The 57671-nt window shown below is 64.0% G+C and carries 41 protein-coding genes, 1 pseudogene and 1 other annotated feature (2 of these 43 cut by a window edge); of the genes and pseudogenes, 12 read left to right on the top strand and 30 right to left on the bottom strand.

Annotation, left to right across the window (positions count from 1 at the left end):
- From HLH34_RS12830 to betB, 7 genes are all read right to left on the bottom strand, one after another.
- Positions 1 to 105: the start of an L-serine ammonia-lyase gene (locus tag HLH34_RS12830; protein ID WP_183119978.1), read on the bottom strand. Its footprint begins 1266 nt before the window's first position; the window shows 105 of its 1371 coding nt (coding positions 1–105); the start codon lies at positions 103 to 105; the stop codon falls past the left edge of the window.
- A gap of 31 nt (positions 106 to 136) precedes the next feature.
- The gene (locus tag HLH34_RS12825; protein ID WP_183119977.1) at positions 137 to 670 is read right to left on the bottom strand and encodes a sarcosine oxidase subunit gamma; all 534 of its coding nucleotides are present in this window, start codon (positions 668 to 670) and stop codon (positions 137 to 139) included.
- A complete protein-coding gene (locus tag HLH34_RS12820; RefSeq protein WP_183119976.1) occupies positions 663 to 3668 on the bottom strand; it encodes a sarcosine oxidase subunit alpha family protein in 3006 nt (1001 codons plus the stop codon). The genes HLH34_RS12825 and HLH34_RS12820 overlap by 8 nt, the downstream gene beginning before the upstream one ends.
- Positions 3665 to 3970: a sarcosine oxidase subunit delta gene (locus tag HLH34_RS12815; protein ID WP_183119975.1), complete on the bottom strand. Its 306-nt coding sequence runs from the start codon at positions 3968 to 3970 to the stop codon at positions 3665 to 3667. The genes HLH34_RS12820 and HLH34_RS12815 overlap by 4 nt, the downstream gene beginning before the upstream one ends.
- Before the next feature lie 10 nt (positions 3971 to 3980).
- Complete coding sequence (locus HLH34_RS12810; protein WP_183119974.1) at positions 3981 to 5234, bottom strand: sarcosine oxidase subunit beta family protein; 1254 nt, start codon at positions 5232 to 5234, stop codon at positions 3981 to 3983.
- A gap of 285 nt (positions 5235 to 5519) precedes the next feature.
- On the bottom strand, positions 5520 to 7175 hold the full coding sequence (gene betA, locus HLH34_RS12805) for a choline dehydrogenase (protein WP_220792164.1): 1656 nt from the start codon (positions 7173 to 7175) through the stop codon (positions 5520 to 5522).
- Between the two features lie 164 nt (positions 7176 to 7339).
- On the bottom strand, positions 7340 to 9436 hold the full coding sequence (gene betB / locus HLH34_RS12800) for a betaine-aldehyde dehydrogenase (protein WP_240161399.1): 2097 nt from the start codon (positions 9434 to 9436) through the stop codon (positions 7340 to 7342).
- 256 nt (positions 9437 to 9692) lie between these two features.
- Between betB and HLH34_RS12795 the strand changes: the two genes are divergently transcribed.
- The 3 genes from HLH34_RS12795 to choV are packed head-to-tail and all read left to right on the top strand — an operon-like array spanning position 9693 to position 12741.
- Complete coding sequence (locus tag HLH34_RS12795) at positions 9693 to 10652, top strand: glycine betaine ABC transporter substrate-binding protein (RefSeq protein WP_183119973.1); 960 nt, start codon at positions 9693 to 9695, stop codon at positions 10650 to 10652.
- 35 nt (positions 10653 to 10687) lie between these two features.
- Positions 10688 to 11539 (top strand): choline ABC transporter permease subunit, encoded by an 852-nt coding sequence (gene choW, locus HLH34_RS12790; protein WP_183119972.1) that lies wholly within the window; start codon positions 10688 to 10690, stop codon positions 11537 to 11539.
- Positions 11536 to 12741, top strand: coding sequence for a choline ABC transporter ATP-binding protein (choV, locus tag HLH34_RS12785; RefSeq protein WP_183119971.1), 1206 nt, complete (start codon positions 11536 to 11538; stop codon positions 12739 to 12741). Before choW ends, choV begins: the two co-directional genes overlap by 4 nt.
- Before the next feature lie 218 nt (positions 12742 to 12959).
- Here choV and HLH34_RS12780 read toward each other — a convergent pair whose 3' ends face one another.
- The 4 genes from HLH34_RS12780 to HLH34_RS12765 all read right to left on the bottom strand — a co-directional run bounded on the left by HLH34_RS12780 (position 12960) and on the right by HLH34_RS12765 (position 20503).
- A complete protein-coding gene (locus tag HLH34_RS12780) occupies positions 12960 to 13697 on the bottom strand; it encodes a TonB-dependent receptor domain-containing protein (protein ID WP_183119970.1) in 738 nt (245 codons plus the stop codon).
- On the bottom strand, positions 13619 to 15295 hold the full coding sequence (locus HLH34_RS12775; protein WP_244959927.1) for a TonB-dependent receptor: 1677 nt from the start codon (positions 15293 to 15295) through the stop codon (positions 13619 to 13621). Before HLH34_RS12775 ends, HLH34_RS12780 begins: the two co-directional genes overlap by 79 nt.
- A 559-nt stretch (positions 15296 to 15854) precedes the next feature.
- Positions 15855 to 17915 (bottom strand): phosphocholine-specific phospholipase C, encoded by a 2061-nt coding sequence (locus HLH34_RS12770; protein WP_183119968.1) that lies wholly within the window; start codon positions 17913 to 17915, stop codon positions 15855 to 15857.
- Positions 17916 to 18082: 167 nt separating this feature from the next.
- The gene (locus HLH34_RS12765) at positions 18083 to 20503 is read right to left on the bottom strand and encodes a TonB-dependent receptor (RefSeq protein ID WP_183119967.1); all 2421 of its coding nucleotides are present in this window, start codon (positions 20501 to 20503) and stop codon (positions 18083 to 18085) included.
- A gap of 387 nt (positions 20504 to 20890) precedes the next feature.
- On the opposite strand from HLH34_RS12765, the gene HLH34_RS12760 reads away from it, so the two are divergent.
- Positions 20891 to 22273 (top strand): ethanolamine ammonia-lyase subunit EutB, encoded by a 1383-nt coding sequence (locus HLH34_RS12760; RefSeq protein ID WP_183119966.1) that lies wholly within the window; start codon positions 20891 to 20893, stop codon positions 22271 to 22273.
- A gap of 4 nt (positions 22274 to 22277) precedes the next feature.
- Positions 22278 to 23057, top strand: coding sequence for an ethanolamine ammonia-lyase subunit EutC (gene eutC, locus HLH34_RS12755; protein ID WP_183119965.1), 780 nt, complete (start codon positions 22278 to 22280; stop codon positions 23055 to 23057).
- Here eutC and HLH34_RS19465 read toward each other — a convergent pair.
- From HLH34_RS19465 to HLH34_RS12745, 3 genes and pseudogenes are all read right to left on the bottom strand, one after another.
- A pseudogene (locus HLH34_RS19465) lies at positions 23005 to 23582 on the bottom strand (hypothetical protein); the annotation flags it as partial. The gene eutC and the pseudogene HLH34_RS19465 sit on opposite strands and share 53 nt — an antisense overlap.
- Positions 23444 to 23559: a sequence feature (AL1L pseudoknot), on the bottom strand. It overlaps the preceding pseudogene by 116 nt.
- Before the next feature lie 17 nt (positions 23583 to 23599).
- On the bottom strand, positions 23600 to 24298 hold the full coding sequence (locus tag HLH34_RS12750) for a helix-turn-helix domain-containing protein (protein ID WP_306417751.1): 699 nt from the start codon (positions 24296 to 24298) through the stop codon (positions 23600 to 23602).
- Positions 24299 to 24357: 59 nt separating this feature from the next.
- Complete coding sequence (locus HLH34_RS12745) at positions 24358 to 25356, bottom strand: LysR family transcriptional regulator (protein WP_183119964.1); 999 nt, start codon at positions 25354 to 25356, stop codon at positions 24358 to 24360.
- Positions 25357 to 25471: 115 nt separating this feature from the next.
- Here HLH34_RS12745 and HLH34_RS12740 point away from each other — a divergent pair, with 115 nt between their 5' ends.
- The 6 genes from HLH34_RS12740 (at position 25472) to HLH34_RS12715 (ending at position 32395) form a co-directional block, all read left to right on the top strand.
- Positions 25472 to 26731 (top strand): sarcosine oxidase subunit beta family protein, encoded by a 1260-nt coding sequence (locus HLH34_RS12740; protein ID WP_183119963.1) that lies wholly within the window; start codon positions 25472 to 25474, stop codon positions 26729 to 26731.
- Between the two features lie 28 nt (positions 26732 to 26759).
- Entirely contained in the window at positions 26760 to 27044 is a 285-nt protein-coding gene (locus HLH34_RS12735; RefSeq protein WP_183119962.1) for a sarcosine oxidase subunit delta, read from the top strand.
- Positions 27041 to 30079 carry a sarcosine oxidase subunit alpha family protein gene (locus HLH34_RS12730; protein ID WP_183119961.1) on the top strand — a complete coding sequence of 1013 codons (3039 nt, stop codon included), beginning with the start codon at positions 27041 to 27043 and terminating at the stop codon, positions 30077 to 30079. The genes HLH34_RS12735 and HLH34_RS12730 overlap by 4 nt, the downstream gene beginning before the upstream one ends.
- 85 nt (positions 30080 to 30164) lie before the next feature.
- On the top strand, positions 30165 to 30599 hold the full coding sequence (locus HLH34_RS12725; RefSeq protein ID WP_183119960.1) for a sarcosine oxidase subunit gamma: 435 nt from the start codon (positions 30165 to 30167) through the stop codon (positions 30597 to 30599).
- 52 nt (positions 30600 to 30651) lie between these two features.
- On the top strand, positions 30652 to 31506 hold the full coding sequence (gene purU, locus HLH34_RS12720) for a formyltetrahydrofolate deformylase (protein ID WP_183119959.1): 855 nt from the start codon (positions 30652 to 30654) through the stop codon (positions 31504 to 31506).
- Positions 31507 to 31735: 229 nt separating this feature from the next.
- Positions 31736 to 32395, top strand: a complete 660-nt coding sequence (locus tag HLH34_RS12715; protein WP_183119958.1) for a pyridoxamine 5'-phosphate oxidase family protein — start codon at positions 31736 to 31738, stop codon at positions 32393 to 32395.
- Positions 32396 to 32436: 41 nt separating this feature from the next.
- On the opposite strand, the gene HLH34_RS12710 is transcribed toward HLH34_RS12715, so the two are convergent.
- The 16 genes from HLH34_RS12710 to HLH34_RS12635 form a co-directional block, all read right to left on the bottom strand.
- Entirely contained in the window at positions 32437 to 33756 is a 1320-nt protein-coding gene (locus HLH34_RS12710) for an MFS transporter (RefSeq protein ID WP_264784349.1), read from the bottom strand.
- 3 nt (positions 33757 to 33759) lie between these two features.
- Positions 33760 to 34782 (bottom strand): Ldh family oxidoreductase, encoded by a 1023-nt coding sequence (locus tag HLH34_RS12705; protein ID WP_204736909.1) that lies wholly within the window; start codon positions 34780 to 34782, stop codon positions 33760 to 33762.
- Between the two features lie 38 nt (positions 34783 to 34820).
- Complete coding sequence (locus tag HLH34_RS12700) at positions 34821 to 36137, bottom strand: LLM class flavin-dependent oxidoreductase (RefSeq protein WP_220792163.1); 1317 nt, start codon at positions 36135 to 36137, stop codon at positions 34821 to 34823.
- Positions 36138 to 36187: 50 nt separating this feature from the next.
- Positions 36188 to 36559, bottom strand: a complete 372-nt coding sequence (locus HLH34_RS12695; protein WP_183119955.1) for a DUF1330 domain-containing protein — start codon at positions 36557 to 36559, stop codon at positions 36188 to 36190.
- Positions 36560 to 36656: 97 nt separating this feature from the next.
- Complete coding sequence (locus HLH34_RS12690) at positions 36657 to 38195, bottom strand: aminotransferase-like domain-containing protein (protein ID WP_183119954.1); 1539 nt, start codon at positions 38193 to 38195, stop codon at positions 36657 to 36659.
- A 277-nt stretch (positions 38196 to 38472) separates the two neighbouring features.
- On the bottom strand, positions 38473 to 40773 hold the full coding sequence (locus tag HLH34_RS12685; RefSeq protein ID WP_264784348.1) for a TonB-dependent receptor: 2301 nt from the start codon (positions 40771 to 40773) through the stop codon (positions 38473 to 38475).
- Between the two features lie 453 nt (positions 40774 to 41226).
- Positions 41227 to 42972: a hydantoinase B/oxoprolinase family protein gene (locus HLH34_RS12680; protein ID WP_183119952.1), complete on the bottom strand. Its 1746-nt coding sequence runs from the start codon at positions 42970 to 42972 to the stop codon at positions 41227 to 41229.
- Between the two features lie 24 nt (positions 42973 to 42996).
- The gene (locus HLH34_RS12675; protein WP_183119951.1) at positions 42997 to 45072 is read right to left on the bottom strand and encodes a hydantoinase/oxoprolinase family protein; all 2076 of its coding nucleotides are present in this window, start codon (positions 45070 to 45072) and stop codon (positions 42997 to 42999) included.
- Positions 45073 to 45074: 2 nt separating this feature from the next.
- The gene (locus HLH34_RS12670) at positions 45075 to 46691 is read right to left on the bottom strand and encodes a hydantoinase B/oxoprolinase family protein (protein WP_183119950.1); all 1617 of its coding nucleotides are present in this window, start codon (positions 46689 to 46691) and stop codon (positions 45075 to 45077) included.
- Positions 46688 to 48781: a hydantoinase/oxoprolinase family protein gene (locus HLH34_RS12665; protein ID WP_183119949.1), complete on the bottom strand. Its 2094-nt coding sequence runs from the start codon at positions 48779 to 48781 to the stop codon at positions 46688 to 46690. The genes HLH34_RS12670 and HLH34_RS12665 overlap by 4 nt, the downstream gene beginning before the upstream one ends.
- Positions 48782 to 49186: 405 nt before the next feature.
- Positions 49187 to 50527 carry an MFS transporter gene (locus HLH34_RS12660; protein ID WP_183119948.1) on the bottom strand — a complete coding sequence of 447 codons (1341 nt, stop codon included), beginning with the start codon at positions 50525 to 50527 and terminating at the stop codon, positions 49187 to 49189.
- A gap of 336 nt (positions 50528 to 50863) precedes the next feature.
- Complete coding sequence (locus HLH34_RS12655; protein WP_338086073.1) at positions 50864 to 52381, bottom strand: hydantoinase B/oxoprolinase family protein; 1518 nt, start codon at positions 52379 to 52381, stop codon at positions 50864 to 50866.
- Positions 52382 to 52518: 137 nt separating this feature from the next.
- Positions 52519 to 52986 (bottom strand): flavin reductase, encoded by a 468-nt coding sequence (locus HLH34_RS12650; protein ID WP_204736911.1) that lies wholly within the window; start codon positions 52984 to 52986, stop codon positions 52519 to 52521.
- Positions 52987 to 53060: 74 nt separating this feature from the next.
- Positions 53061 to 55118, bottom strand: coding sequence for a hydantoinase/oxoprolinase family protein (locus tag HLH34_RS12645; RefSeq protein ID WP_183119945.1), 2058 nt, complete (start codon positions 55116 to 55118; stop codon positions 53061 to 53063).
- 34 nt (positions 55119 to 55152) lie between these two features.
- Positions 55153 to 56307 carry an NAD(P)/FAD-dependent oxidoreductase gene (locus HLH34_RS12640; RefSeq protein ID WP_183119944.1) on the bottom strand — a complete coding sequence of 385 codons (1155 nt, stop codon included), beginning with the start codon at positions 56305 to 56307 and terminating at the stop codon, positions 55153 to 55155.
- A gap of 191 nt (positions 56308 to 56498) precedes the next feature.
- A complete protein-coding gene (locus HLH34_RS12635; protein ID WP_183119943.1) occupies positions 56499 to 57251 on the bottom strand; it encodes an AraC family transcriptional regulator in 753 nt (250 codons plus the stop codon).
- Between the two features lie 224 nt (positions 57252 to 57475).
- Between HLH34_RS12635 and HLH34_RS12630 the strand changes: the two genes are divergently transcribed.
- On the top strand, positions 57476 to 57671 hold the start of the coding sequence (locus HLH34_RS12630) for a haloacid dehalogenase type II (protein WP_183119942.1). 533 nt of this gene lie beyond the right edge of the window; the window shows 196 of its 729 coding nt (coding positions 1–196); the start codon lies at positions 57476 to 57478; its stop codon lies beyond the right edge, outside the window.

Below are 57671 nucleotides of genomic sequence, written 5' to 3'. Positions count from 1 at the left end.
CCCCGGCAGCGCCGCCGCGAAATCGTGGGCGGCGCGCATCGGCCCCATCGTGTGCGACGAGGACGGGCCGATCCCGATCTTGAACAGGTCGAAAAGACTGATCATCCTGCCGCCTCCCGGCCCGGCCGCCCTGCCGTCAGAATACGGCGTCGCGCGCCGCCTCGTTCAGGAGGCCGGACATATAGGGCGCGAACGACCGCCAGATTTCCAGCCGGAACCGGTCCGGACCGGTGCGCCACAGAACCCCGTCGGCCTTGCCCAGCAGGGTCCGGGTGGCCATGCCGACCGGAAAGGCTGGCCCCGCGACGTCGATCGACGTCAGGGACGCCAGCGCCGGCTCGACCAGCGCGCCGGACAGGTCCAGCCCCACCTGCCGGTCGCTGACCTCCACCAGGCTGTGCGCCACGCCCTCCAGCCCCGCCCGCAGCGCCGACAGGCTGTCTTCCGCCCCCGCCGGGTCCAGCAGCAGCAGGAACTCCTGCGGCCCCAGACGCAGGGCCGTCACCGCCCCGCCGGTGGCGGCCGCCAGCATGGCGGGCGTCTCCGCCAGCCCCAGCGCGCGGACCGCGGCGTCCAGGGTTCCGGGCCGGGCCTGCAACACGAAACGGCGCCGGTCGGCGGCCGGTACCAGGGTGAACCCGTTGCGGGAAACCTGCATGGTGTCAGACATTCAGACGTGCCCCTTCGACATCGTAGAACACCGGTTTGGTCACCGTCACCGCGATGGTGCGGCCCTCCATGGGCACGTGCAGCGTCTCGCCCACCCGTGCGCGGCCGCCGGACACCATCGCCAGCGCGATCGAACGCCCCAGGGTGGCGCTGAAATAGGACGAGGTCACATGGCCCAGCACGTGCATCGGGATCGCCTCGTCGGGACGGGCGACCAGTTGTGCGCCTTCTTCCAGCACCTCCCACGGCGCCTCGGTCAGCAGGCCGACAAGCTGCCTGCGGTCCGGGGCCTGCATCGCGGGCAGCACCAGCGAGCGCTTGCCCACGAAATCGGCCTTCACCTTGCTGACCGCCCAGCCGCAGCCCGCGTCGTCGGGCGTCGCGGTGCCGTCGGTTTCCTGGCCGACGATGATGTAGCCCTTCTCGGCCCGCAGCACATGCATGGTCTCGGTGCCGTAGGGGGTGATCCCCGCCGCCTGCCCGGCGTCCCAGATCGCCTCCCACACCGCGCGGCCCTGGCGGGCGGGCACGTTGATCTCGAAGCCCAGTTCGCCGGTGAAGCTGACGCGGAACAGCCGCATCGGCACGCCGCCGATGGTGCCCTCGACCAGGCTCATGTGCGGCAGGGCCTCGGCCGAGATGTCCAGCCCGTCGACCAGCGGCGCCAGCACCGCGCGCGCCGAAGGGCCCTGCAGGGCGATCACCGCCCATTCCTCGGTCGTCGAGGTCAGCCAGACATCCAGGTCCGGCCATTCGGTCTGCAGATAGTCCTCCATCATCGCCAGCACGCCAGGCGCGCCGCCGGTCGTGGTGGTGACATGGAAGCGGTCCTGGGCGATCCGGCCGACCACGCCGTCATCGTAGACGAAGCCGTTTTCCCGGCACATCAGGCCATAGCGGCACTTGCCGACGCCCAGCTTGGTCCAGGCATTGACGTACATGCGGTTCATGAAGGTCGCGGCGTCGGGGCCGACGACCTCGATCTTGCCCAGGGTCGAGGCGTCGAAGATGCCCACGCCGCCCCGCACCGCCAGGCATTCGCGCCGGACGGCGGCCTCCATGTCCTCGCTGCCGCGCGGGAAATAGCGCGCGCGCCGCCACAGGCTGACGTCCTCGAACACCGCGCCCTGCGCGCGCGCCCAGGGGTCGATCGGGGTCCGGCGGTCCGGGTCGAACAGGTCGCCGCGCGCATGGCTGGCGAAGGCGCCGAACGTGACCGGGGTAAAGGGCGGGCGGAAGGTGGTCAGCCCCACCTTTTCCACCGGGCGGCCCAGCGCGTCGGCCGCAATCCCCAGCGCGTTGACATTGGACATCTTGCCCTGGTCGGTCGCCATGCCGGTGGTGGTGTAGCGCTTGATATGCTCGATCGAGCGGAAGCCCTCACGCACCGCCAGCTTGACGTCCTTGGCCGTCACGTCGTTCTGGAAATCGACGAAGGCCATGGCCAGCAGGCCCTTGCCGCGACGCGGCAGGGCGCCGGCATAGCCGCCGCGCCCCGGCGCATCCGCCGCATCGACCGCCCATGAGGGGGCGTCGGCCGCGAAGCCCGCGGCTCCGGCAGCCGCGACCCCGGCGGCCGCACCGTCGGCCAGTACGTCGGCCAGGGCATACACACCCCGGCAGGCGCCTGCCGAACGCTCGCGCTCGGCCGATTCGCCGGGGATGTAGACGCCCAGCCTCTCGTCGAACGCCAGCTTGCCCCGCGATTGCGAGAACAGATGCACGCTGGGCGTGTACCCGCCGGACATCAGCACCAGGTCGGCCCGCCAGTGCTGCCCCTTGCCCACCGATCCATCCGGCAGCAGGCGCGCCAGTTCCACGCTGTGGACGCGGGTGCTGCCATGCGCGCGCTGGATGGTGGTGCCGGGCAGGACCGTCAGCCCCGCCCCCTGGGCCGCGCGCATCAGCGCCGAATCCGGGGCCGGGCGCAGGTCGGCGATGGCCGCCACCGTCACCCCGGCCGCGTGCAGGTCCAGCGCCACGCGATAGGCGGAATCGTCCGCCGTCACGATCACCGCCCGCTTGCCGCAGGCTACGCCGTAGCGATTCAGATAAGTCTGCGCGGCGCTGGCCAGCATCACGCCGGGGCGGTCGTTGCCCTCGAACACCAGCGGGCGTTCCAGCGCGCCCGCGGCCAGTACGACCTCCTTGGCGCGGACCTGCCACAGGCGTTCGCGCGGCATGTCCGGCGCCGGGTCGGCCAGATGTTCGGTCAGGCGCTGGTTCAGCGCCACCATGTTGTGCGGCCCGTAGTTGAACGCGGTGCAGCGCGTCAGCACCCGCACGTTCGGCAGGGCCGCCAGTTCGGCCAGGATGTCGGCGACCCACAGCGCGGCCGGGCGGCCGTCGATCCGCGACGTGCGGTCGGACAGCAGCGATCCGCCGACTTCGGCGGTTTCATCGGCCAGGATCACCTGCGCGCCCGACCGGCCGGCCGCCAGCGCCGCTGCCAGACCCGCCGGGCCGGCGCCGGCCACCAGCACGTCGCAATGGGCGTACTGGAAGGCGTAATGGTCCGGATCGGGCGCGGTCGGGGCCACGCCCAGGCCGGCGGCGCGGCGGATGACGGGTTCGTAGACCCGGTCCCAGAAGCTGCGCGGCCACATGAACGTCTTGTAGTAGAACCCCGCCGGCAGCAGCGGCGCCGCCAGCGTATTGACCGCGCCGAGATCGAACTGCAGGCACGGGAAGCGGTTCTGGCTGACGGCCGTCAGGCCCTCGTACACCTCGACCTGCGTCGCGCGCAGGTTGGGCGTCTGCAGGGCGGGGCCGCTGCCGACGGCGACCAGGGCGTTCGGCTCGTCCGACCCGGCCGAGACCACGCCGCGCGCGCGATGGTATTTGAACGACCGGCCCATCAGGTGATGGCCGTTCGCCAGCAGGGCGGACGCCAGCGTGTCGCCGGCCTGGCCCTGGAAGCGGCGGCCGTCGAAGGTGAAGGTCACGGTCCGGGCGGAGTCGACCCGGCCGCGGCCGGGAACGCGGAAGGCCTGGCTCATCGTGCGGCCTCCGCCAGCGTCGCGGCGTCGATTTCGGGCCGGGGCCGGCCCATTTCATAGGTCATGACGAAACGATCGGTCCGGGTGTCGCGCAGGGCGTTGAAAAACCGGTTGCAGCCATGGGCGTGGCGCCAGCGTTCGGCGATCAGCCCCTTGGGGTTGTCGCGCATGTACAGATACTGGGCCCATTCCTCGTCGGTCTGGCTCATCGGGTCGGCCGGACGGGCGATATGGGCCTCGCCGCCGTTCGCGAACTCGATTTCCGAACGTTCGCCACAATAGGGACAACGGATCAGAAGCATGATGCCCTCCTTAATGGGCGACGGCCGCGGCGGCGGCCTCGTCGATCATCACCCCGTCGCGGAACCGTTCGATGGTGAAAGGCGCGTTGATCGGATGCGGCTCGTTCTTCGCGATGGTCCAGGCGAACAGGTTCGCCGCCCCCGGCGTGGCCTTGAACCCGCCGGTGCCCCAGCCGCAATTGACGTACAGGCCCGGCACCGGCGTCTTTGCCGTGATGGGCGACCGGTCGGGGGTGTTGTCGGTGATCCCGCCCCACGAACGCAGCATGCGCAGGCGGCGGAACATCGGGAACAGTTCGCAGATCGCCTCCAGCGTGTGGGCGGGAATGTGCAGCCCGCCGCGCTGGGTGTACGAAACGTAGGAATCCGTGCCTGCGCCGATCACCATCTCGCCCTTGTCGGACTGGCTGATATAGGCGTGGATGGTGTTGGACATGACGATGGTGGGAAAGGCCGGCTTGACCGGTTCCGACACCAGGGCCTGCAACGGGTTGCTCTGCAGCGGCAGGCGGACGCCCGCCATGCCAAGGACCACCGAACTGTGCCCCGCCGCCGATACCCCGACCTTGCCGGCACGGATGGTACCGCGCGTGGTCTCCACGCCCCGGACCTCGCCGCCCGGCCCGCGCAGGATGCCGGTGACTTCGCAATTCTCGATGATATCGACGCCCATGTCGCTGGCTGCCCGGGCGAAGCCCCACGCCACGGCGTCATGCCGCGCGGTGCCGGCACGGCGCTGCAAGGACGCGCCCAGAACCGGATAGCGGATGTTCGGCGAAATATTCAGCGGCGGACAGAATGCCTTCGCTTCCTCCGCCGACAGCCATTCGTTGTCGATTCCGTTCAGGCGGTTGGCGTGCACATGGCGCTTGAACACCTGCACGTCATGGACCGTGTGCGCCACCATCAGGCAGCCGCGCTGGCTGAACATGACGTTGTAGTTCAGTTCCTGCGAGAGGGTTTCCCATAATTTCAGGGAATGCTCGTAATAGGACGAACTTTCGTTGAACAGGTAGTTCGACCGGATGATCGTCGTGTTCCGCGCGGTATTGCCGCCGGCCAGCCAGCCGCGTTCGATCACCGCGATATTGCGCAGCCCGTGCTGTTTGGCCAGATAGTACGCGGTGCCGAGGCCGTGGCCACCGCCGCCGACGATCACGATGTCATAAGCCGGCTTCGGTTCCACCGACCGCCACTGCGGCGTCCAGCCGAGATGACCGCCCAGTGCCTTCCGTGCCAGCGAAAGCGCTGAAAATTTCTGCATGTTCATCCCGCGTGCTGCAAGACCAGTCCCGGGACAATGCGCCGCCCCTCCCCTGTCCGCTCGCATGGATCGGACGCGCGGCTTGAATAAAAACGACATGTCATTTTTTTCTAAAAACGTCATGCGACTTGCCTCAGGGCGCTGCCCTGAACCCGCCAAAGGCCATCGGCCTTTGGAAACCAATCTGTTTAATGATCGGGGTCCAGGGCCTCAGGCCCTGGTGGGTTCGGGGCAACGCCCGACCGCGCGCCGGATCGCCGGCAAACCGCGTCTTCCGGCCGGGTTTCAGCGTTGGCGGTCCTGCCAGTGCGGATCTTCGTAGGACGGCGCGTTGGAAGCCGGCAGCAGCGGGCGGTCCATGATGTGGTCCGCCGCCTTTTCGCCCATCATCACCGTGGGGCCGTTGAGATTGCCGTTGGTGACGCGCGGCATGATCGAGGAATCGACCACGCGCAGCCCCTCGACCCCGATTACCCGCGTTTCGGGGTCGACGACGGCCATCGGGTCGTCCGCCCGGCCCATCTTGCAGGTGCACGATGGGTGCAGCGCGCTTTCGACTTTGTCGCGGATGAAGGCGTCGATCTGCGCGTCGGTCACGCACTCGGCACCGGGCTGGATTTCGCGGCCGCGGAACGGGTCGAATGCGGCCTGAGAGAAGATCTCGCGCGTCAGGCGGACGCAGGCCCGCATGTCCACCCAGTCTTCCACATGGCTCATGTAGTTGAAGAAGATACGGGGCTTGTCCTCGGGGTCGGCCGAGCGCAACCGCACCCAGCCCCGGCTTTTCGAGCGCATCGGCCCCACATGCGCCTGATAGCCGTGGCCGGATGCCAGCCCCTTGCCGTCATACGTCACGGCCAGTGGCAGGAAATGGAACTGGATGTCGGGATAGCGGATGCCGGCGCGGCTGCGGATGAAGGCGCAGCTTTCGAAATGGTTGGTCGCCCCCAGCCCGTCCTTGCGCAGCAGCCAGCGCAGGCCGATCCGCGCCTTGGCCAGGGGACTCATCGCCGAATAGAGCGTGACCGGCTGGCTGCACGCCACCTGGAAGTAAAACTCCAGATGGTCCTGCAAATTCTCGCCCACGCCGGGGCGATCGGCCAGCACCGCAATCCCGTGGTCGCGCAGTTCGGCCGCCGGCCCGATTCCCGACAGTTTCAGAAGCTGCGGCGAATTGATCGGCCCGCCGGAGAGAATCACTTCGCGCCGGGCGCGGGCCACATGCTCTACCCCATGGCGGCGATAGGCCACCCCCACGGCGCGCCGGCCCTCGAAGAGGATGCGGGTCACCCGGGCATGCGTGTGCAGTTCCAGGTTCCGACGCTGCAAGGCAGGACGCAGGTAGGCGTTCGCGGTGCTCCAGCGGCGACCGTTCTTCACGGTCATGCTCATCTTGTCGAAGCCGTCCTGCTGGAAGCCGTTATAGTCCGACGTCATCGGGTAGCCCGCCTGCTGCCCTGCCGTCAGCCAGGCGTGATGCAGCGGGTTTTCGACGGTGCCATACTGGGTGTGCAGCGGCCCGCTGCGCCCGCGGTACAGGTCCTCGCCCTCGGCGCAGGATTCGGCACGGCGGAAATAGGGCAGCACGTGGCGATAGCCCCAGCCGGTCGCCCCGTCGTCCTCCCACTGCTGGAAATCGAGGGCGTTGCCCCGGACATAGACCATGCCGTTGATCGAGGACGACCCGCCCAGCCCCTTGCCGCGCGGCGTGTGCATGCGCCGCCCGCCCAGATGGGGCTCGGGTTCGCTGTCATAGAACCAGTTGAAGCGTTTGCTGTGCATCGGCATCGCCAGGGCGCTGGGCATCTGCACGATGATCGATTTGTCGCTGCCGCCGAATTCCAGCAGCAGCACGCTGTCCGCACCCGATTCCGTCAATCGGTTGGCCAGCACGCATCCGGCCGAACCGGCACCGACGACGATGTAGTCGAATTCGTTCATGATACCATTCCGCGTGATGAATGACACTTTGGCGGCACGCTTCAGGGCTCTGCCCTGAAACCCGCCAAAGGACAGCGCCCTTTGGAAACCCATTCGTTTTATCCATGATCAGGGTCCAGGGCCTCAGGCCCTGGTGGGTTCGGGCAAAGCCCGGCCTGATGCAATCAATAAGGCGACTCGACATCGCCCAGCGCCACGTAGACACTCTTGATCTGGGTGTAATGTTCCAGCGCGGCGCGGCTGTTCTCGCGCCCCAGGCCGGATTGCTTGTAGCCGCCGAACGGCATTTCGATCGGCGTGATGTTGTACTGGTTGATCCAGCACGACCCGGCCTCCAGCGCCGCCACCACGCGATGCGCGCGGGGCAGGTCGCGGGTGAACACGCCGGCGGCCAGGCCGAATTCGGTAGCGTTGGCCCGGGCCACAACCTCGTCCTCGGTCTCGAACCCCAGCACCGCCATGACGGGTCCGAAGATTTCCTCGCGCACGATGCGCATGTCGTCGTGGCAATCGACGAAAACGGTGGGGGCCACGAACGCGCCCCGCGCCAGGGCGCCCTCGGTCACGCGATGGCCACCGACCAGCACCCGCGCGCCCTCCTGCCGCCCCAGTTCGATATAGGACAGCACCTTGTCCATATGCGCCCGGCTGATCAGGGCGCCGACATGGGTGTCGGGCGACAGCGGGTCGCCGATCGTCATCCGGCCCACCCGTTCGGCCAGGGCCGCCAGGAAACGGTCGCGGATACCCGCCTGCACGAACACGCGCGTGCCGTTGGAACAGATTTCGCCGCCCGAATAGAAATTGGCCAGCAGCGCCGCCGACACCGCATTGTCCAGGTCGGCATCGTCGAAGATGATCAGAGGCGATTTGCCGCCCAGTTCCAGCGTTACGTATTTCAGGGTCCGCGCCGCGTCGGCCATCACCGCACGGCCGGTCCCGATTTCGCCGGTCAGGGAAATCTTGCGGATCTGCGGCGCCGCCGTCAGCAGCCGGCCGGTGTCGCGCGCGCCCTGCACCACGTTGAACACGCCGTCCGGCACCCCGGCCTCGCGGTAGATCTCGGCCAGCTTCACCGCCGTCAGGGGCGTCAGTTCGGCGGGCTTGAAGATCATCGCATTGCCGCAGGCCAGCGCCGGGGCGGACTTCCAGCACGCGATCTGGATCGGGTAATTCCAGGCCCCGATGCCGGCGGTGATGCCCAGCGGTTCGCGGCGGGTGTAGCCGAACGCGGCCTCGCCCAGATCCATGGCCTCGCCATTGATGGCGACAGCCAGCGAGCCGAAATATTCCAGCGCATCGGCGCCCGACAGGATGTCCACCGCTGCCGTTTCGGCGATTGGCTTGCCGGTATCCAGCGTTTCCAGCCGGGCGAGCATGTCGTTGTCGCGCCGCAGCAGGTCCGCCGCCCGGCGCAGGATGCGCCCGCGTTCGGTCCCCGTCATGCGCGCCCAGACCTTCTGCCCGCGCGCGGCGCTGTCGATCGCCAGCACGATTTCGGCCTCGCCCGCACTTTCGACCTCGGCCAGGATGTCGCCGGTGGCGGGGTTCACGGTCTCGAACCGCGCGCCGTCCGAGGACACGTAGCGCCCGTCGATCCAGCTTCGGCAGGTCGCGCGGGCGCCCGAGACGATGGCCGGCGCCGCCGGGGCCTGCTGCCGGAACCGTTCCACCTGGCTGTCGAGGAAGGCGGTGACCTGGCTGCGCGCGGCGGCGCTGTCGGCCTCCTGCCAGCCGGACAGGGCGGCGCGCAGCCACGTCCCGTCGATCAGCGCCGCGATGGCCGAAGCCAGGGACCGGGCCTCGGGCTCCGGTACCAGGCAGGCCAGGTCATAGCGCAGGTTGGACAGCATGCGCCCCTGATAGACGCGCTGCACCCGGCGCAGGGTCGGGTTGTGCGGCACCTGCCCCCAGAAGGCCAGCCAGACCGCCCCCACCCGGGGCTGGAACTGACGCGCGCCCAGGCAGCCGTCGATGACCGCCTGCAGGCGGGCGCGCGGGCCGCGGGCCTCGGCGAAGCGACGCACGATTTCCTGGCGCAACGCGTCCGACAACTGGCGGAAGGCCGCGCCCATCAGGGATTCCTTGTCCCCGAAATAATGGACCAGCAGGCCGGGCGAGACCTCCGCCCGCTCGGCAATCCGGGCCAGCGTGGTGCCGACATAGCCGCAGTCGGCCAGAACTTCGATGGTCATGGCGGCGAAACGCCGGCAGCGTTCGTCATCGGGGCGGGAGACGGAGGGAATGCTGGACGAAGACATGCCGGATATCCTGCACATTCTTGAACGATTGTTCAATGACAAATCCAGCCTTGTATGAAAGCGCAAAACTGCCCCATTTTCTTGTCTTATTCCGACAAAATCATGAATTTTAAAGGAAAAAACTCCGGTTGGCAGGTCCGTTTCCTTCGGTGTAGCCTTGCCGTCGAAACGTCATCCACCCTCTTTCTTGCATAACCATTCAATCGCCTTCCACAATGATTTCCCGTTTCCCTGTCGAAAGGATATGCTGCCCGCGATGCGCCGTGCGATCGTCCTTCTGTCCGCCCTGATGCTGTGCGCCGCCTGCCCGGCCGCCCGCGCCCAGGACCCCGCCGCCTGCCGGACCGTGCGCCTGGCCGATGTCGGGTGGACGGATGCGGCCGCGGTGACCGCGGTCGGCGCAACCCTGTTCGACGCGCTGGGCTACCAGACGCGCACGCCGATGCTGGCCCTGACCGTCGCCTACCTGACCATGAGTACCGGGCAGGTGGACGGCTTCCTGAGCAACTGGGAACCGTCGGGCGCCGCCGCCATCGCCCCGTTCCTGAAGAACGGCACCGTGCGGCAGATCGCGACCAACCTGTCGGGCGCGCACTACACCCTGGCGGTACCCGAGGAGGTCTGGCAGGCCGGATTGCATGATTTCCGCGATATCGCGGGCTGGGGATCGAAGCTGGGCCACGTCATCTACGGGCTGGAGGCCGGCAACGACGGCAATGCGCTGGTGCTGGACATGATCCGCGACGACCGGTTCGGGCTGGGCCGGTTCCGCCTGGTCGAAAGCAGCGAGCAGGGCATGCTGAGCCAGGTCTCCCGGTCGATCGAAAGCCACCGGCCCATCGTTTTCCTGGCGTGGGAGCCGCATCCGATGAACATGCGCTTCCACCTGCGCTACCTGACCGGCGGGGATGAGATCTTCGGCCCCGACGCCGGGGCCAGCGTGCATACCGTGATCCGGACGGGGTACGACGCCGCCTGCCCCAACGCCACGCGCCTGCTGCGCCAGATCCGCTTTTCCATCGCCGGCGAGAACGTGATGATGAAGGCCATCCAGGACGAACACACACACCCCCGGGACGAGGCCCGCCGCTGGCTGCACGACCACCCCGAGGTGCTGGGCCCCTGGTTGGACGGCGTGACCACCCTGGACGGCCGCCCCGGGCTGCCGGCCGTCCTGTCCGCCCTCTCCGTGCCCCAGACCGCGCAGCGTCCATAGGTCGCGAAGCGCCCACAGATAGCGAAAAGACAGACATGGACGGTCTCGAACACTGGATTACAGCCCACAAGATCCCCGTCGGCATGGTCATGGCAGGGGTGGTGGAACTGATCCGCACGCATTGCCTGGGCGTCTTCAACGCCATCAGCGATGTCGTGGGGTTCTGCGCCGACGGGCTGACCAATCTGCTGCTGGACGTGCCGGCGCTGCTGCTGGTGGCGCTGTGCGCGGCCGGCGCCTACGGGTGGCGGCGTTCGATCGGCCTGGCGGCGCTGATCGCGCTGGGGCTGCTGTTCATCATCAACCAGGGTTACTGGCAGGACACGATGGCGACCCTGTCGCTGATCCTGTTCTCGACCCTGGCATGCATGCTGATCGGCGTGCCGGTGGGCATCGCCGCCGCCCATCGCCCGTGGCTGGGCCGGGCTCTGCACCCGGTGCTGGACCTGATGCAGACGCTGCCGACCTTCGTCTATCTGATCCCGACCCTGATCCTGTTCGGGCTGGGCACCGTGCCGGGCATGATCTCCACCATCGTCTTCGCCATTCCCGCCCCTATCCGCATGACGCAGATGGGCATCGCGTCGGTCCCGCGCGGGCTGATCGAGGCCGGCGAATCCTTCGGCGCCACGCCGTCGCAACTGCTGTGGAAGGTGGAATTGCCGGCGGCCCTGCCGATGATCCAGGCGGGGCTGACGCAGTGCATCATGCTCAGCCTGTCGATGGTGGTGATCGCCGCCCTGGTCGGCGCCGGTGGCCTGGGCGTGCCGGTGGTGCGCGCCCTGAACACGGTGCAGGTCGATACCGGTTTCGAATCCGGCTTCGCCATCGTCCTGCTGGCCATCATGCTGGACCGGCTGTGCCGGCCGAAAGGCTCTTCGCGATGACAACGGCGCTTGCCTTCCACCATGTCGACATCCTGTTCCACCGCACCAACGCCCCCGGCCCGCTGGCCGAGGCGTTGCGCCGGCTGGATGGCGGCGGCACGCGCGAGGACATCGCCCGCGAACTGGGGGTGACGGTCGGCGTCGCCGACGCCAGCCTGGATATCGAACGCGGCGAGATCAGCGTGCTGATGGGCCTGTCGGGGTCGGGCAAATCCACCCTGCTCCGCGCGGCCAACGGCCTGAACAAGGTCGCGCGCGGCGAGGTGCGGATCGGCAATGGGCTGGCCCATGTCGACATCGCCAGTTGCGACGCCGAGACCCTGCGTGACCTGCGCAAGACCCGTATCGCCATGGTGTTCCAGCAATTCGGCCTGCTGCCCTGGCGCACGGTGCGCGACAATGTGGGCTTCGGCCTGGAACTGCGCGGCATGGCGCCCGCCATCCGGCGCACGGTCGTGGACGAAAAGCTGGAACTGGTGGGGCTGACGCGCTGGGCGGACGCGCATGTCAGCGAACTGTCGGGCGGCATGCAGCAGCGCGTCGGCCTGGCACGCGCCTTCGCCACCGACGCCGACATCCTGCTGATGGACGAACCGTTCTCGGCGCTCGATCCGCTGATCCGCCGCAAGTTGCAGGACGAGCTGCTGGACCTGCAACGGCGGCTGAAGAAAACCATCCTGTTCGTCAGCCACGATATCGACGAGGCGCTGAAAATCGGCAACCAGATCACGATCATGCGCGAGGGCCGGATCGTGCAGACCGGCCGCCCCGACGATATCGTCATCCGCCCCGTCAACGACTATGTCGGCGCCTTCGTGCGGCACATGAACCCGCTGCCGGTGCTGAACGCCGGTACCGTCATGCAGCGGCTGGAGCACGTCGCCCGCCTCGACGACGGGCGCGTGGCGCTGGATGCGGCCGGAACTTACGGCCTGAACCCCGCGACACAGCAGGTGACCCGGCGCGACGGCACCCCGGTTCCGGTCGAACGCATGACGGCCGACGATGCGGCCACCGCGCCGATCCAGCCGGGCACGATCTATCGCGCGCCTGTCGCGTGCTCGTTGCAGACGATCGCCATACTGCGCCAGCGCAGCGGCATGCCGGTGCTGATCGAAAACGGGGATACGCTGGCCGGGCTGTGCGACGACACCGACATGATCGGCGCGATGATCGGCATACCCCGCGCCGCCGTGCCCTGAAAGGCAAGGGCATTGCCCGATATGCGCGAAGGTAACGCTTCTTCTTTGGCTTAGCGCACGGGAGGTCGGGCTTTGCCCGAACCCACCAGGGCCTGAGGCCCTGGACCCCGATCATGAATAAACAGATGGGCTTCATGAAACGAACAGGATGCAAGGGTCGAGGCCCTTGCCGGGCTCGGGCGGAGCCCGACTTTCCTTTCCCCAAATAACCGAGTGCCTCAGAACTCAGCGCTGATGGTGCCGAAATACTGGCGCGGCGGCCCTGCGAGGGCCGACTGGAAATCGCCCGTCAGGGGAAAGCCGTTTTCGCCGATCTGCGAGATGTAGCTGGTGTTGAACAGGTTATAGACATTGAAATCGACCGTCAGGTTCCGCAGAACCCCGTAATTGCCGAAGCGGTACCGCGCACCCATGCTGGTCATCCAGTATCCGGCCACCGACATATCGTTGACGTAGCTGAAATAGCGCTTGGAGCTGTAATTCGCATCGAAATGCGCTTCCGCCCCATGGAAGCGATAGGTCAGGTTGGCCTTGTACATGAACTGCGGATAGTCGATGACCTTCTTGCCCTTCAGGGCATAGGTCGTGCCCTGGCTGACGATGTCGTTTCCATAGGTCGAATGGTTGTAGCTGACGCTGTTCGAAATCGACAGGTTGCGGATGGGGTTGACGGTCAGGGCAGCGTCGACGCCATACATGCTGACGCCGCCGACATTCACCACGGTCGAGACCGGCTGGATGATCGTGCCCGCCGTCAGCGATTGCAGCCGGTTCGAGAAATCGGCGTGATAGAGATTGAGCGAGCCCACGATCAGCGGCGTCGTGTAGCGGTAGCCCACGTCATAGACCCAGTCGCTTTCCGGCTTGATCGTCTTCTTCAACTGGTCGAACGTCGCCTGGTTCGACACGCCCCAGGCCGAGCCCAGCTGATACCCGCCATAGCTGTAGGCCCGCATGTTCTTGGAATATCGAAATAGAGTTCGTGATTCGGCAGGAAACGCCATTCGGCGTTGAAATGCGGCAGGAATCCGTTGGCGGTGGTCAGGCTGCCGTTCGGCAGGTTATCCTGCCCGTTATAGGCGGCATCGTTCGCGGTCTCGCCGCCCGCCGTCGTCACCAGCAGGGATTTGAAGCCGGCCCGCAGGGTCAGGTTCGGCAGCACGCGATAGGAATCCTGCAGATGGAACTGGAAGGTGTTGGTGCTGTAGCCCATGCCCCAGTTATGCTGGAACGGCGTCCCGAAATTGCCCAGCACGCCGCTGACGGGTACGCCCTGGCCCAGCAGCGGTTCGGCGTACTGGAATTCGTCGATGTCATAGCGATTGTTCTCGTACCACACGCCGCCCTCGATCGTGTGATGCCCCAGGCTGTAGCGCAGCGCCGAGGTCAGGCCGAAACGCTGGTTGCCGGCGACGATCAGCTGTTCGGACAGGGGCGCGCCATTGGGCGACGGAGTATAGGGACTGGTCCAGGTGCCCCAGTGGTTTTCCGCCTGGCCATAGACGACCGAATTCCATTCCAGCCGATCGGTCAGGGTCAGATGTAGATTCAGCCCGCCGAGATAATCCGAGGCATGCGTCACCCCGTCATAGTACGAGACATCCAGCGCGTCGGGATAATTGGCGATTTCACCGCTGAACTGACCCTTGGCCGCCAGATAGGCGCGCGTATAGTCGGGATAGTAATAATCGTTGCGGTGCCCCAGCGTGCGCAGCATGTCCAGCGACTGGTCGGCATAGTTGAACTGCGTCGCGTCGTTCCAGTTGAAGAACGCGGTGATCCGGCTTTCCGCCGCCAGGGGCTGGACGATCTTGGCATTGACCTGCTGGTCGAACTGGCTGCCCGCCCCTTTCCATTTCTGCCCGTCGGACCGCGCGTACGACACGGTGAATTTGGTACCCGACCGGTTCAGCTTGCCGCTGTCGAAGCGCACATAGGTCCGGAATGCCTTGTTGCTGCCGAACATCTGCGCGACCTTGCCCCCCATCCGGTCGGAGGGGTCGGCGGAATAGATCTGGATCGCACCGCCCAGGTTGGTGGTGGCAGGCACATCGACCGCTCCGCCGCCCTGCGAGATGTCCATATGGTCGATATTGTCCGACAGGATCGCGAAATTGATGCTCTGTCCATTGTAGGTGTAATAGTCCTGCGCGCCCAGCGGCACGCCGTCCAGGGTCACGCCCAGCTGCTGCTGCATGAAGCCGCGCATGTACAGGCTGGACCCCCACGTATCGACGCCCAGGGGATCGTTGGAGACGAAATTGATGCCGGGCAGGCGCGACAGCATCTTCATCGGGCTGGTGCCCTGGACGAACTGCTCCATCACGCCACGCGACATGGCCTGGACCGCGCCGTGGGACACCGCATGCGTCCCCATCACCGCGATCGCCTCGTCGGACGACGCGCGATAGGGCGCCGCCGGGCGGGCTGCGACATGGGCGGGATGCCGCCCGCCATGTGACGGCGGGACGACCGGCCGCCCCCAGGCCGCGGCCGACAGGGCCGACAAGGCCGAACCGGCCATCAATACTGTCAGAAGACAGGGGCGTATCATCACCGTCGCGATCCTTCCGTGCAGTCGATTATCCGGCAACCATCCGGAATTCGGGCGGGGTGAACCTGTCCGGGCCATGCCGCCATCCCGCCGCCGCCAGCCTGCCCGGCCGGACGCCGGAACCCGACGTTGCATGGTCATTCAAAGTCGATCCGCCAGCGACCCGAACGTCGGCCGCATGGGGTTATCTTTTTCTTGCGTATCCGAAATTAATATTATTTTTTCGTCGTAATTTTGAACCAAGACGACTTGACCGGCCTTTCAATGCCGATTTTCGCGCGCGGCACCCCGAAGAACGGTCATTGAACGGTCATCTGGTTTTCGGACGGGCCGGTCCATGCTCGATTCCGCCGTGGCACGGGCAGGCATCCGCGCGCACGCCGGAAGGCGACGGAAACGGCCGGATGCCCCCTCCGCCGGCTGACGATTCAGCGCAGCACCCCATTCACGATCACGGACAGGCGCATTTCCGCACGGGGCCGCCCGCATGGCGACGGCGCGAAGGCCGCCACCTCTCCCTACCCCTCGCCCGTACCGGCCGAAACGCCGGCCGGGATGATCAGACGCCCGCGCGTCCGATCATCGGATCGCTGCGGCTGGGCCGCCCGGTTTCCATATGTCCGGCCAGCCGCGCCACCGGCTGCGCTCGCCCGTCCAGATGGACGGACAGGTCGTACCAATGGTCGGTTGCGGCGATCGGCCACACGCTGTCGATCTGCCCGCCCGCCGGAATGGTGTACTGCTGCCCCGCCGCGCCGTCGGCGGCGGCAATCCGCACATCCATCGGTGCCACGTCGGGATTGCGGACGGTCAGGACGATGCAATCCCGTGCCGGCTCATAGCGTTCGGCCACCACGGGCAGCGTCGCCGCCCCCGCCATCCGGAATTCCCGCAGGAAGCCGTTCGGCCCCTGAATGCGCAACGGTGCGTCGCCCGCGACCACATGCGTCGTCAGTCGACTTCGGGCGCCCACGGTATAATGACGCGGCCCGGCGGCATCCCCGTCATACAGGCTGAAGACGGCGCCCGCAGCGCCGGCGCTGGCGAAGGTCAGACTGATCGAACCCGGCCCCGGCTCAGCCGTCGCGGTCAGGTCGTAGGGCAGCGGCCGGGCCGGGCGCTGACCGGGTTCCTGCGCGGGCATCGCCTGGTCGGCCGGCACGACGGGCCTGTCGGGCAGCATGCAGGACCCCCGCGTGGCCGCCGGATAGGCGTCGGTATCCGGCAAGGGGCCGGGCCACGACCGGTCGGTCTGGGCGAAATCGAAGATCGAGGTCAGGTCCCCCGCCACCGCCCGCCGCCAGGGGGTGATGTTGGGTTCGGACACGCCAAACCGCCGTTCCAGGAACCGCAGGACGGAGGTATGATCGAACAGTTCCGAATTGACCCAGCCGCCTTTGGTCCAGGGCGACACCACGATCATCGGCACCCGCGGCCCCAGCCCTACCGGCACGCCGTGGAAGCTCTCGCCCGTCACCGGGACCGTGCTTTCCCCCTGCGAGGGGTCCAGCGCCGGCACCGGGGCCGGAACATGGTCGAAGAACCCGTCATTTTCATCGTAATTGAGGATGAAGACCGTCCTGGCCCACACATCCGGATGCCGCACCAGCACATCCATCATGCGCGAGATCAGGAATTCGCCATATCCCGGTGGGGCGTTCGGATGTTCCGACAGCGCGGTCGGCGGCACGATCCACGAGACCTGCGGCAGGCGCCCCGACGCCACGTCGCGTTCGAACGCCTCGATCAGGAAGCGGCCTTCGGAATTGTCCTTGTTCTCGGCGGTGGAACCCGGGACGATGGCCCGGGCGTTGGCAAAGCGGTGCGACGCGCGGTCGAGGTTGCGGAACTGCGCGAACGAGGCCAGCGGGTTGTCGCCGAAATTGTCGTATTCCTGATAGATCTTCCACGACACCCCATGTTCCGTCAGGCGATCGGCATAGGTCGTCCAGCGGAAGGGGGCGAAATCCTTGCGGTCATGCGCCATGTCGGCCGACCAGTTGCCGTCGTCGACGTTCTCGATGACCTGCTTGCCGTCATGACCCACGGCAAGGCCACTGGTGCCCGAGAACAGGAACAGCCGGTTCGGGTTGGTCGGGCCGAAGATCGACGCATGATAGGCGTCGCAGATGGTGAAGGCGTCGGCCAGCGCGTAATAATAGGGAATGTCCTGACGGGTGAAATATCCCATCGTCATGTCTGTCTTGTGACGGATCCAGACATCCCAATTGTTCCAGTCGGCCTGCGACCCCTTCCAGTCATGGTTCAGGCTGGGCAGGCATTCGGCGCTGGTCTTTTCGGTATTGAAGCGGAACGGCAGGACCGCCCCGCCGCCGTCCCTCGGCTGACGGAAGGCCGACGACCCGTCCGGCAGGGTCACCGCCCGCGGATCGCCGTAGCCGCGCACCCCGCGCAAGGTCCCGAAATAATGGTCGAACGACCGGTTTTCCTGCATCAGGATGACGACATGTTCGACATCATGCAGCGTGCCGGTCATCCGTCGCGGCGGAATCGCCAGCGCGCGGCGGACATTGTCCGGAACCAGGCCCGAGGCCACTGCCGCCGCGGCGGCACTGAATTTCAGGAACTGCCGTCGGCCCTGGTCGGAGGGAAGCGCCATGTCCGGGATCATCCTGTCCGTTGATGTAGCGGCATGCTGCATGCAGGGCGTCGCCCTTTACCCGCCAAAGGGCCAAGACCTTTGGAAACCCAGGGCTTCATAAAACGAATGGGATGCAAAGGCCGAGGCCCTTGCCGGATTCGGGCAGCGCCCGACCTTCCTTCCCCTTAGAAATGCTTGCGCAAGGTAAAAAACACCATGCGCGGCGAACCGGCCTGGAGGGTGGCGAAGGTGCGGTCCGGGTCGCTGAACTGGAAGCCGTTGCTGCCCACGGTCGCGACATAGCGTTTGTCGAACAGGTTGCTGACGTTGATCTGCGCGTCCACTCCGCGCAGCACGATGTTCTGGCTGTGGAAGCGGTAGCCGATATTGAGGTTGAACACGTCGTTCGCCGGAACCCACGCGTCATTGGTGTACGTATAGGTGCGCCGGTCTTGGAACTGCATCAGCACATTGCCCCAGATCGTGCCGTCATCGTAGCCCAGCTGCACGTTGGCCAGGTTGCGTGGCATGGCCACGACGTTCTTGCCCTTGATATTGTAGATCGTACCACCGGAATTGACGTTGTCGTTGTAATAGGAATCGTTGAACGCATACGAGGCGTAGATCGACCAGTGCGGCGCGAACTGGTAATTGAAGGCCGCGTCGACACCACGGGCCGTCACGCCGCCGACATTGGCCAGGGCCGAGGCATTGCCCTGGATACCCGTCCCCTGCGTAATGGACAGCAGACGGTTTTCGAATTCGACATAATAGCCGGTGAGCGATGCCTGGATATTGTTGTCGTGATAGCGATAGCCGAGTTCCTCGGTATAGGACATCTCCGGCCTGATCTTGTCCTTGATGGTATTATAGCCAGCGATGGTGGTCGCGAAGGGGCTTGTGGCGCCGGTCTGCGAATTGTCGAAGGCCGCCATGTTGCGGGCGAAATCGGCGAAGATCTCGTTGTGGCGGTTCACCCGGTAATTCAGGCCGACCTGGGGCAGGAACCCGTTGGACGACTGGATGGAACCGGACGGATAGCCGTCCGGCCCCTGCACGCCCATCAGGTTGGAGCCGATCTGGGTGGCGGTATTGTCCACGATCAGCGACTTGAAGCCGTAATTCAGCTTCAGGGCCTTCGTAACCCGCCACGTATCCTGCAGATGGACCTGATAGGTCTTCGTGTTGAAGGCTGCCTGCCACTGGGTATAGAATGAGTTGTCCTTGTACCAATGCAGGCTGTCCGGCGTGCCGTCGATCGACAGCGGGTAGTACCGGCGCGCCTGTTCGAAATCGTTGTTCTCGAACCAGAAGCCGCCTTCGATGGTGTGATGCCCGGCCTGGTAGGACAGGCTGCCGATGAACCCTTCGCGATGGATGCCGTACTCGGTGGTCCGGGTAGAAAGCGGCGAACCGCCCAGTGCCGTGGGCGTGGGCACATAGGGCGTCACCCACACACCTTCGCCGCTGTTGGTATGGCCGTAAACCGTGGCGAAGCCCTTCAGCCGGTCCGAGAGGCGGAAATCGAGCTTGCCGTAGCCCAGCGCATCCTGGCGCAGCCCGGCCGCGTTGTAATAGACGAAATCGGGCGGGCTGTCGTAATTGGTCGAGCCGATGCCGGCGGGATAAGGCGTGCCATTCTGATAAGCCGAGCCGATCTGCTTGGCCAGCGCGTAATTTCCCGTAATATTGTCGACGTTATAGCCGTATTTCTGAATCGTCGCGAGCGAGAGATCCTGATAATCGTTCTCCTGACGCATCGACCAGTCGCCATACAGGGTCAGCTTCACGTTCTCGCCCAGGGGCTGGACGAATTTCGCATTGGCCTGCTGCTGACGCTGCTGGCCGTCGCCCTTCCATTTGTTGGCGTCCTGATAATCGTAGGACACATAGAACTTGCCGCCGGTGGGCAGCAGGCCGGAATTGACGCGCATGAAGGTGCGCCATGTGGCGGCGGAGCCGACCGTCCCCGCGACGTCCACGCCGAACCTGTTCGTCGGGTTGATCGAGGTGAATTCCAGCGCGCCGCCCAGATCGTTGGACGCGGAGACGCCGACCGATCCGGCCCCCTGCGTCAGCGTGGCCGCGCCGTTATTCTCGGTCTGAAGCGCGCGACCGATCGAAAGACCGTTGTCGTTGCCGTACGCCAGGTTGCCCAGCGGAACCCCGTCCATCGTGAAGCCGAGACGGCTCTGGTCGAAGCCACGGATGATGATCTGCTGCGACCATTCATAGGAACCGAGCGGGTCCGACGTCGTGAACATCACGCCCGGCAGCTTGGAAAGCGCCTTGAAGGGACTCGTGCCCGGGACATACTGGCTGATGGCCGTGCGCGAGACGGTCTGGGTCTCGCGGGACGCGCCGGCGCCGAACACCACGATCGCCTCGGACGAACGCGGGGGAAGGGCGGCGGGCGGGCGGGCCATCCGGACGGGGGCGGCAGGGGCGACGGCCGCGACGCTGGGGCCTTTCGCGTCGGAGGCAGCCTGCGCCTGCACCGCGCGACCGGACTTGTGCTGCTTCCTTGTCGTCGTGGCGGCAGCAGCCTGATGAACCAGCAGGGCGCTCAGGCACGTCGTCAGGCATAGGGATATCGTCTTGTTCATATCGCGCAGTTCCTTAGCCGTTCCTGCCCTTTGATCGAACGGCAGGTTGCCGACACCGCTATATGAGCGCCATGGCGTTGGGTCTCGTGATGATTTTATGACAGGTCGAAACGGTTTCTGTCTTTCCAAGTCAAGAGGGCGAGTCGCGTCGTATACCACCCCGATATACCGGTATCCGTTACGATTCTGGAAGCTTTAATTTAAGTATTCATAACGCGACATCACCGGTGTCGCCTTCAGGAAATTCCCCTGGCATCGTGTGACCCGTTCGAAAAATCCGGGCCACACGTTCGAAACGACTTGACGGGCCGCCACATGCATTTGCCATCATGCCCGCCATGCGCCGGGTCAGGCCCCGCGCCCAGGGCCTGAGGGACAAGCTGGATCGTGACATATCGTGCGACCCTGGACGGGGAACTCTACCGGTTTGCCGACCTGCGACAGGTCCTGGCCCGTGCGTCGCCCCAGCGGTCCGGTGACGAACTGGCCGGCGTCGCGGCCGCCGACCCGGTCGAGCGCATCGCCGCGCGCCATGCCCTGGCCGACGTCCCGCTGGCGGCGTTCCTGGAGGATCTGCCGGTCCCCTACGAAACCGACGAGGTCACGCGCCTGATCGTCGATACGCACGACGCCGCGGCCTTCGCCCCGGTGGCGCATATGACAGTGGGGCAGTTCCGCGACTGGCTGCTGTCGCACCCGGCCGACGCAGAGGCGATCGCCGCCCTGTCGCCGGGGCTGACGCCGGAAATGGTGGCGGCCGTCAGCAAGCTGATGCGCAACCAGGACCTGATCGCGGCGGCACGCAAGATCCGGGTCCGCACCGCCTTTCGCAACACGCAGGGCCTGCCGGGGCGGCTGGGCACCCGCCTGCAGCCCAACCACCCCACCGACGACCCAAGGGGCATCGCGGCCTCGCTTCTGGACGGGTTGCTGCTGGGGGTCGGCGATGCGGTGATCGGGATCAACCCGGCCACCGACAACATCGCCAACGGCATCGTCCTGCTGGACATGCTGGAGGCCGTGCGCACCCGCTACGCCATTCCCACGCAAAGCTGCGTGCTGACGCACGTCACCAATTCCATCGCGATGATCGAACGCGGCGCACCGGTCGACCTGGTGTTCCAGTCCATCGCGGGGACCGAGGCCGCCAATACCGGCTTCGGCGTGTCGCTGGCGCTGCTGGCCGAGGCCCGGGATGCCGCCCTGTCGCTGAATCGCGGCACGGTCGGCCAGGACGTGATGTATTTCGAGACCGGACAGGGCGCGGCCCTGTCGGCCAACGCCCATCACGGCATGGACCAGCAGACGGCCGAAGTCCGCGCCTATGCCGTGGCGCGGGCCTTTTCACCCTTTCTGGTCAACACCGTGGTCGGCTTCATCGGGCCGGAATATCTGTATGACGGCAAGCAGATCATCCGCGCGGGGCTGGAGGACCATTTCTGCGGCAAGCTGATGGGCCTGCCGATGGGATGCGACGTCTGCTACACCAACCATGCCGAGGCCGATCAGGACGACATGGACAACCTGATGATGCTGCTGACGGTGGCCGGGGTGAATTTCCTGATCGCCGTGCCCGGCGGCGACGACGTGATGCTCAGCTACCAGAGCCTGTCCTACCACGACATGCTGACCCTGCGCTCCAGCTTCGGCGTCCGCGCCGCGCCGGAATTCGAAGCGTGGCTGGAAGGCATGGAATTGCTGGACACGCGCGGGCGGCTGCGCCTGAACGCGCCGCAGGCCCTGGGCCGCATCATCGCCCCCGAGGGCTGACGTCATGACGAAATCCCCTCCGGACAGCGCCCACGACCCGCTCATCGACCCGAGCACGGAAACCGATCCGTGGGCACCGCTGCGGGGCCTGACCCGCGCCCGGGTGGGCCAGCCCCGCGCCGGCGACACCGTGGCGGGGGGCGAGGTCCTGGCCTTCCAGCTGGCCCATGCGCGGGCGCGCCGGGCGGTCATGGCCCCCCTGCGGCAGGAGGCCCTGCGGCTGGACGGCGCAGTCCTGTCCGTGCGCAGCCAGGCCGCCGATCGGGCGACATTCATCCGCCGTCCCGATCTGGGCCGCCGCCTGTCGGCCGACAGCGCCGCGTGCCTGACGCGCGGGTCCTATGACGTGGCGTTCGTAATCGCCGACGGCCTGTCGGCCCTGGCGGCGGAACGGCAGGCTCCGCCGCTCCTGGCCGCGTGCCACGCGCTGCTGCCGGGCTGGCGGATCGCGCCCGTGGTGGTGGCGCACAACGCGCGCGTCGCCCTGGGTGACGACATCGCGCATCGTCTGGGGGCCGGATGCGTCGTCATGATGATCGGCGAACGGCCGGGCCTGAGCGTTTCGGACAGCCTGAGCCTGTACATGACCTGGGACCCGCGCCCCGGCCGGCTGGATTCCGAACGCAACTGCATTTCCAACATCCACGACCAGGGCGGTCTGTCCACCGGGGCCGCCGCCGCCAAACTGGCAGGGCTGCTGGCGGGCGCACGCCGGATCGGGCGCAGCGGCATCATGCTGAAGGACGAAACCCCGGCCACCCTCGACGGCCTCGCATCGCCCTGACCTGAACCCTCCCGGGTTTGGCGGAGACTGATGGTGAGTCTCTACGCGGCGCGAGGATCCACCGATGGTTGAACCAGTCCACCCAGTGAAGAGTAGCGAGTTCGATGCCTTCGATCCGCCGCCAGGAATAGCGAATGCTCACATAGTGAACGCCCCTGTCCGAATGATGCACGAGGCCGGCTCCGGCCAAGGGGCGCCGTTCGCCGCGCCTGCTCCAGCGGACAGAGCGCGGCCTTGTCGGAGGTCGTGGTCCTGATCGCCTTGCCCCGGACGACGCCCTTCAGCCCCAGTTACCGCATCTCCCGGCAGAGCCCGGCATCGCGCTTCTGCCGCGCATGGGCTCTTTGCCGATCACGGACCCCGCGGGCATGTTCATGGCAGGCCGACGAGGCGATCGGCAGCAGGTGCGCGATCGGCTCGGCCCGTAGACGTCCCGGTGTGCGTCGATGAAGGCGATCATGACCCGGATCGGCGGTCGAACTCCGCCATCGCAAAATACGCCGACGCCTTGCGCAGGATCTGGTTCGGCGGTTCACCGGCGGTCAGGTCTCCATCCGCGGGTGAACAATGACCGAGAGATAGGTCATCGGCTTTTCAAGCAGCATTTCGGGTCCGTGGGGGGCTCCACTATCGAACAGCAACGAATCGCCGACACCAAGCTCATATGTCTCCGAACCGTGGCGATAAAGGACACGCCCGGTAAGCATGTAGATCAGCTCTACGCCGGAGTGACGAAAATTCGTGTAGGGACGGGCTTCTTCGTGGAGCGTGATGAGGTACGGCTCCAGCACCACGTCACCCCCGAGCAGATGGCCGAGCAGCCTGTATTCATGCCCAGCCTTCGTGCCACGTCGTTCGATCACGACCCCCTCTCCGGCCTTGACATAGGAACAGTCGCGCTGCTCCTCGAAGGTCGAGAAGAGCTGGCTGAGCGGGACGTTGAGCGCCCGGCACACCGCCTGCAACGTCGAGAGAGAGGGGGAAATCTGGCCGTTCTCGATCTTCGACAGCATGCTCAGGGACACGCCCGCCGCCTGGGCGACATCCCCCCCGCGCAGTTCCGCCTTGCGACGCAGAAGCCGGATCTGGCTACCCAACGACTCTTCCAGCGTCATCTCGCGCACGGGCGGCGCGGTGGAACCCGTGGCAAGATCCACCGCCTCTTCCCTCTCCGGCATCGCCTGGGGAATATCTTCCCGTAACGGCCCGCGAGCGGAGCGGGCAGGTCTGTCTGTTTTCATCAAGTCCTTGATCCTGCTAGGTGAGCTGTCAGGAGCCGCCCGGCGGCCTTGCGGGGTCATCATGTGCCCTCGCCGCCGGCACGGGAAGCCATGTTTATCACCGGCTCGATCCGGTCCAGGGCCTGGTTCAGCACCGGGATGACCTCGGTACGCAGCGTCGCGCCCAATACGCTGGAAAGATCGCGCGGCAGGGAGCCGAATTCCCGTTCCCGCGCGACAATCGTAAGATGGCGCCCCATCTTCGGTCCGGGCAGAGGCACGCAGCGCAATCCCGCAAGGTCCAGGGCGCATTCGAACAGGCAGAGCGGGGTCGTGATGGCCATCGCCCCCTGGCGACAGGCGGCAAAAACGCCATAGGGCGCGTCGAATTCGAGGCCCGGCGGAAAATCGAGCTTGATACGGCGCAGATAACGCTCGATTTCCTGGCCCGTCCGCGAGCGCAGCGAGAACCGTACGAACGGACATGCCCGACTGAGGAGCAGCATGTCCTGCGGCGTCTTCGGCACCTTCTGGGACTCGGGCAGCAGCAGGAGATAGGGCTCGCGCGCGAGAGGAAAGCGGTCCAGCCCGTTGACATCCTCGAAATCGCTCACGCCGACGATGATGTCGAGCTGACGGCTGAAGAGCGCCGAGGCGTGGCTTTCCGTCAGTCCGGAATAAACAATGGCGTGGCTGGTGCGCTCCGAAAGAAACCTCGACAGTGCGGGAAGCGTCGCACGCATGAGACTGTCGACCACGCCCACCCGGATCAACCCGACCCGCCCGGCATGGACCTCCCTCAACCGGTTGGCGGTCTGGCGGGCTTCGGAAGTCAGGGTGAGCGCGCTCTGCCGCAGCACGGCCCCCGCTGCCGTCACCGCCAGCGGCCGGACGCCACGGTCGAACAGCATCACGCCGGCCTTTGCCTCGATCTCGCCGATCGCCTGCGAGACCGCAGGCTGGCTGACCCCGAGATGACGCGCCGCCGACGCCATGCTGCCATGTTCGCAGACGGCGACGAAAACGGCGAGCGACTGCAAGTCGAAAGGAAGCGGCTGATGTCCGGGCGATCGTGCCATGGTCCCGGCCTCTCCATCCGTTCATGCGGGCCAGCGGAACTGGAACTATAAGAGAATCTTATGGTAACGTCGAGCGAAAAGCGTCGTATATCTGATGGCAAGCCAGAGGATAGAGATGTCGTCGGTTCAATATTCAATCTTTTCGTTGCTCCGCAATGCCGTTCGCGACAATCGCGGCTGGACACCGGCCTGGCGCAAGGCAACGCCCGCGCCACGCTACGACGTCGTCATCATCGGCGGCGGTGGTCACGGCCTCGCCACCGCCTATTACCTTGCCCGGCACTACGGCATGCGCAATATCGCGGTGGTCGAGCGCGGCTGGCTCGGCAACGGCAATATCGGGCGCAACACCACCATCATCCGCTCGAACTATCTCCTGCCCGGAAACCTCCCGTTCTACGAAAAATCGATGATGTTGTGGGAGGGTCTTGAACAGGACATCAATTTCAATGCAATGGTCAGCCAGCGCGGCGTACTGAATCTGATTCATTCCGACGCCCAGCGCAACGCCTACGCCCGGCGCGGCAACGCCATGCGGCTGCACGGTATCGATGCCGAATTGCTCGATGCGCGGGCGGTACGGGAGAAACTTCCGTTTCTCGATTTCGACAACGCGCGTTTTCCGATTCTGGGCGGCCTGCTGCAGGCCCGTGGCGGGACGGTGCGCCACGACGCCGTCGCCTGGGGTTATGCCCGCGCGGCCGACCGGCTGGGGGTGGACATCATCGAGAACTGCGAGGTCACGGGCCTGCGCATCGAGGGTGGAAAAATCAGCGGTGTGGAGACCACGCGCGGCATCATCGCCGCCGGCAAGGTCGGCATGGCCTGCGCGGGACGTTCCTCGCAGGTCGCTGCCATGGCAGGCCTGCGCCTGCCGATCGAAAGCCATGTGCTGCAGGCTTTCGTTTCCGAAGGATTGAAACCCTTCATCGACTGCGTCGTGACGTTCGGCGCGGGCCATTTCTATGTCAGCCAGTCCGACAAGGGCGGTCTCGTCTTCGGCGGCGACATCGACGGCTATAATTCCTACGCCCAGCGCGGCAACCTGCCGCTGATCGAAGATGTCTGCGAAGGCGCCATGGCGCTGATGCCGCGCATCGGCCGCGTGCGGCTTCTGCGGCAATGGGGCGGGATCATGGACATGTCGATGGACGGCAGCCCGATCATCGACCGCACGCCGGTGGATGGGCTCTATCTCAACGCCGGCTGGTGCTATGGCGGCTTCAAGGCGACGCCTGCCTCGGGCCTCTGCTTCGCCCATCTCATCGCCCGTGACGAACCCCATCCGGTCGGCACGGCCTTCCGTCTCGACCGCTTCGCACGCGGGGCGGTGATCGACGAAAAAGGCATGGGCGCACAGCCCAATCTGCATTGAGCCCGATCCGTAGCGAGGAAAGATCACGATGCGCCTTCCCTGTTCCTGCTGCGGCCCGCGAGACAGCGGCGAGTTCGTCTATCGCGGCGACGCAACCCTGCGTCGGCCGCCCCCCGACGCGCCAGAGACGCACTGGGCGGATTATGTCTATCTGCGCGATAACCCCGCCGGCCCGCATCGCGAGTTGTGGTACCACCAGCCATGCCGGAGTTGGCTGGTGATCACCCGCGATACCCGCAGCCACGCGATTCTCGCCGCCGAGGCCGCGGAGGCCGTGGCGCGCGCTGTCCAGGCAGGCCCGGAGGCACGATGAACCGCCATTCCGCGTCCGACCGTTCCCCCCGCGCCGCTTCGGGCCGCAAGCTGTCCGGCCGCCTTCCCTCCGGCGGCCTGATCGACCGTGGCCGCCCGCTGCAATTCCGCTTCGATGGCCAGGTCGGCACTGCTTTCCCCGGCGACACGCTCGCCTCCGCCCTGCTGGCCAACGGCATCCGGCTTGTTGGGCGGTCCTTCAAATACCACCGTCCACGCGGCATCCTCACCGCCGGGTCGGAGGAGCCGAACGCCCTGGTCGAACTGCGGGAAGGCGCGCGCCGGGAACCCAACACGCGGGCCACGATCGTGGAGATGTTTGACGGGCTGGTGGCACGGAGCCAGAACCGCTTTCCCTCCCTCGCCTTCGATCTGATGGCCGCCAGCGCCCTCGCGGCACCTCTGCTTTCGGCCGGGTTCTATTACAAGACCTTCATGTTCCCGGTCGCGTTCTGGGAGAAGCTGTACGAGCCCCTGATCCGCCGGGCGGCGGGCCTTGGACGCGCCGCCGCCGATGCCGACCCGGATCGTTATGACAAGGTCTCGCTATTTTGCGACATCCTTGTGGTCGGGGCCGGCCCGGCCGGACTCGCCGCGGCACTGACCGCGGCGCGCAGCGGCGCGCGCGTGATTCTATGCGACGAGGATTTCCGCCCCGGCGGCCGCCTGCTGTCCGATCGGGTCGAACTCGACGACCACCCGGCCATGACGTGGGTGGACCAGGCCCTGCGTGAATTCGAATCCTGCGACAAGGCCACGCTCCTCCTGCGCACCTGCGTCAACAGCGCATATGACGGTGGGGTCTATGCCGCCCTGCAGCGGGTCGCGGATCATCTTCCCGTGCCGGGCACCAACCAGCCGCGCCAGCGTCTCGTGCGAATCACGGCGACATGCTGCGTGCTGGCCTCGGGCGCCGTGGAACGGCCCGTCATCCTCGAAGGAAACGATCGTCCCGGCGTGATGCTGGCAGGCGCGGTCAGGAGCTATCTCAACCGATTTGCCGTCGCACCGGGACGCGAGGCCGTGGTGTTCGGCAATACCGACAGCGCGCTTGCCACGGCGGATGATCTGGCCCGGGCAGGCATACGGGTCCATGCGATCATCGATTCCCGCCATGAGGAATCGCTGCAAATCCGCGCGCTCGGCGAGCGGCTTGGCATTCCCTACAGTGCCGGCGCCCGGGTCACCCGGACACACGGCACCACATCGCTGACCGGCGTCACCATCGCGGACCGGGCGGGTGAGACGCGCCGTATCCGTTGCGACCTGCTTGCCCTCTCCGGCGGCTGGTCGCCCGCGCTGGGGCTTGCCACCCATCAAAACGGCCGGCCGGTCTGGGACGAAACGCTCTGCGCCTTCATCCCAGGGGATCTGCCGCCCGGCATGTTCGTCGCGGGAAGCGTGACCGGCCTGTCCGGAACGGGTGCGGCGCTGGCCAGCGGCCACGCGGTGGGGGCGGCGGCGGTCGCCACCTGCGGCCTGACCCCCGCGACGCTCGACATGCCGGTGACACAGGACCTGCCGGACAGACCGGGCGCCCTGTGGCACACGCTTGAGGACCTGGAGGCCCCCTCCGGCGCCGCCTTCGTCGATTTCCAGAACGACGTGATGGCTAAGGACATTCGCGGCGCGACACGGGAAGGCTATGTCAGCGTCGAGCATCTGAAGCGCTATACCACCCTCGGCATGGCCACCGATCAGGGCAAGACATCGAACGTCAACGGCCTGGCCCTTCTGGCGGCGATGACAGGGCGTTCCATCGCCGAGACCGGCACCACAACGACACGTCCGCCCGTCCAGCCCATCGCCATCGGTGCGCTCGCAGGCCCGCATCGCGGTCGCCATTTCCGGCCCGAGCGCCTGACGCCTACCCATGACTGGGCGCGCGCGCATGGCGCGCATTTCACCACCGCGGGCCTGTGGATGCGCGCGCAATGGTTCGCCCGTCCCAGCGACCCGACCTGGCAGGAGACGGTCAACCGCGAGGTCATGACGGTACGCCGCGCCGTAGGATTCTGCGACGTCACCACGCTGGGCAAGATCGACATCCAGGGTCCGGACGCCACGCGTTTTCTCGAACGCATCTACTGCAACAATTTCGCCCGGCTCGCCGTCGGGCGCGTCCGGTACGGCCTGATGCTGCGCGAGGACGGCTTCGCCTTCGATGATGGTACCACCGCGCGGCTTGGCGAAACCCATTACCTCATGACCACAACCACGGCCAACGCCGCAAAAATTATGGAACATCTCGAATATTGCAGGCAATGGCTGTTCCCGGAGGATGATGTGCAGATGATCTCGGTCACCGACGAATGGGCACAGATCGCCCTCGCCGGACCGAAATCGCGCGAGGTGCTGGCGGCCATCGTCGATCCGGGTTTCGATGTCGGCAACGCCGCGCTTCCCTTCATGGCGACGGTGGAAACGACAGTGTGCGGCAGCATCCCCGCGCGACTGTTCCGAATCTCCTTCTCGGGCGAACTGGCTTATGAAATCGCCGTTCCGGCGCGCCATGGCGCCGTGCTGGCGGATGCCTTGATGCGGGCAGGCGCGCCGTTCAGCATCGCCCCCTACGGCACGGAGGCTCTGGGCGTCCTGCGTATCGAAAAAGGCCATCCAGCCGGATCGGAACTGAACGGGCAGACGACGGCGCACGACCTGGGTTTCGGAAAGCTCCTGTCCCGCAAGAAGGATTATATCGGTGCCCGCATGGCGCAGCGTCCGGCGCTGACCGATCCGGGGCGCCAGACCCTGGTAGGGCTCATGCCCCTCGCCCCGGACGCCGTGCTGGGCGCGGGCGCGCATCTGCTGCCCGACCACGCGGCGGCGACGGCGGCGAACGACCAGGGCTGGGTATCGTCTTCCGCCTGGTCGCCGACCTGCGGCTCGTGGATCGGCCTCGGCTTTCTCGCCGACGGCGCGCACCGTCACCGCGAGATCGTGGCTGTGCATGATCCGGTACGTGGCAATATCGTCCGCGCGCGGGTCTGTCCGCCCGTCTTCGTCGATCCCGATGGAGGACGCCTGCATGCCTGATTCCGCCATGCCCCCCCTTTCAATCCATCCCGTCGAGGGATGGCAGATCGCAAGCGTCGCGCCCTTTCGCCAGGATGTCCCGGCATTGGCGACGATCCTGACCTCAGCCGGTTTTCCAGCGCCCGAAGCGCGACGCATGACGGCAAACTCAACCGGCCGCGTCGTCTGGGCCGGTCGCGGGCAGTATCTCGTCATTGCCCCGGCCGGCGCGCCCGATCCCGCGCAACGGCTCCGCCCACCCTGCGCGGGACGGGCGGCGATCACGACGCAGGGCGACGGCCGCAGCGCCTTTCGGATCACCGGTGAACGAAGCGCGGCGTTTCTGGCCGGCCTGTCGGGCATCGATCTTCATCCGCATGCCTTCGCCACCGGCGACGTGGCGTCCGGCCTCATCAGGCATATCGGCGTCCTGTTCTGGAAAGACCGCGACGATACCTTCGAATGCCTGGTGTTCCGAAGTCTCGCCAACGCCTTCCACCATGACCTGGCTGAAGCCGCGGCGATGTTCGTCGTCGACTGACGGACCTGGATCAGGAACAACGAACATGGTCACGACATGCCCCGATACGACGATGGGCTATTCCTACATCCTGACTCTGTCCTGCCCGAACCGGCCGGGCCTGGTGGCGGCGATCGGACAGCTTCTCTTCGAGCTCGGCTACAACATCACCGAAGCTCAGCAGTTCGACGAGCCCGACAGCAAGCAGTTCTTCATGCGGATCGTCTTCTCCGCCGCCATCGGGGAGGCCACCGCGCCGGAAACGGCGCTGGGCGCGCTGGCCACGCGGTTCGCGATGAAATGGACATTGCACGACACGAGCATCCGTCCAAAAGTAATTCTCCTGGTCTCGAAATTCGACCATTGTCTCGTCGATCTTCTCTATCGCTGGCGCATCGGCGAACTCGTGATCAACCCGGTGGGCATCATCTCCAACCATCCGGCGGACACCTACGAGCATATCGATCTCCATGCCATCCCGTTCCATTATCTGCCGGTCACCAGGGAAACGAAGGCGGAGCAGGAGGCACGAATCCTCGAACTGGTCGACGCGACCGGCGCGGACCTGGTCGTGCTGGCACGCTATATGCAGATCCTCTCCAATAACATGGCCGCCGCGCTGTCCGGACGCTGCATCAATATCCACCATTCTTTCCTGCCCGGCTTCAAGGGAGCCCGCCCTTATCACCAGGCATTTGACCGGGGCGTGAAACTGATTGGCGCTACGGCACATTTCGTGACCAGGGACCTCGACGAGGGGCCGATCATCGAACAGGACGTGGAGCGGATCTCCCACGCCGACGCCCCGGACGATCTGATCCGCAAGGGCCGTGATATCGAACGCCGCGTCCTGGCCCGCGCCGTGCGCTACTACGTCGAACAACGAGTGATCCTGAACGGCAACAAGACAATCATCTTTATGCACTGAGCCCGTCCGGCACCGCGCGATCCCGGAGCACGACGCGACAAGCTGGAAGGTCTTCAGAAATTCCCGCAGGGTTCGATTTTCACTTGCACAGACCCGGTTCATCCACTCATTCTGTCGTAATCGGGCGCTTTTCCCAGCCGATTTCTATCGGCCTGCAATTTTTTGATGTGTCGTCGCATGATTGTCTGACTGTCCAAACCCACATCCAGAACCGAAAGTCCTACATGCCATGGCCCAGACAGAAAATTCCTCCGCCCCGAGCGACCGCGCGCGCGTGAAGCGCTACCATCATATCGCGTCCTACGATCTGGAGGTCGTCCATGCCATTCTTGATGCCATGCCGCTCTGCCATGTTGGCTACATCCATAACGGAACGCCTTTCGTCACGCCGACCCTGCAGTGGCGTGACGGAAACCGCGTGTTCTGGCACGGATCATCCGCCAGCCGCATGATCCGAACGACGCAGGAACAGGATGTCTGCCTCACCGTGTCCATCTATGACGGACTGGTGATGGCGCGTTCGGCGTTCAACTACAATATCAACCATCGCTCGGTCATGATCTTTGGTCGCCCGGAAAAACTTGCCGACGATGAAAAGGAACATCAGTTACGGACTATGGTGGACAAGACAATCCCAGGCCAGTGGGCGCGCCTGCGTCCAGTGACGACCAACGAACTCAAGGCAACCACCGTTTTAACCATGCCCATCACCGAGGCGTCGGCCAAGATTCGTACGGGCCAACCCGAAGACAACGAAGAGGATTACACCTTTCCGGTCTGGGCGGGCGTGGTTCCGGTGCGCATGCAGATCCTGCCCCCCGAACCCGATCCGCGCAATCTGCCGGATGTCGCGCCGCCCCCGGAATTGTCGCGTTTCCATATCGGGTAGGGCATTCAATACGGGGGGGCACAATGCCATGAAGGCGAACGTCACGGAAGCGACGTAAAAGCGGTTTCCTTTGCCTTCAACATGACAGCCAGCCCAAGAATAACCGAGAAGACGGAGACCGCGCAGGCAACGGTAACCGTGTGAAAATAATTGATCGTTGCGGTCAGAATCAGCGGTGTAAAGCCACCGAACAAGGCACCGGCGACGTTATAAGCCAGGGCGATCCCGGTCAGTCGCGAACGGGCGGGAAACAGCTCGCACAGGGTTGCCGGGAAAGGACCCGCCAGCAGTCCAGCCGCGAGCGCATAAAGTAGTTCGATGATCGTGACGCCGGCAACACTGGTGGTGTGGGCGATCTCCCAGAACAGCACGGGTGTGGCCAGGGCGATCAGTATATAGGCGCAAATCGTCATCGGACGCCGGCCCACACGGTCGGAGAGGACCGCCGCGGGCAGAATGACGCTCATCATGCCGATACAGGCCGCCGTGTTGGCCCACAAAGAGGCGCGTGCCGACAGTCCCAGATAGGTCTGCGTCAATGTCGGAAAATAGAACAGCGTATAGAATACCGCGAATATTGGAGCGACCAGCGAGAACGCCCGAAAAAAAGGACCGGTGACGTCATGCACCATCCGTACCTCTTCTGCCACATCGGCATGGGGCACGGGCGTTTCCATGATGCGCAACCGGCAATAGAAGCCGACGGGAATCAGCAGCGCGCCGATCAGGAACGGCAGACGCCAGGCCCAACTGTTGATCGCCTCGGCAGAGTAGATGGAGGCAACCATCGACGCGACACCAAGCGCCAGCACGGGCCCGAGAATGGCGCTGACCTCGTGTATGCCGCCATACAGCCCGCGCTTGCCGAGGGGGGCGGCCTCGACGATGAAGGTGGCCGCCCCGCCCCATTCTCCACCCGCGGCCAGACCCTGCATCAACCGCGCGATCAGAAGAAGAAACGGCGCGGCCTCTCCTATGGTCGAACGACCTGGAAGCACGGCCAAACCGAGCGTACCGCCGCCCATGACGATGATGGAGACGATCAGGGCGGTACGCCGGCTGATCCGGTCGCCAATCCGACCGATGATGAGCCCGCCGATCGGGCGCGCCGTAAAGCCGCAGCCGAAAATCAGGAATGTCAGGAACAGGCCGGTATTCCGCCCGTCCTGTGCGAAGAAATTATGGGAAATCGCGTTGGAAAAAAACGCGAAGATGCCGAAATCGTACCAGTCCAGCACGCTGCCGACGGTCGCGGCGGCGATGACATGCGCGGCCCCTCGCAGCGAATTGTCATGCCGTCGCGCATGCTCGCTGCGGCCGATGTCACGAAGTCGCGGTAACGTCACGCTCTCTTGGGCCATCCGTCATGATCCGATAATTGCCTTGATCTGTTGATAAAGCGGGCGCGGAATTTCCACCCCCTCGGCGGCGGTCTGACGGCGCCATACATGACGGCGGCTGCCCGGAATGCGGGTTCCCGGCTGCGTGCCGATCGCACCGAGCAGGGTTTCCATCTTGCGGTTGAAGTCGCCTCCGCCGGTCACGGCGGGATCGACCGCAATGAAATAGGCACCCACACGCGGCGGCCCGTTGCTGGTATCGATCAGGCCAGGGGCGACGACGCCAAGATTGCTGTTGGTCAGCAACGCGGAAAAGACTTCCACGATCAAGCCGATACCAAAGCCCTTGTAGCCGCCGAATGGCGCCATGGTCCCGCCTTGCAAGGCCGCAGCGGCGGAGGTGGTGGGCCGTCCGTCCTGGTCGAAGGCCCAATTGTCCGGGATGCCTTCACCGCGCATATGCCGGTCCATGACCTCGCTCTTCGCCACGACCGAAGATGACTGGTCGATCAGGAGCACTACGCCGTCATCCGAGGGCACGGCAAGCGACATCGGGTTGGTACCGACAACCGGACGGCGCCCGCCTGCCGGCGCCATGGAGGCCGGCGCGTGGGTAAAGCCAAGGATGACCAGCCCCTCACGCGCCAGATTTTCCGTGTGATAGCCAAGCACACCGCAGGCATAGGCGTTGGTGACGACCAGCGAGGCGATGCCGTTCTCGCGCACCGCCTCCGACAGGATCGGCCGAGCCATTGCGATGCCCAGATGCGGGAAACCGTCGCCGGCGTCGAGATGCACGATTCCGGACCTCGGGCTCGTGACGACCGGACGGGCGTCCTTCGCGATCTTGCCATAGGCCAGAATCTGGCAATTGGACGGAACACGCGCCAAGCCATGGCTGGGGATGCCATCGGCCTCCGCCGCGGCGAACTGGGCAGCCACCGCCCGCGCATGGTCTTCGGCCAGGCCTGACGCATGCAAGGCACGAAATGCCAGATCCTCGACCTCGGCGATCTGAAGATGAACCGTCGACGCGCCGGCCGGCAAGGGAAGACGATCAGACATGAAAGAATCCTCTCGTCACGCTAGCCCACATCCGGCGATCGCACGGCCCGCGTCGCGGCGAATCGGCTCTCGGGCCGCGACAGGCCGAGATTTTCCCGCAGCGTCTTTCCTTCATAGGCGGTGCGGAACAGGCCGCGCCGCTGTAGTTCAGGAACGATATGCGTCACCACGTCTTCCAGGCTGCGCAACCGGTAGGGATTCATGATGACGAAGCCATCGGCCGCGTATCCCATGAACCATTCTTCCAGATTATCGACGATGCTCTGCGTCGTGCCCACAAGCACCCGATGCTTGCTGGAGGATGCAAGGCGCTGGGCAGTCTGACGGATGCTGAGGTTGTTGTGCTTGGCGAAGGCGGAAATCGCCCTCTGGTGCCCCTGCATGCCGCGTGTCGGGGGCAGGTCGGGAAACGGCCCATCGAGATCATAATTGCTGACATCGAGCTGCACGGCGCCGGTGATGTTCTCCAGCGCGATCTCGTCCGGGTAGAGGCGGCTGATCTCATCGAACCGATCCTCCGCCTGGCTCTGCGTCTCGCCCCATACGATGGAAGTGCCGGGAAAGATCTTCAGATCGGACGCTTGGCGGCCATGCGCGACGGTACGCTGCTTCATGTCCGCGTAGAAGGCCTGCGCATCTTCGATGAAATGGGTGCTGCAGAACACCACGTCCGCGGTGCGCGAACCAAGGTCGCGTCCTTCTCCCGAGGCGCCGGCCTGCGCGATGATCGGATGGCCCTGCGGCGACCTGCCACCGCGCAAGGGCCCCTTGACGCTGAAAAACTCTCCTTCATGGGCCAGGGCGTGTATTTTTTCCGGATCGAGATATCGGCCGCCTTCCTTGTCCAGCAGGAAAGCATCGTCCTCGATACTGTCCCACAGACCGGTCACGACGTGATGGAACTCGGCTGCACGGCGATAGCGGTCGGCATGCAGCGTCGTGCCGCCCTTGACGCCGAAATTGGCGGCCTCGTTCGGGTTGCCCGACGTGACGAGATTCCACCCCGCCCGACCTTTGCTGATCTTGTCGATCGAGGCGAGCTGGCGCGCCAGATAATAGGGCTGCTCGTATGTCGTGCTCATAGTGTGGACGAGCCCGACATGCTGCGTGCAGGCCGCCAACGCCGCCATCAGGGTCGCGGGCTCGAAACCCGCCACGCTGGACAGGCGCGAGAGCATGTCCCTGTCCGAGATCGGACGGGCAAGCGAACTCTCGTCGGCCATGAAAATCATGTCGAAAAGGCCGCGCTCGGCGGTCCGGGCGAACGTCACCTGCCAGTCGAAATCATTCTCACCATCCGACTGGACGTCGGGATGACGCCAGCCCTGGCTGTACATTCCGGAAAAATTAAATGCAGCAAGACGAATTTTATCGTTTCTTTTCGACATCATACATCTTCCTTCACATGATCGTCCGTTACGGCGTGCGAGGGAATCGTGCCGGAAACGGCATAGACACGCATGGGCACGGTACGTCGCAGGGGCGCTATGGCCTGATATTCCGGAGAATCCCACCACGCACGGACATGTTCCAGCGACGGGAAACGTATGATGCCGACCACCAGAGGCGGCTTGTCGCCCTCGAGAAGGCTTGCGTCACGGCTGACGGTCAGATAGACGCCACCGTGGCGCTTGACCATCCGACCCGTCACCTCGCGATACGTCGCGAACGCGGCTTCATCGGTTACTTCATCGTGACGTTCTGAGATCACATAAGTTGCCAAGAAGGTATCTCCTTCCGGATCTTTCGGTGCGGCCACCGAAATCCTGCGTATCGTCCGAGTATAGGAAGATCGACCGGGCCGGCCAAGGTCCAGATCCCCAGGAAGGCAAGAGCCACTTCCATTCGCCCGCCATTCAGACGTCACGCGCCGCCGTCTGCAGAATATGTCCCATGCGTTCGATACCGTCTTCGATTATTCCTGTCGACATCGAGGTAAATCCCAACCTGAGCGCCTGCGGGACATCGCGGTGACGGTAGAACATACCGCCGTCGTCGGCATAGATGCTGTGTGCCGCCAGTGAACGGCAAAACTGATCCGAACGCACCCCGTCGGGCAATGTCAGCCATCCGGCCGATCCGCCATGGATGGGCGCGAGCACCGTGTCCGGCATATGGCGGGCCACGCTGTCGGACAGGATCCGCGCGCGCTTTTCCCATGTCTGGCGAGCCCTGCAGACCAGGCCGGAATAATATCCTCTTCCTATGAATTCACCCAATGTCGCCTGATTGTTGGTCGGTGGGCTACGCATCAGCAGGCGGCGGATCAACCGCGCTTCATGGATCACGTGCGGCGGCGCGACCATGAAACCCAGCCGCAATCCGGGCGCCAGAGCTTTCGAAAAGGTCCCCAGATAGATGACACGACCATCAGGGTCGTCGGCCTTGAGCGCATAGGGCGCGTCGCCGGCGAACCAGGCTTCGGAATCCACGTCGTCCTCGACAATGATCGTATCGTTCTGGCGGGCATAATAATAAAGTTGCGCGCGCCGGCTGGCTGACATGGGTGCGGTCGTCGGAAACTGCATGACGGGCGAGCAATAGAGCATTGAGATGCCCGGTGTGAGATCGGCAACACGCAGCCCTTCTTCATCCACCAGGACGTTCTGGATATTCGCGCTGCGCAGCCGCAGGACGGCGCGCAGGTCCGGGTGGCCGGGATCTTCGAACGCGCAGCGATAGTCGGGGCCGAGCAGCAGCAGGCTGAGGATGGCAAGCGCGTTCTGGATACCGCTGGTAATGAGAATCTCCTCGGGTACGGCCCAGAGCCCGCGCCGGGGCAGCAAAGTGGAGCAGATCTGCTTGACCAGATAAGCATTGTCCTCGTCATAGGGATCGCCCGCCCAGCGGCGCAAGGCCGTGGCGCTCAATGTGTCCCGCTGCACCTCGCGCCATTGCGCGAGGGGAAACAGTTCCTGATCACACTGTCCATATATGAAGGCGTACCGGCTCTCGCGCCAGCGAGGGTCGCGCTGAAGTGGCCTTTGTTTTGACACCGATCCGATCAGGCGTTCGGACCATGACACAGGATGTGCCGGGCGCTCCTGCCCGCAGGGTGCGGACGTCCGGGCCTGCGATACGTCGTGCGCGATGTTGGACACCCGATGGCGGGAGCGATCTCGTGTATCGACCAGCCCTTCGGTGGCAAGAAGCAGATAAGCCTGGATGACCGTGTTCCGGGAGATACTCAGCGCACGCGCGAGGGCACGCTGCGATGGCAATGCCGTTCCGGCTGCCAGCCGCCCCGAGCAGATGGCCGAGACCAGCTGCTTGTGCAGCATGATTTTCAGCGTGCCTTCTTCGGCATGATGCAACGGACCGATGAGGCGGCGCCAGTAGCCGTAGGCTTCCGGACTGTCGGCGGGCAGATTCTTGATCTCGCAATCATCGTCCATGGCGTGACAGCTTCCTAAAGTGCTGATGCCTCCGGCGCGGCAGCCAACCTGCCTACCGGAACAACCCGGCTGAATTCTCTCCACGAACGCATGGACAGAGAAAGCCCCGGCCTGTCACGACTATACAGACCGGCATCAGATGGAAGCTAGTCTCCTGTCCCTCAAATCCGCTAGCGGATTTGAGAGACAGGAGATCAGGCACAAACCGTAACATGCATCAGCCCGGGTGCCCACGGCCCCATGAAACCGGCCCGACGCATGTCGATTACCCTCCGCTTCAGAAGCCGGCCGTCGCCGTCATCATCACCGTCATCGGCGCCCCGATATAATAACTGGGCGTTGACCCGCTGATAAGGGTTCCCCCCAATCCACGCATGGTCTGGGCGTTCGCGGCCACGCCGGCAACGCTGGAGATATATTTGACATTCGTCAGGTTGGTGAAGTTCAGCCGCAGCGTAGGCCCACTGAGCATATGGAAGCTCGGGAAGTGGTAACCGAATCCCAGATCAACCGTCTTGTATGCGGGCATGGACTGGTCATTCATGAAGGTGGAATACTGGGAATCCACCCACTTGAATCCAAGGTTCGCGAAGAACGGCCCCTTCGTATAGTTGATTCCCACCGTCGCCATGAATTTTGGACTCATCACGGCGATTTTTCCCGCGGTCGGCAAGGAATCATTTCCGACCCGGAAATTGTTGTCGGTCGTCGCATGCAGATACTGCCCGTTTACATAGGGCGACAGGCCATGAAAGGTCGGGGCGGCCAATTCGACCGTCACGCCGCGCATGGTTTCCCCGCCAACCGAAATCGCCGACTGCACATTGGCGCCGTTCAGGATCTGGGTGGTCGCGACCTGATGATTGGTCATGTTCATATTGAACAACGCGAGGTCGAATGTGAACAGCCCATGGTAACGAAAACCCAGCTCCTCACCGATCGAATATTCCGGCTGCACGCCTGTCGCACCCTGCTGGACGACCTTTCCGGTCCCGACGCCATAGGACGTGGGATAGGTGCTCAGCGGTACAGGCGGGCGCATATTGGTCATGCCATTGGCATAAATCTGCATATCCTTGTTGATTTTATAAGAAACGGTCACTCGCGGCATCGGCTGGAACATGGCCTGGGAATAATGGTACTGCGGTCCCGAGACCATGTTGGTTCCCGAAACGTAATCCATCATGAGCTTGATCCCGGCGCTCAGCTCAAGACGATCGTTGAGGAAACTCTGCGTATCCGAAAGATAGAACTCGTTGATCTGCGAGCTCTCCTGGAAATGCGTGCCGGCGACCGGAACCCCGGACGCCGAGCGGAGAATATACTTGCCATCATCGTTTGCGGTATTCCCCTGATAATCCATCGGAGAAAGACCATTCAGCTGCGTCATCGTCCAGTTATCATACCAGTATCCGAAAAGAAGATGGTTCGTCTTTGAAACACGATATTGAAGATACGTGTTGACCCCCGTGGAGTACATTAACTGGTTCGAATTGGACATCACATTAAGCTGGCCGTTGACGAGATCCAGCCCGTTGGTATCGATCGCGATCTTCTGATCGCCGTTATAAACGCTGGCCGGGTTGATACTTGTCTGGCCGGGACTGTTCACGTCAGCATAATGGAAATAGGGGGTGAAGTGCAGCGCCAGACGGTCGGTCAGATGAAATTCGTTCTGGAGGGACAGAAGAACATTTGTTCTTTTATAAATATATGATTTCCAGTAATTTGTCGTCTTGCCCGGAATATAGGTGCCGGCATAATCGCTCTCGGAGAAGTTATTGTCGACGGCGTTGTTCTTCTCCCACTGCGACAGCGTCATGAAATTCTGCCGCGCGTTCACCAGATCATTGTAGGAAATAAACAGCTTGCTGGTGCCGATGTCGCCCCAATCCTTCTGGACGTCGAAATCCACGTGTGTGCGATGGCTTCTTCCCGGACCGTAAAAATTGTTCTCGGCAGTATAGGAATAGGATGCGTACATCTTGATGCCGGAATGGCCGATATAGCCGCTATCCGCCCGGGCAAAGACACGCTGGGCCTGGTACGACCCGGCACTGTACGACAACAACCCGCCATATTTGTCGGATGGATCGCGCGTCGTCTCGATGAACTCCCCGCCTGTGGCGGACTGGACGGGGTCGTTGATACGCGACGTGCCGGGAATGAGCGTGACGTCGGCGATATTCTCGTTATCCGCCCAGCTTTCAGTGTAGGGGTAATAATAGGCCTGGTCGATACCAGGGGCCCCGTTGATCACCCATCCCATTTCGCTTTCCGCCAGGCCGCGAACAGCGAGATTGTTACGGATCGTCAAGCCGAGCGCGTCGCTCGAACCGAAATTGACCCCCGGCATGGACGCAATCAACTGGAGCGGACTGGCGGCGGCTGTGCGCTGGGCGATCGCGGCGGCAGTTATCGAATTCACGGCCTCCGGCGCAGTCTGGCGCTTCATCAGGCCGCCGCCGATCGGACGCCCCCGCGTGACGTGAATTTCCTCGGGCTCATTGATCGGCATCGCATGCGGTGCCTGCGGTTGCCCCGCTGCCACCTTCACCGGGGCGGCATTCGACTGCACCGTCGGTTTCGAGACATGTCCGTGACTGCCTGTGCGTAAGGACGTCTTGGAGTCCGCGGAGGCCGCCTTGACTCGCGGAGCGGCGAGTTGGGACATCCCCAGACATGTGGTCGAAGCCAGGAGCGTCCTGAAAATTGGTTTCCACATGTGACTCAAACCTCGATTTATGTTTGCCGCTGGCATGGCCTCTTTCGATCGCGCAAAACATCCGGATGAGAAACGCAATTTCAATAACGCTCGATCTCGCGAAGAACCTTAGCCTACATGACGAACGCTATCGGCACTGTTCCGTTACCGCAATGTAAATGCGCCTGGACCCATCGATTACCACAAACTGGCACGGCCTGTCGGAAGCGGAAGTCGGATCGTACCGCGAAATCACGGCGTCGGTAGAAAGGGCTTTTGACAAGAACACCGTTCACGAACCCCCGATATTCTGACCGGCAAACCCGCCTAACTGTCGCACGCGGGCGATCGGCATTTCATCGCATCGCGTCGCACCGCGGTTGCCGCGTGATTCACATGTCCTGCCTCGATCACGACCCCGAATGCCTCGGCGGCATGTGCTTCACTGATCAACCCGTCCAGCACGTCATCCAGCACCATGCCCTCCGGCCGATCCAGCGCATCTCCGTAACCGCCGCCTGCCGGCGACCTGTGGCGGAACACGTCCCCCTTCTTCATGACGTAAGGTTCCGTGACAAGCACTGGCAATGTCACCTCATGTCCCTCTTTCTGCCGCAGCACGCTCACGGGACCTGACCCCGCCTTCCCACCGAACAGGCCGTAGGGCGGAAAATCGTGCTTGTCGGACCGCAAGGTCAGCACGGCCTCATCGCCAAGAAATTCATATTCCCGCACGAATGCATTGCCACCCCGATATCGCCCCGCACCGCCGCTGTCGGGCACGATTTCGTAGCGGACGATCCGAAGGGGATAGTTGGTCTCGATCATTTCGACCGGAATATTTGCCTGATTGGCGCCCATGTGGGGAACGCCGACCTGACCATCATGAGTCGGCGCGCCGCCCCACGTTCCCATGACCGTTTCACTGAAGACGAACGGCTTTCCGTCATGCCATCCGCCAAAGGCCGGAACACTCGCCCCGCCCATGCCGTCGGCCGTCACGCGGTCAGGCAACGGAATCGACAGCGCGCCGAGCATGGCGTCGATAATCCGGTATCCGGTAATGCCGCGCGCGCCGCAAGGCGCCGGATGCACCGAATTTACAACTGTCCCGAGCGGAGCCTGAACCCGGATGGCGCGTTCAAATCCGCGACAATTCGGAATATCGGACTTCATGACCGAACGAAGGGCGGTAAACACTGCCGCCTTCGTGAACGGAAGCGGCGTGTTCACCCCTCCCTTTACCTGGGCCGATGTGCCGGTGAAATCGACCTCCAGCTCGTCCCCCCTGATCGAAACCGCGAGCGTAATGGGGATGGGAACGGGATTTTTACCCAGTCCATCGAGGTAATCGGTAAAGGCGAATGTTCCGTCGGGGAATTGAGCAATTTCAGCCCTTGTCAGTCGTTCGGCATAATTATGAAGCTCCTCGGCATAGCTGAGGACTTCATCGGCACCATATCGTTCGAGCAGATCGACGAATGACCTCTGGCCGGCATGACATGCCGCCATCTGCGCGAACAGGTCACCCGCAACCAGGCTCGGCACCCGGACATTCAGCATCAGGATATCCCAGATCGAGGCATTCCTCGCACCGCGCTCGTAAAGTTTCAGGAATGGCAGCCTGATTCCCTCTTGATAGATCTCCGTCGCCCCCAGCGCGTTGCTGCCCGGGACGATGCCGCCCACGTCGGCGTGGTGGGCAAGCGTAGTGGTCCAGGCAACCAGCCTGCCGTCGAAAAAAATCGGCTGGATGATATAGATGTCCGGCAGATGCTGGCCAGCGGCGGCATAGGGATCGTTACCGATGAAGACATCGCCTTCGAAAATATTTCCTTCGTAATGACTGAGCAGATGCCGCATCGCATCGTAGAAGCTGCCCAGATGCATGGGTGTCGTCACACCCTGGGCCAGGGTCTGCCCGAATGCGTCGCAAAGCGCCGTCGAGAAATCCATAGAATCCCGAACGATCGGAGAATATGCCGCCCTCATCAGGATCAATGCCATTTCGTCGGCGATGGTATCGAACGCGTTCTTCAGGACCTCGAGACGGATGGGATCGAAAGTTTTCATGGTTTTTCCTGTCTGTCCAGGAGCCTATGGTAACGTAATGACAATGTTCGCGTGATCGTCAACGCGGACGTGGCAGTCCGGCGGCACGATCGTGGTTCCTTCATATTCCTCGATGATCATCGGCCCGGGCCCCGGCTTCGCCGTCAGCGCCTCACGCCCGACGACCATCGTGGCCACTCGGCCAAATTCCGGACCGAAATAGACGTCCCGCGTGGTGGCCGGCGTCGATTGGGGGAAAACATATCCGGGCAATTTCCGGTTTCCTTTCGGCACCCTGGCCGTCAGGCGCAAGGTCACGATTTCCACCGCCGTTTCTGCCAGGCGATAGCCGTAGATACGTTCGTACTCGCTCTCGAAACGCTGCCTCAATCCGCGCCTGGCCCTGTCGTCGAGCGCGCCTTCCGCGGAAAATGGAATGGTGATTTCAAATGCCTGTCCCACATAGCGCAGGTCGGCGGCGCGCTCGATCATCAGCGCCCCGACCGGCCGTGCCAGCTCCGCACGCACGCGATCGAGGAGCATTGCATAGAAACCCGTCAGGGCCACGGTGCAGTCCTCATCCAGGCGTTTGAGAAAGGCCGCCGACTTGCTGGTCTCGATATCCGCGTACAACAGGCCCAGCGCGCTGAAGACCCCCGCGCCAGGAGGCACGTAGACCGTTCTGATCCCCAGGGCCCTGGCCAGTGAAATGGCGTGGATCCCGCCATTGCCTCCGAAAGCGATCATGGCAAATTCGCGCGGATCCCGTCCCCGGAACGTCGTGACCGATTTCACCGCGCGGGTCATGATGGTGCTGACCAGCTGATGGACACCATGCGCAGCCCGGTCCATGTCCATGCCCAGCGGCGTCGCGACGACGCGGCACAGGGCCTCCACGCTGCGCTGCGCCTCGATCGGCACGCTCCCGCCGGCCAGGGCCTTCGGATTGAGAAACCCCAGTACGACATTGGCATCCGTGACCGTCGGTTCGGTTCCACCCCGGCCATAACATGCCGGCCCGGGAGAGGCGCCCGCGCTGTGCGGCCCGACTTTCAGCCCTCCGGCTGGATCCATCCAGACGATCGAACCGCCCCCTGCCCCGACCTCCGATATGTCAATGACAGGAAGTTTCAGGGCATAACCGCCGCCTTTCGCCAATTTGGACGAAATGGAAATTCCACCGCCGACTTCATAATCGTCGGTGCGCACCAGGGCGCCCTTTTCGATCAAGGACGCCTTTGCCGTCGTCCCACCCATGTCGAAGGAAATCACGTCGAGATGTCCCGCCTCGACCATGGTGCGCAGCGCGCCCAGCACGCCGGCGGCCGGCCCGCATTCAACGATCTGGGCCGGCCGGGCGACAACCGAAGTCGCGGCGACAATGCCGCCGGCGGAATGCATCATGAAAAAGCGCGACGGCAGCCCGGCATCTGCCAGTTGCGCCGTAAGGGAGGCAAGATAGCCCCGAACCGGTGGCCCGACATAGGAATTGATCACAGTCGTGCTGGTGCGTTCATATTCACGCATCTCAGGCAGGACATCGACCGAGAGCGAGACGAACATGTCCGGAAAGCGCGCCGCGATCATCTCACCGATACGCCGCTCATGAAAATCGTTCGCATAGGAATGAAGCAGGCATACCGCAACCGCTTCGACATTTTCCCTATCCAGCGTATCGAGGGCACGGAGTACCGAGGCCTCGTCCAACGGCACCAGTACATTGCCGCGGAAATCGACCCGTTCTCCCACCTCCAGGCGTAGCCGCCGTGGAGACAGCGGAGGGGGCTTGCAATACAAGGGTTCGTACAGGCGAGGGACACGGATGCGCCGCATTTCCAGCACGTCACGAAATCCCGCCGTAGTGATCAGGGCCGTCCGTGCGCCCTTCCCCTCGAGAATGACGTTGGTCGCGACCGTGCAGGCATGCATGACCTCGCCCACATCCTGAACGGACAATCCTTCCGCCTGCAGAAGCTCCATGATCCCGCTTACAACGCCACGTCCGTAATCATCGGGCGTCGAGGGTACTTTCCGGGTCGCGATCGTTTCGTCCCACCGGATCAGAGCGATATCCGTGAACGTGCCGCCGATGTCCGCGGCCACGCGGAGCCGAGCCTTCATCGTCATCCCTTCCCTTGCCGGCTTTTCGGACCGAGCGCCCCCGCCTCCGCGCGGCCCCATCCGCCGCCGCCGGGCGTCTCGACAATGACCGTCTCCCCGGCGGCGAGGGTCACGGAGCATTTACCCTTGAGAGGTTGTTTTTCACCGTCGACGGCTTGCAGGCCGTTGCGGCCCACGCAGCCTTCGCCACCGCCATGAAGCCCATAAGGGGCAAAGCGGCGCCGGTCGCTCGACAGGGACACCCGCGCCTCGTGATCCAGAACCTTGAGGGCGCGAATGACGCCCTCTCCCCCGTCATGATGCCCCTTTCCCCCTGAACCGCCGCGCAGTTCATAGCGCTCGACGCGCAGCGGATAGCTGATTTCCAATGCCTCGATCGGCGTATTGAGCGTGTTGGACATATTCGCATGCACCGCGCTCATTCCCGGCCCCATCGGCCGGCCGCCCTGTCCACCGCCAATCGTCTCGATATAGGTATAGGGCTTGCCGTTGCGCGGATCCGTGCCCCCGATCCCGATCAGGTTCATCGTCCCCTGGCTCGCCGCCGCGATGCGCTCGGGCGCGAACTGCGCGAAGGCGCGCAGGATCGTGTCGGCGAGTCTCTGGGTTGTTTCCGTGTTGCCGGCGCACACCGCAGCCGGCCGCACGGCATCGAGAAAACAGCCCGGAGGAATCCGAATATCGACGCGCCGCATGACCCCGGCATTGGGCGGCAGCGAAGCATCCATCAGGATCTTCATGCAGTAGAAAACGGCCGAGAATGTCATGCCCGCGACCGCGTTGACATTGCCCGGACGCTGGGCCGACGTGCCTTCGAAATCAAAGCCCATGCATTCCGGCGTTACATCCACGCGCAGCTTGATCCTGACGGGTTCGTCACTGCTTCCGTCATCATCCAGGCAATCCTCGCTCTCCCACGTGCCACGGGGCAGTTCAGCGAGCCGGCGTATCATTCTTCTTTCGGAATAATCGAGAATGGCCGCCATGCCGTCGCGCAGCGTCGCCACGCCGAATCGCTCCGCCAGCTCCTGCAGCCGGACGATACCGACGCGAAGAGCCGCCAGCTGGGCATTCAGGTCGCCCTTCCGTTCCTCCTGCGTCCTGACATTCGCCAGGATCATCTTCATGATATCGGTCTGTTCGACACCCCGGCGATAAAGCCTGATGGGTGGAATAATGATGCCTTCCTGGAAAATGCTGGTGGAATTGCCGGGCATCGAACCCGGCTCGATGCCGCCGACATCGGAGTGATGCGCCCTGGACGCGACATAGGCGATGCAGTCATCCCCGATGAATACCGGTGCGATCAGCGTAATATCCGGCAGGTGGGCACCCCCGACAAACGGATCGTTGACGATGACGACGTCGCCCGGTTCAAGCGGGTCCAGGGTCGCAAGCGTCGGACCCACCGCACGCTGCATGGAGCCAAGGTGAACGGGAACATGCTCGGCTTGCGCGATGAGTTGAGAATTCGCATCGAAGAGAGCGCATGATGCATCCATCCGCTCCTTGATATTGGGCGAAAACGACGTCAGCTTCAGGACGATACCCATTTCCTGCGACGTCGCCTCCAGGGCGTTGCGCAACACTTCCAGGGTAATCGGATCGAACGTCTTCATTGTGCCACCTCCACAATGAGGTTTCCCGATTCGTGGGCAGTCAGCACGTCTCCGGGATACAGCACCGTCGTAGCGGAGACTTCTTCTATGATGGCGGGTCCGGTTATGACATTACCCGCCATCAGTTCCGATCTGCGATAGACGGGCGTATTGAAAAGCTGCCCCTTGGCGTGGGCGTCCAGCGGCTCGAAATAGATTTTCCTGCGGCCGGCATGGGCCTGGGACGGCGGCGTCGATCCGCCATGCGCCAGGGAGGGCAGGACCGGGGTATCGATCCGGCCGATCGCGGTCACATTGATGCCGACGATCTCGATCGGGGCGGACGGGTCGGCATAGCCGAACCGGACCTGATGGGCCTCATGGAACAGCACCGGCAGGGTTTTCCAGTAATCCCTGGCGTCGAAATCAACCAATATCGGAAGGTCATAGCTCTGCCCCACATAGCGGACCTCAAGCCTGACCTCGATCTGTCTCTGCTCCGGCGCAATGCCCTCGCGCTCGAGCCGGGCGAGACCCTGCTGAACCAGCGGGAGGACCAGTTCGGACATGTCCTCTTCCGTCTGGTCCGCGTAAGCGGCGATATGGGTGGCGACAAAATCATGCCGCAGGTCCGAGATCAACTGCCCCATGGCGCACAGGATTCCGGGAGTCGGCGGAATCATCACCCGCGGCATACGCAGTTCGCGCGCGACCGGACTGCCGTGCATGGGCCCGGCCCCGCCAAACGGCACCAACGCGAAATCGCGCGGATCATATCCTCGCTCGACCGAAACAACGCGGATACCACGCACGATATTCGAATGCGCCACGCGGAGAATGCCCGCTGCCGCTTCATACACCGTTATGTCCAGCGGCTCGGCAATCGCATCGCGGATCACCCTGAATGCCGCTTCCACGTTCAGGCTCAGGCTACCGCCCAGACGCGATTTGCCATCAAACCGGCCGAGCACGAGGTTCGCGTCCGTGACGGTCGGCCGCTCTCCGCCACGGCCGTAACAGGCCGGGCCGGGAACAGCCTCCGCGCTCATGGGGCCGACACGCAGCGCGCCGCCTTCGTCGATCCAGGCGATCGAGCCGCCGCCGGCCCCGATGGCATTGATATCGATCACCGGAATTCTGATGGGGACCGTTTCCAGTACGGCGGAGCGGGTGATTTCCGGACGGCCCTTGCGGATCAGACTGATGTCCGTACTGGTCCCGCCGATGTCCATGGTAATGATGTGATCGATCCCCGCGCGCCGCGCCACATGCGCGCTTGCGACGACACCGCCCGCCGGGCCGGACAATACCGTGCTCACAGGTCGCGATCGCGCGCTCTCCAGGCTCATCAGGCCGCCCGCGGCGTCCATCACCATGACCGGAACATCATTCCTCAGAGCAAGCCCGTCGGTTTCGTCGACCAGCATGCCGTACAGGGAACGGAGATAGCGATCCATCACCGGGCGCAGGTAGGCATTCAGAACCGTGGTGCTCGCACGCTCATATTCACGAAATTCCCTGCTGACATCGGTGGACGCGCAGACATGCACGCCCGGCAGATGCTGCTCCAGCAACGCACGGGCCCGCTGTTCATGCCCAGGATTCGCATAGGAATGGAGGAAGAGGACCCCGACAGCCTTTACACCGGCACGATGCATGGCCTGTGCCGCCTGTATGACATCGGCTTCGTTCAACGGCTCGACCTCAAGGCCGGAGGCGTCGATCCGGCCGCGCGCGGTAAAGCACAATTCCGGGTCCACCAGCGCACCTGGCTTGACAATGGAAATATCGAAAAGCGTCGGACGGTTCTGCCGTCCGATCTCAAGAAGATCCTTGAAGCCGTGATTGGTCAGGAAGGCCGTCAACGCGCCATTCCGTTGAATGACCGCATTTGTTGCCGTGGTCATGCCGTGTCCGACATAGTCCACTTCATTTCCGCTGGCACCATGCTGATCGATGGCACGTTTCAGTCCCTCCACGGTTCCCTTCGCCCGATTTTCCGGCGTGGTGGAAACTTTGGATACCGTGATCGTTCCGCTGACCTCATCATAAGCAATACTGTCAGTGAAGGTACCGCCAACGTCCGATGCGACGCGAATTTTTTTTACCATGAGGAGCCGCCATCGATTTGCGAATGCATTCCGAACGCATTGAACCACATTTCCTGCGCCTGTAAATAAAATATTTCCTTATGGGGATGTTATTTTCGTGTCAGGAAACACCCTCAACGCACGTGCCTGGTACGGATGGCACGTCGACCGGCCTCGCCGCCGATCCGCGATCTTTCAAGAAATCCTTCAAATATTTGATGATATCGGACATGGCACCCGTGACACATCGTTACGAATAAGTTTGAAGATTACCGCACGCAATCCGGCCATGCGTTCGCGGATACTACCCCCTCCCGCTACAGGAGGGCAGCCATGAAGCGCCGGTGATCAGTCCGATGATGGACGATTGAAAGAATTTTCAGTCCATCACAATAAAATGCGCGAAAATCGAGTTAGTTCACGACGTCAATTCACGATACGAGCTCGCGTACCATCGGATTGGTGAAGTTTTCTATGGGGCCTTACAAAAAACGTCATGATGACGCCGAACACGCCGAAGGGCACGACCAGGGCGGCGGCGGTGCCCCAGCCCGAATGCGGATGAACCTGTCCCATCATGACAATGGGCACGAACCCAGACGCCGAATTTCCAGCAAACTGCACCCAGCCCGTCAGGAAGGCGAGCGTACGGTCGCCAATATCCTGAATCGACGACCAGATCGAAACCTGCGCCATTCCGACGCCGAAAAGCGAGACGCAAAGCAGGACGATGGACAGAATGAAATTCTGCGAAACCAGTGCGACCGAGAGCGAGGCGGTTCCCAGCAGAAATCCGCAGACCGCCAGCGGTGTCCGGGCCAGGCGGATCGAGCGCCACCGCTTCGCGATATAGTCTGACAGGGCGCCATTGACGGCGACGGACACACACAGGGTGATCCAGGGAAAGGCGAACAGCCAGCCACTGTTGGCGACACTGACATGCCAGCGCAGATTAAGAAAGATAGGCATCAGGGATTGAAAGAAGCTTTCAACAGCCACCAGGCTGAAATACATCATCCCGATCGCCCAGAACTGGCTTTTCCTGAGGATCGCAAGATTCGCCGCGCGCAATCCCTGTTTTCCTCGCCCGTCGCCGACAGGGCGGATTATTTTAAAATTGGGATACAGGGACAGAAAAACCATCGTAAACAGAAGGCCCAGGACGCCATAGACAAAGAAGCAGGTCTGCCACCGGGCCTGTGAGGCGATGAAGCTTGTCAGCGGCCCACCCAGGGCGGAACCGACATATGTGCCGCCGATGACCGCCGCACTGGTCGTGGCGCGTTCGCGAACGTCGAACCAGTGACGGAGCGCGAGGACACTGGCCGCAATCACCGGCGCCTGGACGCACCCCAGCAGAAATCGCGCGATCGTCAGACTGGACGGCTCCCGGCAGAACGGCGTCACGAACACAATCGTCGACCAGATGACACAGGATGCCGCCAGAACAAGGCGCGCGCCGCATAAATCCACCAGGATGCCCGAAGGAATCTGACAGATGGCGTACCCCCAGGCGACGGCGGACAGGATTTTCGACAGGGACAGATATGATATGGCAAATTCATCATGAATCGCCGGCGCCAGGACGACGAGCACCTCCTTGTCCATGGTCATGAAAACGCCGAATGGAACAATCAGGCAGAACAGCACCCACCATCTTTGCGGTCGCGCGCGGGCGGAGGTATCCGACGGTTCGTGGTCTATGGCCAAAACGTCACTCAAGAAGAGACCTCCACGCAAGAGGAGAATGAGTCCGCATGTGCTCACGCCTCGGATCGGTTTGACCTGAAACGAGCAGACTTCAGGACACGGCATTCCGCCGGACACCGGTCGACGACGATGCCTCGAACCCTTCTGGCGCGAAAAAAACGGCGCGCCTGCCGCAGCCGGCGACGGGCACATCGCCTTTCCCCGTTGTCTACGGGGCCATATAACGCGCCAGCGATCACCTCTTCATGACGCGTGGCGCCGCACCGGAAATATTCCTCGCAGGAAGATCATATTCCTTCAAAGAAATAAAACGCAAGGACTGAGTGCCGTGATACTCAAAAAAGCGCGTCATGGACCTATGTCCCACAGGTTCCACCGGGCGGCGGGGAGATCTCAGCCCCACGCGTCATATCCGCCGCCGCCAGCCGTATGGATCTCGATCTGCTGCGCGGCGTCGAGATGCAGGATAGGCGGCACGGGATCCAGCACCTGGCCGTCCACCCGGATGACACAATTCATCCCCTCCCCACCGCCATCCAATCCCCAGGGCCGGGTCGCGAGACGTGAGCCATCCAGTTCCAGCCAGCAGGGTTTCAGCACCTTGTAGATGCGCGACAGCCCCATTCCGCCACGATGGCGCCCTTCGCCGGCCGAACCGTCTCTGAAGGCGTAATTGACGACCTCCAACGGATATTCCATCTCCAACGCCTCGATCGGAAGATTCGACGTGTTCGTCATATGCTGCTGGACGCCGTCCATGCCGGATTTGGCGGGACGGGCCCCACCACCGCCGCCCAGAACATCGAGGTAGATCCAGTGGTCGGCCATGTTGTCGCTGGAAAACAGCGCCGATACCGCGGCCCCGCATCCGGCCGCGGGCAGCCGCGCCGGCAGCGCCCGTGCCAGGGCACCGTGAATCAGGTCCACCACGCGCTGGCAGGTATTGATGCGTCCGTTCACCGCCGCCGGCGAAACACAGTTCAGCAGGGAGCCCGCCGGCGCCTCGATATGCAGCGGACGTGCCAGGCCGGAATTGGGCGGCGCATCGGGATCCAGAGCCGCCTTGACGGCATAGCACACCGTCGCGAACAAGGCGGTATAGGTCATGTTGACGCTGGACCTGACCTGCGCCGGCGCCCGGAATGCCAACGTCATCTCGTCGGCCTTGACCGACACCGTCACACCGATGGGCAGCGGCTGCGGCGTTTCCGGGCTTTCGAACACGTCGTCGAAATCATATCGTCCGTCGGGCACGGTGGCGATCGCTGCCCGCAACCGGCGTTCCGCATGGTCGAGCAGCGCCTGCCCCGCTGCCGCGACGGTCGGCGCGCCATATTTCCTGAACAGGTCCTTCAGGCGCACCACGCCGAGGCGGCACGCGGCACGCTGGGCCCGAAGGTCCGACAGGCGCTCGGTCGGAGACTGGCAGTTCAGCAGGATCATCGACTGCACGGCATCCTCGGTGACGCCCTGCCTGACCAGCCGGACCGGGGGAATCCGGATGCCTTCCTGGAAGATATGCGCATGCCCGCGATCGGCGAAATCGGCATGATGGGCCGTGTTGATAACCCAGGCGCTCAATATGTTCTCGCAGAAGACGGGCTCGGCCAGGACGAAATCGGGCAGATGTGTTCCACCGCCTTCATAGGCGTCGTTGCCGATGAAAATATCGCCTGGATGGATATCGGCCACGGCGTACCGGTCCAATATGGCCGGGATGAAGGCCACGAAGCTGCCGAGATGCATAGGAATATGCTCGGCCTGGCTCAGGATAAGCCCGGCCGCGTCGCAGATCGCCGTAGAGCAGTCGCGCCGCTCCTTGATGTTCGTCGAAATGCTCGACCGAACCAGAGCTTCCCCCATTTCCTCGGCAATCGATGCCAGCGCACTACCGATGACTTCGACGGTCACGGGGCTTATTGGCGTCGTCTTACTCGGCTGCGTCATCTCGCTTGCTCCGTCCTTATGCCGATCCTGATCGTTTCGTGGCCGGGCCGTGGGGCATCTGTCAGGGCCGCCGCCCGGCTCCCCTGCGCATGCGGCACGCGTTAAATCTGGACACGCCGCAACGGAAGACGATGATAATTCCGGTCGAGCCACAGAAGCGTCTCGTCGACCGCACCGAACGCCACCTGCATGATCTCGCAGAACAGCACGCTATGCGTTCCCACTTCGGCGCTTTCGGACAGGCGGCAGTCGAAGGACACTGCCGCGCCCGCAAGGAGCGGCGCCCCCGTCGCCCCCGGCTGCCAGCCTCCACCGGCGAAACGCTGTTCCATCGTCATGCTCGCCGAGGCGAACGCATTCGCGAGTTCATGCTGATGCCCCGCCAGCACGTTCACGCCGACGACCTTGCTGGCCAGCAACGTCTCCCGTGAACGCACGTTTCGGTTCATGCAGACCAGCAATGTCGGCGGATCGTCCGTCACGCTGCAGACGGACGATGCGGTGAAGCCATGATACCCGCCGGCGTCGCTGGTGGTGATCAGGCAGACGGCCCCCGCCAGACGGGACATGCCGCGTCGGAAAAGATCCCCAGAAATCATCGCAGTTCCCACCGTGTTCCAGTGCGGGCGGCCGGCACGCCGCCCTACAAGCCTGTTTCGATAATGATGTTCAGATGCGGCTCGACATGGGCTGTCATGCCGGGAAGAATGACTGTGGTCGCATCCATCTGTTCCACGACGGCCGGCCCATGCAGGACGTTGCCCGCCCGCAGGCGCGACCGGTCATAGACCGGGCATGCGGTAAAGCCCCCTGTTTCGGGAAACCAGATTTCCCGGGTGCCGAGCAGTGCCGTGCCGGCGTCCGGTCCTGCGTCGTCATGGGCGGGGAAGTTGGCGCTTTCGATCCGTCCTCCGGCCTGGACGCGAAAGGTCACGAACTGGATAGGATCCGTGGTCGAGGCGAATCCGTACTGCTCGGTGTGGACCTGGCGGAAGGCGGTGACGAAATGCCCGATCGTCTCCGCCGTCACCCCGTCCAGCTCGCCGATTGCCACCGGCAGTTCGTAGTTCTGCCCGGCATAGCGCATGTCCGCCGTAAAGGTCAGGCTGCGCGCGCCCTCCTCCACGTTCTCCGCCAGGAACCATGCATCCGCCTGCCGGCGCAGGCTCCCAACGAGTTCCGCGATCACCGCCACGGAATCGTCCTGCGCGGGGAGGATCCGGGTTACCGAGAAATCGGCCCTCAGGTCGGTCAGCAGCAGGCCCAGGGCGCACATCACCCCAGGGGTCAGCGGGATGATGACGCGCTTCATCTCCAGTTCCAGCGCCAGGCGCGCCGCGTGCAACGGGCCGGCGCCCCCGAAGGCCATCAACGCGTAATCGCGGGGATCATGGCCTTTCTGCACGCTGATGACGCGCACCGCCCTGGCCATGTTGGCCGTAACGACCGAAATGATGCCCTGGGCGGCTTCCATGACATCCAGCCCCAGCGTCTCTGCCAGCAGCGCGATCTGGGAATAGGCGCCGTCATGGTTGATCTTCATACGCCCACCCAGAAGAAATTCCGGATTGAGCGTGTGCAGCACCACGTTCGCGTCGGTCGTCGAGGGCGTTTTGTTGCCCTTGTCGTAACAGACAGGCCCCGGATCGGCCCCGCAGCTCTGCGGGCCGACTTTCAGCAGCCCCCCGGCGTCGCGAAAGGCAAGCGAGCCGCCGCCCGCGCCGACCGTGTGGATGTCGAGCATCGGCGCCTTGATCGGATAGCCATGCACGTTCGCCTCGCCCATCAGGCGGCATTTGCCTTCCTTGAGCAGGGCGACGTCCGAACTGGTGCCACCCATGTCGAAGGTGATCAGGTTTGGCTCGCCGATCGTCATGCCGATCTTCTGCGCCGCGACGACGCCGGTCGAAGGACCTGACAGCACGGTGCGAACCGGCAGCGTCCGCGCCGCCTCGAAGCTGATGACACCGCCGTTCGACTGCGTGATACCCGGCGCGACCTTCAGCCCCTGTTCCTGTAGCCGCGTTTCCAGCCGGTTGATATAGTTCTCCATGACCGGGCCCAGATAGGCGTTGACGACAGTCGTGGAAAACCGTTCGTATTCCCGAAACTCGGGCGCCACGACGTAGCTCGCCGAGATGAAGACGCCGGGGAATGTCTGCTCCACGATCTCGCGCGCGCGCCGTTCGTTTTCCGGATTCAGGAAGGCATAGAGAAATCCGATCGCGATCGCCGCGACGCCCGCGTCGCGCAGGGCACGCACGGCCTCGCGCAGCTCCGCCTCGTTCAACGGCACCGCCACGCTTCCGTCCGAGCGCACCCGTTCGGACACTTCGAGGCGCAGGTCACGGTCCACCAGCACCGGCGTCTTGTCGGCATTCAGGTCGTACAGGCTGGGACGCCGCTGCCGACCGATCTCGATCAGGTCACGAAAACCGCGTGTCGTGATCAGGCCCGTGCGCGCGCCCTTGTGCTGGATCAGCGCGTTGGTGCCGACTGTCGTGCCATGACCCAGGAATCCGACCTGGCTCATGGCCGCACCAACGGTTTCCAGCCCCTCGGAGACGCCCGCCGCGATGCCCCGGGACGGGTCGTCGGGGGTCGAGGAGACCTTCCAGATGGCGAGCTGTCCGCCCTCCTGATCGTAAAGGCAGATATCGCAGAACGTGCCTCCGGAATCGACCCCAATTCGCCAGGACATCGGTTTCTCCATTTTCACGCAGAGGTTGGCGGCGTCATCCGTGCAGGGTCAGGGATGCCCCCGCGTCACCCGTCGTCCCTTCGAAGCGGCCGTGGCGGAACGGATCGAGCGTCCATTGCCTCCCGTTGCCGATCACCAGGTCACGCAGGACCTGCCCCACGACCGGCCCCAGGCAGAACCCATGGCCCGAGAACCCCATCGCGATGACAAGGCCGTCGATTTCGGGGGGCGCGTCGATAACCGGCAGCGCGTCGGGCGTCAGATCGATCAGGCCGCTCCAGCATTCCTCGATCAGGGCATCGGCGAATGACGGGACAACCGTCGTGAAACGCTCCACGATCCTGCCGAAGGATGATGCCGGGGTCGGCACGACCGGGCGCGTGCCGCCACTCAGCACGCCGTGCCACGGCAGAACGCCGCTGGTCACCCGGAAACGCCCGTCCGGTTCCTGACGCCCCGCACAGTCCGCATTGGCGACACCGATCACCTGCGACAGGATCTGCCGCCCCGGCATGCCGCGCAGCACGGACACCATGTGCGGATTGATCGGCACCGCCAGATTCAGGGGCGCGAGCAGGGCATTCCCTTGCAGCCCCGCGGCCACAATGACGTGGGAGGCCGGGACGAACGTCCCGTTCGCCCACACCCCCTGGACGCGCCCGTCACGGCACTCGATCCGCTCGACGGTCGTACCGGGGCGGTAGTCGGCGCCCTGGCGCCGCGCCGCGGAGAGATAAGCCTGGCAGGTGGCCAGAGGGTCCGCATATCCGTCCGTCGGGCAGAACGACGCGCCCAGCACAGCATCCGAGACGGCTGGCGCGATATCGCGCACCTGTCCAGTATCGAGCAGCCTCAGATCGAGGCCGCTGGCCCGCTGACTGTCGACCAGCCGGCGGATGATCTCCATCTCCTCGACCGTGCGGGCGACACGCAGGTTGCCGTCCTGCCGGTAGCCGATGGACGCGTCGAGCCGTTCGCCGAGGTCGGACCACAGCGCCACCGCCGCCCGCGCCAGAGGCAGTTCCGCCGCGTCGCGGCCGGACTGGCGCACGCCGCCCAACGTCCAGCCCGAAGCCATGGCGGCGCGGGCATAGGTGTCGAAGACTGTGACCGAGCACCCCACCGACACCAATTCGTAAGCCGCCGCGAGACCCATGATGCCCGCGCCGACGACCACTATGTCAGGCATTGTTTCGCTCTCGTTCCCCGTGGCATTACCGCTGCCGGCTTGCCAGGTTGCGTTCCGGCCATTCTGGATCATTGCCCCAAGGCAACAAGGTCCAGTTCACGCGAAACGCGTGGACCAGTTGCGGCACACGCCGTGGTTTTTCCTGAATCTTCGGCGCTTTCCCCCCGCCGCGCGTTTTTGAAACGGCGCCTCTACGGCTTTCCAGCGACGGCATGGCTGGACCGCCGCCACGCCGCCGGCGTCGTGCCCGTCGCCTGCCGCATCGCCCGTGTCAGCGCGGTCTGGTCCGAATACCCCACGCGGCAGGCGATCTCCGCAATGCTCTCGCTCGTCCAGGCCAGTTCCTCACACGCCCGGCCGATCCGCCGTGCCGCGAGATAGGCCGCCGGACTCTGTGCCAGTTCCTTCTGGAACAGTTGATGCAGTTGGCTCACGCTGATGCCACAGCGCATGGCCATCTCGGACGTTGTCCAGGCGTAATCGAGCTGCGCCTCGATTGCGGCGAGCAGTCCGGCTAGACGCGAGGCCGGCCTGCGCAGGTCGAGCAACAGCGTATCGAACAGCAGCGGCACCCAGTTGCGCGCCAGCGCCTCCCCCCATTGCCCTCCATGGCGCGAGGTCTCGGCAAATTCGATCAGACGGCGCGCCGCAGGCGAGACGGGCACGTAGATCAGCTGGGCCATCTGCTCGATATGCGCGCCCTCCAGCGTCTCGCTGTCGAGATCGACGACCAGAAAGAGATTTTCCCCCCGGCCCGACTGCGCGTGCGTGACACCGGGCGGCACGAAGGCCGCACATGCGTGATGAACCCACCCGCCCCGGCCGCCGATTTCGATCTCAAGCCTGCCGGCCAGCGGCAGTACCAATTGAGCATGCCGATGGGAATGGCTATCCGTTTCATGGTGATAGCTGCGAAAGCTCAGTTTCAGGTTTTGAGCGGACATTCCGTCGCTTCCCGGTTTACGAAACGGTACGACACGCTAGACGAAATGGCGGCCGCAAGGCAATTCGACGCCCGCCCGGCGTCAAGGCCCCGAACACTCCCCGCCTGCTGTCGATAGCAGGTCAAAACAAATGGAGACACGGTCAAGAACGGCGGCGGCATCCTGGGCTATGATGATCAGACGCTGAAAGGGCCGTGGCCGGCTGTTTCGCCAGGGGGTTCAAAATGCATCTGACCGATTTCAAGGTACTCGCTTTCGACTGCTACGGCACGCTGATCGATTGGGAAACCGGAATTTACACCGCACTCCAGCCGCTTCTGGCGAAGCTGGGCAACCCCATGTCGCGTGACCAGGCGCTCGAGATCTTCGCCCGCCATGAATCCGACCAGGAAGAGCAGACGCCCGAGATGATCTATTCTG

The organism is Gluconacetobacter azotocaptans, from assembly GCF_014174355.1.
Taxonomy (GTDB): Bacteria; Pseudomonadota; Alphaproteobacteria; order Acetobacterales; family Acetobacteraceae; genus Gluconacetobacter; species Gluconacetobacter azotocaptans.
The sequence above is the reverse complement of the archived record's forward strand: the minus strand, read 5'-3'. Positions and strand labels throughout refer to the sequence as shown.

Bases quoted from the DNA above. Each gene is read 5' to 3' on its own strand.
- HLH34_RS12645 (WP_183119945.1), bottom strand. From the start codon at position 55,118: ATGTCCTGGCGAATTGGGGTCGATTCCGGAGGCACGTTCTGCGATATC.
- HLH34_RS12710 (WP_264784349.1), bottom strand. From the start codon at position 33,756: ATGGCCCAAGAGAGCGTGACGTTACCGCGACTTCGTGACATCGGCCGC.
- choW (WP_183119972.1), top strand. From the start codon at position 10,688: ATGGACGGTCTCGAACACTGGATTACAGCCCACAAGATCCCCGTCGGC.
- HLH34_RS12775 (WP_244959927.1), bottom strand. From the start codon at position 15,295: ATGATACGCCCCTGTCTTCTGACAGTATTGATGGCCGGTTCGGCCTTG.
- HLH34_RS12750 (WP_306417751.1), bottom strand. From the start codon at position 24,298: ATGAAAACAGACAGACCTGCCCGCTCCGCTCGCGGGCCGTTACGGGAA.
- HLH34_RS12665 (WP_183119949.1), bottom strand. From the start codon at position 48,781: ATGGTAAAAAAAATTCGCGTCGCATCGGACGTTGGCGGTACCTTCACT.
- choV (WP_183119971.1), top strand. From the start codon at position 11,536: ATGACAACGGCGCTTGCCTTCCACCATGTCGACATCCTGTTCCACCGC.
- HLH34_RS12810 (WP_183119974.1), bottom strand. From the start codon at position 5,234: ATGCAGAAATTTTCAGCGCTTTCGCTGGCACGGAAGGCACTGGGCGGT.
- betB (WP_240161399.1), bottom strand. From the start codon at position 9,436: ATGTCTTCGTCCAGCATTCCCTCCGTCTCCCGCCCCGATGACGAACGC.
- HLH34_RS12680 (WP_183119952.1), bottom strand. From the start codon at position 42,972: ATGAAAACTTTCGATCCCATCCGTCTCGAGGTCCTGAAGAACGCGTTC.
- HLH34_RS12635 (WP_183119943.1), bottom strand. From the start codon at position 57,251: ATGTCCGCTCAAAACCTGAAACTGAGCTTTCGCAGCTATCACCATGAA.
- HLH34_RS12820 (WP_183119976.1), bottom strand. From the start codon at position 3,668: ATGAGCCAGGCCTTCCGCGTTCCCGGCCGCGGCCGGGTCGACTCCGCC.
- HLH34_RS12730 (WP_183119961.1), top strand. From the start codon at position 27,041: ATGAACCGCCATTCCGCGTCCGACCGTTCCCCCCGCGCCGCTTCGGGC.
- HLH34_RS12675 (WP_183119951.1), bottom strand. From the start codon at position 45,072: ATGAAGGCTCGGCTCCGCGTGGCCGCGGACATCGGCGGCACGTTCACG.
- HLH34_RS12765 (WP_183119967.1), bottom strand. From the start codon at position 20,503: ATGAACAAGACGATATCCCTATGCCTGACGACGTGCCTGAGCGCCCTG.
- HLH34_RS12650 (WP_204736911.1), bottom strand. From the start codon at position 52,986: ATGTCCCGTCTGGCGGGGGCCGTCTGCCTGATCACCACCAGCGACGCC.
- HLH34_RS12815 (WP_183119975.1), bottom strand. From the start codon at position 3,970: ATGCTTCTGATCCGTTGTCCCTATTGTGGCGAACGTTCGGAAATCGAG.
- HLH34_RS12690 (WP_183119954.1), bottom strand. From the start codon at position 38,195: ATGGACGATGATTGCGAGATCAAGAATCTGCCCGCCGACAGTCCGGAA.
- HLH34_RS12745 (WP_183119964.1), bottom strand. From the start codon at position 25,356: ATGGCACGATCGCCCGGACATCAGCCGCTTCCTTTCGACTTGCAGTCG.
- HLH34_RS12670 (WP_183119950.1), bottom strand. From the start codon at position 46,691: ATGAAGACGTTCGATCCGATTACCCTGGAAGTGTTGCGCAACGCCCTG.
- HLH34_RS12700 (WP_220792163.1), bottom strand. From the start codon at position 36,137: ATGTACAGCCAGGGCTGGCGTCATCCCGACGTCCAGTCGGATGGTGAG.
- HLH34_RS12735 (WP_183119962.1), top strand. From the start codon at position 26,760: ATGCGCCTTCCCTGTTCCTGCTGCGGCCCGCGAGACAGCGGCGAGTTC.
- HLH34_RS12770 (WP_183119968.1), bottom strand. From the start codon at position 17,915: ATGGCGCTTCCCTCCGACCAGGGCCGACGGCAGTTCCTGAAATTCAGT.
- purU (WP_183119959.1), top strand. From the start codon at position 30,652: ATGGGCTATTCCTACATCCTGACTCTGTCCTGCCCGAACCGGCCGGGC.
- betA (WP_220792164.1), bottom strand. From the start codon at position 7,175: ATGAACGAATTCGACTACATCGTCGTCGGTGCCGGTTCGGCCGGATGC.
- HLH34_RS12640 (WP_183119944.1), bottom strand. From the start codon at position 56,307: ATGCCTGACATAGTGGTCGTCGGCGCGGGCATCATGGGTCTCGCGGCG.
- HLH34_RS12740 (WP_183119963.1), top strand. From the start codon at position 25,472: ATGTCGTCGGTTCAATATTCAATCTTTTCGTTGCTCCGCAATGCCGTT.
- HLH34_RS12825 (WP_183119977.1), bottom strand. From the start codon at position 670: ATGTCTGACACCATGCAGGTTTCCCGCAACGGGTTCACCCTGGTACCG.
- HLH34_RS12780 (WP_183119970.1), bottom strand. From the start codon at position 13,697: ATGCGGGCCTACAGCTATGGCGGGTATCAGCTGGGCTCGGCCTGGGGC.
- HLH34_RS12715 (WP_183119958.1), top strand. From the start codon at position 31,736: ATGGCCCAGACAGAAAATTCCTCCGCCCCGAGCGACCGCGCGCGCGTG.
- eutC (WP_183119965.1), top strand. From the start codon at position 22,278: ATGACGAAATCCCCTCCGGACAGCGCCCACGACCCGCTCATCGACCCG.
- HLH34_RS12795 (WP_183119973.1), top strand. From the start codon at position 9,693: ATGCGCCGTGCGATCGTCCTTCTGTCCGCCCTGATGCTGTGCGCCGCC.